Source organism: Chishuiella sp. (assembly GCF_032109125.1).
Classification (GTDB): Bacteria; Bacteroidota; Bacteroidia; order Flavobacteriales; family Weeksellaceae; genus Empedobacter.
Map to the genome: position 1 here is coordinate 57,672 of NZ_DAMCLZ010000006.1, position 57,671 is coordinate 115,342.

The following is a 57,671-nucleotide window of genomic DNA, read 5'->3' on the forward strand; positions in this document are numbered from 1 at the left end:
CCTAAAATAATTTCTTATTTAATTAATCAAAAAGTACCATATGATAGCTTAAAAATAATAAATGGTAAAAATCAATTTTTAAATTTTAAAGGATTTTATGCTATAGAATATAAAAAAGAAAAACAAGATACTGAATATTTAAAACAGAATAATTTACTTTTTGCGGGTAATCAATTTTCTATTATTTCTTTGAATGATGGAAAATTATTAAAAATAGAAGAAAATGGATCTTATTATCATCCAATCAATTTAATAGTTGAAGGTTATTTTAGTTGGGAGAAAATAGCAAATTTACTTCCTGTAAATTATAAGTTAGAATAATACATAAAAAAAGCTCAACAATTCTGTTGAGCTTTTTAAGTATATATTAAGAATTTTTATTCTCCTAAATAAGAAACTGTTTTAGAATCACCATCTACTGTAACTTTAGTTAAATTATATTTAGCTAAGTTTTTCATTGATTTATCCCATTTTTTACCACTCAATCCAGCTTGAGATTTTAATTCATTTAAATCAATATTTTCAGTTGATTTTAAAATGTCTATAATCTTTGTTTCTTCTTCTGTTAATTCATAAGCAGGAGCAGCTTTCTCTGGACGCATTTGAGGGAAGAATAAAACTTCTTGTATAGAAGGATTATTTGTTAAGAACATAATTAATCTGTCCATTCCAATTCCTAAACCTCCAGTTGGTGGCATACCAAATTCTAAAGCACGTAAGAAATCTTCATCAATAAATTCTCCAGCTTCATCATCTCCTTTTGCAGATAATTTTAATTGTTCTTCAAAACGCTCACGTTGATCAATTGGATCATTTAACTCAGAATAAGAATTGGCAATTTCTTTACCACAAACCATTAATTCGAAACGTTCAGTTAAATTAGGATTATCTCTGTGTTGTTTTGTTAATGGAGACATTTCTTTTGGATAATCAGTAATGAATGTTGGTTGAATGTAGTTACCTTCGCATTTTTCCCCAAAAATTTCATCAATTAATTTTCCTTTCCCCATTGTTTCATCAACCTCAATTCCCATTCCTTTAGCAGCTTCAAATAATTCAGCTTCAGATTTACCTTCAATGTCAAATCCTGTAAAGTCAATAATTGCTTGGCGCATTGTAACACGCTTATATGGTGCTTTGAAATCTATTTCGTGTTCACCGAAAGTTGTTTTAGAAGTTCCATTTACAGCAATTGCACAATGTTCCAATAATTGTTCTGTAAAGTCCATCATCCAGTTGTAGTCTTTATAAGCTACATAAATTTCCATTGCTGTAAATTCTGGATTGTGTGTACGATCCATTCCTTCATTACGGAAGTTTTTAGAAAACTCATAAACTCCTTCAAATCCTCCAACGATTAATCTTTTAAGATATAACTCGTTTGCAATACGCATATATAAAGGAATATCTAATGAGTTATGATGTGTAATGAATGGACGAGCAGCTGCACCACCTGGTATAGATTGTAAAACAGGAGTTTCAACTTCCATGTATCCACGGTCGTTAAAGAAATTACGCATTGCAGTAAATAAACGTGTACGTTTTAAGAAAATTTCTTTTACATGTGGATTTACAACCAAATCTACGTAGCGCATGCGGTAGCGTAATTCAGGATCTGTAAATGCATCAAATACATTTCCTTCATCATCCGTTTTTACGATTGGTAAAGGACGTAATGTTTTAGATAACATTTTTAGATTAGTAACATGTACAGAAATTTCTCCAACTTTTGTTTTAAATTGGTAGCCTTCAATTCCTATAAAGTCACCAATATCCATTAATTTTTTGAATATTGTATTGTATTCAATTCCTTCTTCAGTAGAAGAAATATCATCTCTAGAAATGTAAATTTGGATACGACCTTCACTATCTTGTAACTCAGCAAAAGAAGCTTTCCCCATAACACGAACACTCATCAATCGTCCGGCAAGCTTAACAACCTTTCCATCTTCGTACTTATCCTTTATTTCTTTAGAATTAGAAGTTACTACGAATTCTTCGGCAGGGTAAGGCTCAACACCTAGGTCTCTTAATTGTTGTAGTTTTTCTCTACGAATAATTTCTTGTTCAGACAATTGCATTGTGAATATAATTTATATAAAATGATTGCAAAATTATGAAAAATAATCTTGAATAGCTAAGTTTTATGATGAATAATTGATCGTTAGATTTTTATATTAAAAAATTTAATCTACTAATTCAAAACGACGTTCTAGAGTATAATCAGTATCTTGAAATTTAACTTTTTTTGTTTCAATACTATATGATATCCAGCCGTTATCTCTGATTCTAGAGGTTGTTTTTACATAATATTTTATATCATCTTTTAATCTATCTTCAGAAGGTTGCTCTGTACCTAATTTTGTAGCTAAGTCTTTAAGGTATGTGAACCATGAATTTGCTAACCATTCTTTATCAGCTTCTTGTATACTTCCCATAATATAATTTGTATGAGAAGGACTAATTTCATTTAATTTTAATGCTGTTGTAGCAGGGGTAGGAGAACTGCTAAATAAATTATCCATATACGATTGATAAACAAAAGGTTTACCATCTAATGTAAATTTACTTTTTCCAAAAAAATGATGAAATTGACGAATATCTTTATCAAAAAGTTTTATAATATTTTCTTTAGTTGAATATAACTGAACATTCTTTTTGATAAGAGCAATTGTTTCAGGTTTATCCAGATATTTATTTTCTAAATTTTCTGATGATATAGCTAACTCTTTTATTGTTTGATCAATATTTGTATAATCTAAAAATCTTCCATCTTGATCAATTTTAAAAGATATAGAAACATCATTAGCCAAAGAAAAAGGGTTTTTAATAAATGATTTAGAGTCTGATTTCACATCTCTATAAATCCATTTTATTATTGTTTCATTTTGGTAAATATTTTCTACTTCAACGAATATTGTGTAAGTATATTTTTCTTCATTACTTACAGTATCTCCTTCTATTTTAGTTTCTTTAGCTGATATATTGTATTTCTTTTTATCATTTACGTTCCAGTATACTTTAGGAAATACAATACTATCTTTATTTTTGTTTACAAAAATAGAATCATTGATTTTTGTCTCACTTATACTATCAATAATAGGCGTTTGAGCATATAATTTAATTGAAAAAAAAACAAAAATTAGGTAATATGTAAATTTAAATTTCATCTATTATAAGTATCAAATTAAGTCAAAAATAAAGTAAATTATACCAAATGTAGTCCTAATTTAAAGAAAAAGATAGATTTTAATCATTTAATAATTCTATTGTTAATTGATTTACTGTTTTTTTAGATCCTATATTAAGGCTAAATAAATAATTAGATTTTAATAAAATTGAATTAAAATCATAAGTATTTTCATATTTTACCTTTAGTTCAATAGTTTCAGAGTATTTTTTAATTTCACTCTTAACCTGATCTTGAGAAAGGTTCAGTTTAGCATCATGTAACATATAGTAAGCCATTTCTTCCCATAGTTTTTCAAAATCTTCTTTACTTAAATTTTGATCAGAAATAACAGTATATGTTTCATTATTTGTATCAATATCCTTTAAATAAGTGTTTGTTGTAGAAGATATAGGGAAACCAAAAATATTATCTTGCACAGATTTTCCTTCATAGTTTTCTCCTAATCTAAAATATTGACCATTAAAGAAGTTAAAAACTTGAATTTCTTGTTCGAAAATATAAGGAACATATGTTTTTGATTGTACCATTTCCTCTATATGTTTTATATTAGCTTTATAATCCTCAGATTTTTTTTTCTGCTTAGCTAATTTATCTGTAATTTTTAATAACTGACTTTCTACATCAGAAGTGTTTAATAATTCTAAAAATTCTCCAGAAGGATTGGTCGTAAATAAATATTTTATACCTTCAGAATTATTGATAAAATCACGGTAAAATTCATCAGGATCATTTGAAATATTTTTACCATTAATAAATTCAAATTTATTCGCAAAATTATTTTTATCAATTAACTGAATTGATTTATAAGAGTTATTGACTACTTTATTTACTGTGTCATTTACTGATATAGAAAAATTTTGATCCGTAAAAGAGTAGTTATATATTTTATCTAATTTTAGATTAGGTTTTACCTGTACAGATTTTTCTTCAAAATTCACTTGTGCAAATGTAGAAGAAGAATATAATAGTAGTAGGGCAAATAGGTTTATTTTCATTTTTTCTAAATCTATTACAAATATAGAATGATTATTCAATATTTGAATTATTTATTGTACGAATCATTGTGTCTATTGGTTTTGTTTCAGAAATTTCTTTTTCCATTAAACTTCCACCAATTTCTTTTAATTTTTTAACCTGAGGTATAAAGCGGTTTTCAAGAGATCCAATCGCTTTATTGTAACTTTGTGTTGCTTGATTAAGATTATGACCTACAGATGAAAAATGTTGAATTAAAACATTTACTCGGTTATATAATTCTATTCCTGCATCTCTCATTTGGTAAATATTTTCAGCAACATTCAATTGTTGCCAACTAAAAGCAATTGTTCTTAGCATCGTAATTAAAGTTGTTGGAGTAGCAATAATTATTCTATTATTTAAAGCATCTTCAATCAAAGTTCTATCAAGCTCTAAAGCTGCTCCAAATGAACTTTCAATTTGTAGATACATTACAACATAGTCTGGTGCATCCTTGTATTGATTCCAATATGCTTTAGAACTTAAATTTTTTAAGTGCTCTCTTACTGCTTTTGCATGCATTTTTAAATGATGTTTTCTAATATCTTCATCTTCGGTTTCAAAGGCAAGCATATATTGGTTTAATGGAACTTTGGAATCAACAATTACCTTTCTATTTCCAGGAAGATTTACAATTAAGTCCGGACGAAGTAAACCATTATCTGACTGTACAGAACTTTGTTCTTCAAAATCACAAAAAGATGACATTCCAGAAAATTCTACAACTCTTCGTAAACCAATCTCTCCATATTTACCTCTTGTATGAGAGGTTTTTAGAGCAGAAACTAAAGTGTTCGTTTCTTTTTGTAATTTTTCTGTTGTTCCTTTCATAGCATCTAAAAAAACTTTAATTTCTGAGTATGCACCTTCTCTTATTTTCTCTATTTCAGATATTTTTCCATCAAATTTATTTAAACTTTCATTCAAAGGTTTTATTAGAGAATCGATCGCTTGTTGGCGTTTATCTAAATCATTTTTAGAATCAGAAAAATGTTTGTCTAATGTCGTTTTTGCTAAATCGAGAAATTGTTCATTATTACTTTTTAAAACTTGGGCTGATAATGCTTCGAATTGTTCTTTCAATCTTTCATTAGTTTCAAGCATAAATGATTTTTGCTCATCCATTGCTTTTATTGTTTCTTGATGACGAACACTTAATTCAGTATTTTTTTCACGTTCTTTTTGCCATTGGTCAAGATTGAAATTGGCATCATCTTTCACTTCCAAATATTCATTTTTTAGTATATCGTACTGTTTTTGTAATTCTTGATATTTTATTTCATTACTAATAATCGTTGAATTAGCTTTTGATTTTGAATACAAAAAACTAATTATTGCTCCGATAATAAAAAACAATACGGCTGTAAGAATAATTGAAATACTCATGATTAAATAATTTTAAAACAAAGAAATGATTTTTTACGACAATAGATGTCGTTTGTTAGTTTTATTTAAAAAAATATAGGAATATTATTTGTTATTTTTTTGGCCTTCCCTTTCAGGTCGTGCTTTTTGTTGCAATCTTTAGCTTCGTTTGTTACTTTGCAAAAGGATTTCCACTTCAATCACTAATGCTAAAAATATAAATAAAAGATAAAATGCGATAAAGATTGGAAGCGATGTCCTTTTTTAGAGCAATTTAGCGATAAAAAAAGATAAAGTAGAAAGCCTGTAATCGCCAAAATTAAGTTATAAAAAAAGTGGAGCTTTTATAATTTACTCCACTTTAAGTTATTATTTTTAAATTGATTTTTCTGAATTTTCTTTACTTGAATTTTCTGTGGTTTCAAAAAGTAAATTTTTTATCATCCCAGAACTTTTAGTTAAAAATGGTAAAACTTTACTTTCTTGTTTTACGTTTCTAAAACCTATTTCTAAAATTGGATCGATATAATACAATATACTAGAGCATATAAGTGTGTATAATATAAATCCCATAATAGCACCACCAACTCTATTTAAAAATCCTAATCCAATAGCACTTATGAATTTTTGAGTAAGATTTGAAACAAATTTTATTGTAAAAAAAGCAATAGTAAAAGTTAATAATAATGCAATTATAGAGGTTAAACTCGTGCTAACTAAATTATTTTTTTCTATAAATTCTTCAACAATAGAATAAAACTTGAAACTGATCCAAATTGCTATAAAAAATCCAACTAAGCCAATAATTTGAGATATAAAACCTTTAAAAAATCCATTAATAACACCAAAAGCTAATGCAATTAAAATAATAACATCTAGCTGATTAAATTCTGTCATTAAGCTTTTTGTAATAAATTTTTCTCAGTTATTTTTTTCAGTGTTCCAATTAGAATATCGATTTCCTCTTTTGTAGTTTCATGAGAAAAAGAAACACGTAATGGAGTTATTCGTTCAATTTCTTCGGAACTGCATATAGTAGAGATAACTCCAGATGTTTTTGCAGCTCCTGAACTACAGGCACTTCCTTGAGAAACAGCAATTCCAGCTAATTCTAATTCAAAACCAATCAGTGCGTCATGAAATGGTAAACGAATGCTTAGTAAAGCGTATAAACTTTTGTCTAAATCACCAGATAAACCATTGAATCCTACACCAGGAATAGCTTCTTGTAATTGATTTATTGTATATTGTTTAATTTGTTTGATGTGTTGTATATGTTGGTCTAATTCATCAATAGCTAAATCAAATGCTTTAGATAATCCAACAATTCCATAAACATTTTCAGTTCCAGAGCGCATACCTCTTTCTTGTCCTCCTCCAGAAATTAAGGGTTTTATGTGAGAAGATTTTTTAGCATAAAGAAATCCAGCACCTTTAGGACCATGTATTTTATGAGCAGAACATGAAGCGAAATCCATTCCTAAGTCTTGAAAATCTAAATCATAATGCCCTACTGTTTGTACAGTATCTGTATGAAAAAGAGTATTATTTTCTTGACATAATTTAGAAATACGTTTTACATCAGTAATATTTCCTATTTCATTATTTGCATGCATTAATGAAACTAAGGTTTTTTGAGAATGATCTTTCAATAATTCTTCAAGTTGATTGTAATCAATTTCACCATTTTCAAAAATGTTTAATCGAATAACTTCAACTTTTCCACGACTTTCAACATCTTTTATAGCTTCATAAACACATTTATGTTCTAAATTACTCGTGATTATACGACTTACATCTAAATCATTTACACAAGATCGAATAATTGTATTGTTTGATTCTGTACCACACGACGTAAAGTAAATTTCTGCAGGGGAAACGTTTAATCTTTGAGATATATTCTTCCTCGCTAGCTCGATAAGTGCCTTAGCTTCACGTCCAAATACATGTGTAGATGAAGGATTTCCAAAAACATTTTTCATTACGTTTGCCATTTCGTCAACTACTTCAGGACGAATTGCAGTTGTTGCTGCGTTATCTAAATATACTCTTTGCATAACCGATTTTTTTTCTATTTTTTTCTTTTTAAGAAGAGTTTTGTCGAACAAATTTAAAAAAATTAATGCACACAAGCGAAAATAATTTCAAAAAGTTTACAAACCCTATAGTTTAAGTAGAGTTGTTTTTTTTGTTTATTTTTTTTCAGATAAAAGATTAATTTGATCTCTAAGTTCAGCAGCTTTAATAAAGTCTAGGTTTTTAGCTGCTTTTTCCATTTCCTTTTGAAGTTTATCAATTAATTTTTCTTTATCAGCTGTGGAATAATTTTCATTAATTTCTGCAGCTTGTTGTATTATATGTTTTTGTTCGTAAGGATTTTCTTCAAAATCAGCAGCAGCTAAACTTAGTTTTGTTATTTTTTTGTTTAATGCTTGAGGAGTTTTATTATTATCCTTATTATATTTCATTTGAATTTCTCTACGACGATTTGTTTCATCTATAGTAAGTTGCATACTATCTGTGATTTTATCAGCATACATAATTGCTAAGCCATTAATATTTCTAGCAGCACGACCAACAGTTTGTGTTAACGATCTATGACTTCTTAAAAAACCTTCTTTGTCAGCGTCAAGAATAGCAACTAAAGAAACTTCAGGTAAATCTAAACCTTCTCTCAGTAAATTGACACCAACTAAAACATCAAACAACCCTGTACGTAAATCAGCCATAATCTGAACTCGTTCTAATGTGTCAACATCAGAATGAATATAACGACAACGTACACCATATTTAGTAAGATATTTAGTTAATTCTTCTGCCATTCTTTTAGTCAAAGTTGTAACCAGAACTCTTTCATCTAATTCTACTCTTTTATTGATTTCCTCCATTAAATCATCAACTTGATTTTGTGTTGGACGAATTTCTATAATAGGATCTAATAATCCAGTAGGACGAATGACTTGTTCTACAACAATACCTTCAGATTTCTCTAATTCATAATTTGCAGGAGTAGCAGAAACGTAAATAACTTGATTTTGTAGAGCTTCAAATTCTTCAAATTTTAATGGACGATTGTCCATTGCAGCAGGAAGTCTAAATCCATATTCAACTAAATTTTCTTTTCGAGATCTATCACCACCGTACATCGCATGAACCTGAGAAACTGTAACGTGAGATTCATCAATTACCATTAAGTAATCTTCTGGGAAATAATCTAATAAACAGAATGGCCTTGTACCAGGTTCTCTTCCATCTAAATATCTTGAATAATTTTCAATTCCAGAACAATATCCTAATTCTTTAATCATTTCCAAATCAAATTCAGTACGTTCTTGTAATCGCTTTGCTTCAAGATGTTTTCCTATTTCTTTGTAATATTCAACTTGTTTACCTAAATCTAATTGAATATTTTCTATTGCTCCATTCAATGTATCTTTAGATGTCACAAAAAGATTAGCAGGATAAATATTTATTTTATCAAGTTTAGATGTAGTTTTTCCTGTTTCAACATTAAAAACAGATATTTCTTCTATTTCATCTCCAAAAAAATTAACACGTATTCCATCATCAGCATAAGCAGGGAATATATCTAGTGTATCTCCTTTTATTCTGAAATTTCCACGTTGAAAAAGACCTTCTGTTCTTGAATAAAGTGCTTGTACTAATTTTTGTAAAAATGCAGTTCTAGAAATGATTTGACCGATTTCTATTTGGATTACATTTTTATGAAATTCGTTTGGATTCCCAATACCATATAAACAAGATACAGATGCAACAACCAAAATATCTCTTCGTCCTGAAAGGAGAGAAGAAGTTGTACTTAATCTTAGTTTTTCAATTTCTTCATTGATAGATAAGTCTTTCTCTATATATGTACCAGATGATGGAATATAAGCCTCTGGTTGATAATAATCATAGTATGAAACAAAATATTCTACAGCATTGTTAGGGAAAAATTCTTTAAATTCCATAAATAATTGGGCTGCTAATGTTTTGTTATGCGCTAATACAAGAGTAGGTCTTTGAACTTCATTTATAACATTTGCTATTGTAAAAGTTTTACCAGATCCTGTAACACCTAATAAAGTTTGATATTGATCATTTTGTAAAATGCCATTAGATAACTCTTGAATAGCTTTTGGTTGATCACCCGTTGGTTGAAATTCTGAATTTAATTGAAACTGCATCTTACAAATTTAATAAAAAATCATTGTAATTTAGCAGTGAAGTATTTGTGAAATGTAGAAGTAGTATTAAAATATAAAAAGGCGACTTTAAGTCACCTTTTCATCAAAACCACAAAAAAATGAGAAAACTGTTTACTGAGTAAACAAACTTCCTTCCATTATTACAAGCTATCGCTCGCTATAACCACTACAAATATATGTCGGTTTTTAATGATAATTATTTAAAATCTGATACTTTGTTTAATTGGTGTTTATAGGAGTTTCTTATAATTACTCTTTTTTCTTTTATTTTAGTGGGTTTAATGAAGAAAAATAAATAATAGTGTTTTTTTTACACTACTTATTTTTAGCTTTTTCCCAAAGCGTATTAAGTTCAGAAATTGTTAAATTGTTTATGTTTTGATTATTTTGTTGCACAATTAATTCTAATTCTTTAAATCTATTGATAAATTTTTTATTAGAACGTTCTAAAGCATCTTCCGAATTAATTCCAAGAAATCGACCATAATTGATTAAAGAAAATAAAATATCACCAAATTCCATTTCTCTGTCAATTGGATTTTCTTCATTTTTAAATTCTTCAATTTCTTCTTGTATTTTATCAAAAACTTGCTCTTTGTTTTCAAATTCAAAACCAACTCCTTTGACTTTTTCTTGAATTCTATATGCTTTTACCATAGCAGGTAGGGAAGAAGGAACTCCGGAAAGAACAGAAGAGTTTCCTTCTTTTAATTTTATTTGTTCCCAGTTTTTTATAACTTCTTCTTCTGTATTTGCTTTTGTGCTAGAATAAATGTGAGGATGTCTTCTTATCAATTTATCACATATACTATTAAGTACATCTGTAATATCAAATTGATTTTTTTCTGATGCTATTTTAGAATAAAAAACTAGGTGAAGAAAAACATCACCTAGTTCTTTTTTTATTTCATCTGAATCTTTTTCGATAATAGCATCCGATAGTTCGTAAATCTCTTCTATAGATAGTGTTCGTAACGATTCCATAGTTTGCTTACGATCCCAAGGACATTTCTCACGTAACTCATCCATTATATTTAGCAATTTTTCAAAAGCTTGTAATTGATTTTTACGTGTGCTCATCTTTTAATTATTCAGCGTCTTTATCTTTTTTAGTTGTTTTTTTTGGAGCAGCTTTTTTCTTTGGTTTTTCCTCAGTACTGTTTTCTTCTTTTGCAACTTTTTTAGCAGGAGCCTTTTTCTTTGGTTTTTCTTCTACTTTTAATTCTTCTGTTTCTATAGCTTCTTCAGCTTCTTCAGCTTGTTGAGCAGCTAGAGCAGCTTCTACAGCAGCTAAATCAATGTTTAATAATCCATTTTTGTGTAAAATATTATACCATTGGAATAATTTTTTTAAATCAGAATCATAAACTCTAGAATCGTCATATTCAGGTAATACTTCTTCCATGTATTTACGTAGTTCTGTACCTGAAGATTTATGATCTACAGTTTCTCCACCATTTTCTTTTTTGTAAATTCTGAAGAATACTTCTGCTAAAGGAAATTCTTGTGAAACACCATAAATAGCAACGTTTTCTAATAAACTAACATTGTAATTAGAAGCGATAGAGATTTTTTTTCCTTTTTCTAAATCTTCAACAACAAAACCATTTCTTGTTTGAGAAATTAAACGGTATAATCCTGGTTTTCCTGAAATTGCGATAACTCTTGATAAATCCATATTTTATTATGTTTTAAGGGGCTATGAAGGGAATTTCATTTTGTAACTCGTGTTTACTTTCCCTTTTGTTATGTTTTTTAATTTATTACTTATTAATTTCTTTTTGAAATTAGAAATATAATCAATAAAAAGAATTCCTTCTAAATGATCATATTCATGTTGAATGACTCTGGCGCGAATATCCGAAAAAGTTTCCGTATGTTTTTCCCAATTTTCATCAAAATATTCTAAAGTTATAGATTCTGGACGAATAACATCTTCATGAATATGAGGAATACTAAGGCATCCTTCTCCAAAAGCCCATTCATCTCCTTCCGAAGTACTAATTTTTTTAGGGTTTATAAAAATACGTTTGAAATTTTTTAATTCATCTTTTACGTCTTCATAATCCTCGTCTTCTTCAAATGGAGAGCAATCTACAACAAATAAACGAATGTCTTTTCCAATTTGAGGTGCGGCAATACCTACACCATTAGAATCGTACATAGTATCAAACATATTGTCTATTAGTTCTTGTAAATTTTTATAATCCTTATCTATATTTTGAGATTTTTTTCTCAAAACAGGATCTCCATAAGCTACAACAGGTAGTACCATTTTTTGGTTTTTTTATTATTTTAAGCGCAAAGATACAATTTGTTAAAGTTTATGTGACAAAAAAGATTGTAAAATTATTACAGCACTTACTTTATCTACTATTCCTTTTTCTTGACGCTTTTTCTTTTTCATTCCTCCTTCAAACATAGCTCTTGAAGCCATTTTAGATGTAAACATTTCATTTTCTCTATGAACTTTTATAGTAGGAAATTCCTTTGAGAATTTTTCGATAAAAGGTAGAATTTGGTTTTCAATGTCATTTAATTCTCCTGAAAATCTAATTGATAGACCAATAACAATATCTGAAACGTTTTCTTGAGCAATGTATTGTTTTAGAAAATCTAATAATTTAGATGTTTCAATTGTATCAAGAGGAGAAGCTATAATTTGTAGTTCATCTGTAACTGCAATTCCTGTTCTTTTTCCTCCATAATCTAACGATAATATTCTTGCCATTTTGCAAATTTATAAAAACGGTCTAATAGATAATCATAAAATGTATTTTTTTGAAAAAAATGATTCATTAAAATATATAATATTAATTTATCTTTGCTTTTAATAAAATAATGATGGAGAAATTAAAAAATATAATAGAAAAAGCTTGGGACAATAGAGAATTGTTACAAGAAGAAGAAACACAATCGTCAATTAGAGAGGTTATTGAGTTGATTGATAATGGAGAATTACGTTGTGCAGAACCAACCGAAAACGGATGGCAAGTTAATGAATGGGTAAAAAAAGCAGTAGTAATGTATTTCCCTATTCAGAAGATGGAGACTTTAGAAGTTGGGATTTTTGAATACCATGATAAAATGGAATTGAAAAGAAATTATGCTGAGAAAGGTATTCGTGTTGTTCCTAATGCAGTCGCTCGCTATGGAGCCTATATTTCTTCTGGTGTGATTTTAATGCCTTCTTATGTTAATATAGGAGCTTATGTTGATGAAGGAACTATGGTTGATACATGGGCAACAGTTGGTTCTTGTGCTCAAATAGGTAAGAATGTTCATTTATCTGGAGGTGTTGGTATTGGAGGTGTTTTAGAGCCTTTACAAGCTGCGCCAGTTATTATAGAAGATAATGCTTTTATTGGTTCTCGTTGTATCGTTGTTGAAGGGGTTAGAGTAGGTAAAGAGGCTGTTTTAGGTGCTAATGTTGTATTAACAGGATCAACTAAAATTATTGATGTTACGGGTAATGAACCTGTAGAAATAAAAGGATATGTTCCAGATCGTTCTGTCGTAATACCGGGATCATATACAAAGAAATTTGCTGCAGGAGAATTTCAAGTTCCTTGTGCTTTAATTATCGGAAAAAGAAAAGAAAGTACAGATAAAAAAACTTCATTAAATGATGCTTTACGTGATCATAACGTAGCGGTATAAGTAATGATGTAAATAAATAAAAAAATCCTATTAAATATTTGATAGGATTTTTTTTGTTTTATAATAACAACAATATTTAGTAGTTTTGCTTTTATAACTTTATGATTTATGAAAATTTTGATTATTCAACACAAGATGATAGGAGATGTATTGCTAACTTCTTTGCTGTGTGAAAATATCAAAAAAAAGTACCCTAATGCTACTGTAGATTATCTTATAAATAATAATACATTACCTGTTCTGGAAAACAATCCTTATATAGATAATAAAATTGTTTTTAATGAATCTAAAAATAATAATCTTTTTAATCTTATTAAATTTTCAAAACAAATTAATAAAAATGATTATGATGTTGTTATAGATGCTTATTCAAAACTTCAAAGCTGGGTTGATGTTTTTATTAATAATGCTCCTAAAAAAATTTCTTATAAAAAAATAGGTAGAACATTTTTATATACTGATAATGTAATTAAACATAAAGATTCATTTACTCACCTTGGATTAGCTATTGAACATAGATTAGCATTGTTGTCTCCTTTAGGAATAAAAAAACCTATTGAGACACATCCTAAATTATATTTAACAAGCGAGGAAATACAATATGCAAAAAAAATATTTATAGAACATGGAGTAGATGAATCTAGAAAAACTGTTATGATTAGTTTATTAGGTTCTGATTCTACTAAAACTTATCCGTTAGATAAAATGGCTCAACTAGTGGATTACATAGGTAATAACCATAATGTTAATATATTGTTTAATTATTTTCCTAAACAATTAAATGAAGCTAAAATTGTTTATGAACAATTGTCGGAAAAGACAAAATCAAAAATTTATTTTGATTTGTTAGCGAAAGATTTGAGAACTTTTATTGCAATTGTTAATGAGTGTGATATTATTGTAGGTAATGATGGAGGAGCTATTAACATGGCAAAAGCTGTAGGTAAAAAATCATTTATTATTTTTTCTCCTTGGATAAATAAAAATGTTTGGGCAACCTTTGAAGATAATGTTAATCATGTAAGTGTACATTTAAATGATTATTTTCCAGAAAAATTTGATTATTTAACAAATAATAAGATAAAGAAAAGGGTGAATGAATTTTATTCTTACTTTGATTTTGAGTTGTTTAAAAAGTCATTAAGTGAGTTTTTAGATAAACATATAAAATCTTGATTATAAAAAAATAACTATTATAACTAACCAACAATTATAGAATATGTCTATAAAAATCTCTGCACTGCTAATTACTTATAATGAAGAAGACAATATTTTACGTTTTCTTGATGAAGCTTCATATGCAGAAGAAATAATTATTGTAGATTCTTTTAGTACCGATAAAACAGAAGAATTGGCTATAAAAAATCCAAAAGTACATTTTGTAAAAAGGAAATTTGATAATTTTACTGCGCAACGTAATTTTGCTCTTTCTCTTGCTAAAAATGATTGGGTTACTTTTTTTGATGCTGACGAAGAATTGTCTGAGGATTTGATTAAAGAAATTGTTTCAACTGTAAATTCTAAAAATGTAAAAGCTGCTTATTACGTTTGTCATGATTTTTATTTCAATGAAAAAAAAATAAAATATTCAGGGCAACAAAATGTAAAAGCTGTACGTGTTTTCAAAAAATCTAAATGTAAGTATGTAGATAATTTAAAAGTACATGAATTGTTAATTTGCGATTCTGAGATAGGAAAAATTAAGCATAAAATAAAGCATCATACATTTGTTGATGAAAATTTTTATCTAGAAAAATTAAATGTCTATTCAAAATTAAGAGCTCAAGAACTTCGTATAAAGAATTTAAAACCTACATTTTATCATTATAAAATAAAGCCTTTATATAGATTTTTTAATTATTATATATTAAGACTTGGTTTTTTAGATGGAATACAAGGGTATAAAATATCAAAATTACATGCTATTTCTATTGCAAATAGATATAAATTTCTGGATGAAATATATAAAGAAGAACAAAAATTATTTTAAAATAAAAAAGCAATCATTAATATAATTGATTGCTTTTTTATTTTAAAATAATTTACCAAAATTAATTTTAAAAATAAATTTTAAAAACGATTCATTTCCTTTAATATCTATTCTATTTATTTCAAATGGATTTTCAAAAGGAAACTTATTTATTCTGTTTCCAATTCTTAATCCATAAATCATTTTATTGTTTTTTAAAGTTTTGAAAAATAATTGCTTTTCAGGATTTTTTTTTGGAAAATTACCATAAGGATAAGCTAGTGATTGATGTAATTTAATATTATTCTCTTTTTTATATTTTTCAGATAAATAAAAGTCATTTGCAATTTCTTCTTTAGTTAAAATACTGTATTTTCTATGATAAAATGAATGGTAAGCAAGCTCAAATTCATTATTTATACTTTTTAAATCTTCTGTAGACATTATAGCTTCGTTACTGTTATTCCATTCATCATATTTTCCTACATAAGCAAATGGAATAAAAAATGTTGCTTTTAAATTATATTTTTTTAATAATGGAATAGCAAACTCTAATTGATTTTTGGTGACATCATCAAAAGTTATTATAATATTTTTGCCAGTAAGAATACTTTTATGATCTAATTCGCTTAAAAAATGAGTTTTATAGTTCTTTTTTACTAAGTACTTAAATTGTTTTTCAAGTAAATTCTTGTGAACTGTTAATTTATCTCTTTTACTAATATCTGTTGTTATATTATGATACATTAATATAGGTAATTTGCTCATTTTTTATTGTTATATAAACAAAATTAAATTATTAAATAATATACTAATGTAAAATAAGCGAATAAAATTAATTTGTAATTCATAAATTTGAATTTTAAAATAATAAGAAAAGTAATGAAAGCATATGTTTTTCCTGGGCAAGGAGCTCAATTTACAGGGATGGGTAGAGACTTGTATGAAAATTCTGCTATAGCAAAAGAATTATTTGACAAAGCAAATGATATTTTAGGTTTTGATATTAAAACAATTATGTTTGAAGGTTCTGCCGAGGATTTAAAACAGACAAAAGTAACACAGCCAGCAGTTTTTTTACATTCTGTTATTTTAGCTAAATCTTTACCTAATTTTAAACCAGAAATGGTTGCAGGGCATTCTTTGGGTGAAATTTCTGCTTTAGTAGCTAATGAAACTTTGGATTTTGAATCAGGATTGAAGTTAGTATATAAAAGAGCTTTAGCTATGCAATCAGCTTGTGAAGCTAACCCATCTACAATGGCAGCAATTTTAGGTTTAGATGATGATATCGTAGAAAAAACATGTCAAGAAATTGAAGGTGTTGTTGTAGCTGCAAATTACAATTGTCCAGGACAATTAGTTATTTCTGGAGAAATAGAAGCTGTAAATTTAGCATGTGAAAAATTAAAAGAATTAGGTGCAAAACGTGCATTAGTATTACCAGTTGGTGGAGCTTTTCACTCTCCATTAATGAAGCCTGCTGAAGAAGAATTAGCAAAAGCTATTGAAGAAACTACTTTTAACTCTCCAATTTGTCCAGTTTATCAAAATGTAACAACAGTTGCTGTTACTGATCCTACTGAAATTAAAAAGAATTTAATAATGCAATTAACAGCTCCTGTAAAGTGGACTCAATCTGTACAAAATATGATTGCAGATGGAGCTACAGAATTTATTGAAGTTGGTCCTGGTAAAACTTTACAAGGATTAATTAAAAAGATTAATAAAGAAGCTGAGGTGTCTTCAGCAGCAATATAATAATGAAAAAGTTCCGTTCTAATGGAAAATTATTCCTTATAGGGGAATATATTGTAATGGATGGAGCAAAAGCATTTGCGTTGCCCACTAAATTTGGGCAATGTCTTTTTGTTGAGCAAAATCCTATTGAAAATAATAAATTAAAATGGGTTGCTAAAAAATATGATGATTCATTATGGTTTGAAGCTAACTTTGAATTAAATTCTTTAAAAATTATTGATTCTTCAAATTATAAACTTGCTAAATCTTTGCAAAATATTTTAATTCAAGCTAAAATTTTAAATTCAGATTTTTTTCAATCAAATATTAGTTATTCTTGTTCAACAAAATTAGATTATCCTCAAGAATGGGGATTGGGTAGTAGTTCAACATTGATTGATTTGATTAGTCAATTTGTAAATATTAACCCATTTAATTTAAATAAACTTACATTTAATACAAGTGGTTATGATATTGCTTGTGCTAGTAATTCTCAACCTATAATATTTACAAATAGTCCTTTAAATATCGAGAAGATAAATATTAATTGGAATTTTATTGATGATTTATTTTTTGTTTATTTGAATCAAAAGCAAGATACACAGGCAGTTGTTGGGGATCATTATAAAAATAAAGCAAAAGATTTTAAAATGATTAGTTATTTGTCTGATTTAGTCGAAGAAATAATTACTGTTGATAATTTACCTAGCTTCGAGTTGATTATGGATGAATATCAACAAATTTTATCTAAATTTATGAAACAACCTAAAGTAAAAGATCTATATTTTTCCGATTATAAAGGTTGTGTAAAAAGCTTAGGAGCTTGGGGAGGGGATTTTGTTTTAGTTACAAAAAGAGAAGGTTTTGAGGAGTATTTTAGAAATAAAGGATATGATATTATTATTCCATTTAAAGAGATGATTTTATAATAAAAAGGATTGTGGTTGACCACAATCCTTTTTTATTATTTAGCTTTTCTACATAAGACTTTGAATGGAATCGAAAAAGCATTATTGTATTTAGATTTCAATTTTCTTATGTCAGATGCTGCGGAATTTTTAGAAGTATAATCACCCACAAGTACTCTATAGTCAGGTGTAAAATAAGTTACTTGAGCAGATAACTCAGGATGAATAGAATTAAATTCTTCTTTTACTTTATTGGCTTCATTTCTATTTTTAGAATAATAGATCTGAATTTTGTAGCCGTTTATTTGTGCATTGCCATAACATGGATCATTTGCTCTACCTGTATTTCTTTTCTCTGTAATTGATTTTGTAGGTGTGTTATACGTGCAGGTTGAATCTTCTCTAGTTTTTAATACATTGTAAATACTAGAATCAATTTCCATGTTTAATGTTCCATTATTAATAATTTTTACAGTGTCTATTTTTTCTTGAGCAAAAATTGATATTGAAAACAAGGTAAAAAATATTATGATATAACTTTTCATAGATAAATTAATTTTTACAAATATACTTCTAACAATTAAGTAAATTAAAAATATATTGTTGATTATTTATTTTAATGGTTATTTTTTTTAGAAGTAAAACATAAAATCAAATTAAACAATAAGTTAATTTCTATTATATTTTTTTTTTAACGATCAAAACAGGTATTTTTTTATACTAGTGACGTCTTGTTTTTTAACGTTTAATTTAGAAACATTTTAAATTAACTAGAATGACAAAGTTCAGTAGGTAATATTTATGATTTTATTAAGTATTGACCCTATTTTTGCTTTTAGTTAAGTGTTCAAATAAAAACTAATTAAAAGAAACAACGAACTGAGATTATTTTAAGTAAATGAAGGCAAGATTTCTAAAAAGAATACGTTTATGGAGCTGCGCGATAATACTATCGACGTTCTCCCTAGCAAATGCCCAAGATGCAGGAAAAGGTTACGAATTATTCGAAGCCAACTGTACTGCATGTCACCAGATTGATGGTAAATTAATTGGGCCGGAATTACGTAATGTTGAGAAACGCGTACAAGAAGAAGCTGGACTTGGAAAAGAGTGGTTACACGCTTGGATTAAGGACAACAAAGCTTTGCGTGAATCAGGAGATGCGTATGCAAACAAAATTTATGCTGATTACAATAACACTGAAATGTTAGCTTTCCCTAACTTATCAGAAGGTGATATTGATAATATTTTAGCATATACAGCTGATCCTGATGCAGGAGTTAAGGCTTTTGAAGAAGCTAAAGCTGCGAAAAAGAAAGAAGCCGCTGCGAAAAAAGCTGCTGAGGCTGCACAAGGAGGTGGAGCTAATTCAGGAGTAATTGCAGTAGGTTTTGTTGTTTTAGCGGTATTATTATTGTGGATCTTGGTTCGCGTTAATGCATTAGTTAAAGCGACAGCTACAGAGGAATTAAATGCAGAAACTGAAAGAGTAGCTTTTTCTTTTGCTGAATTCTTTCAGAAATACCAAAAAGTTGGTGGTGTGTTAATCGCAGTATTAGCATTCTTTGCATTGTACAACGTGTATTGGGGATTAATGGGAATTGGTGTTGATAAAGGTTACGAGCCAGAACAACCAATTTATTTCTCTCACAAAGTTCACGCAGGTGTACAAGGTATCGACTGTCAGTACTGTCACAGTTCTGCTAAATACGGTAAAGTGTCTGGAATTCCTTCACCAAACGTATGTATGAACTGTCACAAAACAATCAAAGAATACAAAGGAGATTACTTCGAAGAAGAATTAATCACTTCTGGTAAATTCGCTGATGAGGAGGCGGTTAAGAACTTCTATACAGGAGAAATCCAAAAAATGTATAAAGCGATTGGATGGAATCCAGAAACGAACAAATACGATGGTCCACAAAAACCAATCGAATGGGTACGTATCCACAATATGCCAGATTTCGTATTCTTTAGCCACGCGCAACACGTTGTAGCAGGAGAGAAAGCGATTAAGAAAGCAATTAAAGATGGAACTATTCCAAATGCTAAAGAATTGAACATTGGATCAGGAGACCAAGTTTGTTTCGCATGTCACGGACGTGTTGATGAAATGAACGAAGTAAAAATGGCGAATGATTTCACAATGGGATGGTGTATCGAGTGTCACAGAACTACTGAGGTAGATATGGACAACGAGTATAACAAAGAATATTACGCAGAACTACACGAAAAACTGAAAAAACAGTACGGTGACGCAACTAAGATTACAGTTGATGCTATCGGAGGTTTAGAGTGTGGTAAATGTCATTATTAATATAAAAAAGAGAGGAGTATAAATGGCTTCGAAGAAAAATTACTGGAAAAGTTTTGAGGAGTTAACTGACAATACATTAAATGAAAAGTTAACTACCAACGAATTTGCAGAAGAAATTCCTGTAGATAATTTCTTAGGGAATGATAACGCCATGGAGAATAGTCAAACTTCACGACGTGACTTTTTGAAGATTTTAGGGTTCAGTACAGCCGCTGTTACATTAGCAGCCTGTGAAGCTCCAATCGTAAAATCTGTTCCTTATGTAGTTAAACCAGATAACATTATGCCTGGTGTACCTACTTATTATGCATCTACTGTTTTTGATGGTTACGATTACGCTAATGTTTTAGTAAGAACAAGAGAGGGTCGTCCTATTAGAATTGATGCAAATAAAGGAGCTAAATATTTTGGATCTACAAATGCTAGAGTTCAAGCATCTGTATTATCTTTATATGATTCAGATAAAATAAAGACACCATTAAGTAATGGTGGTGATAATTTTAAAGCAACTTCTTGGAAAGAAATAGATGCACGTGTTTCTAAAGCATTAACATCTGTAGGAAGTAAAAAAGTAGTTATTTTAACTCCTTCTTTACCTTCTCCTACAACTAAAAAGTTGATTGCTGATTTTGCAGCAAAATATCCTACAACTCAACATGTAGTATATGATGCAGTATCATCTTCTAATGCTTTAGATGCAGCTCAAGAAGTTTATGGAAAAAGAGAGTTACCTTTCTATGACCTTAAAAATTCTGAATTAGTTGTTTCTTTTAATGCAGATTTCTTAGGAGATTTTAACGGAGGTGGAATGGAAGGTGATTACGGAGTTGTTCGTAAACCAGGTCCAAACATGTTACGTCATATCCAAGTTGAATCTGTTTTATCTTTAACTGGTGCAAATGCTGATACTCGTTTTCCTTTAAAACCAACTGATACTGAAAAAGTATTAGCTGAAGTTTATAGTGGATTAACAGGAGGTTCGGTTTCTTCAAAAGAAGCTAAATCTATTGTTGCAGAATTAAAAGTTAAAGGTTCTAAAGCTGTAGTTATGGCTGATGGTTCAAAAGAAGCTATCGCAATTTCTTATGCAATTAACCAAATTTTAGGTTCTGCTGCAATTACAGGAAAAGCTGTATTACTTAAAGAATCAAATGATACTACATTCAAACAATTTGTTACTGAAGCAAAAGCTGGACAAGTTGGTGTATTATTAAACTTCCAAACAAATCCAATTTATAATGCTAAAAACTCAAAAGAGATTGAAGCTGCATTTAAAAATATTGGATTAAAAGTTGGTTTAGTAGAAAAATTAGATGAAACTGCTTCTGTAATGGATGTTATTGCTCCTGTTACTCATGCATTAGAATCTTGGAATGATTTCAACCCATTAACTGGTGTTTACTCATTACAACAACCAACTATTCCTCGCATTTTTGATTCTCGTCAATTTCAAGATTCATTAATAGCTTGGTTAACTGGTCAAACTAAAGTTGTTGAGGTAGAAGATCCAAATGATCCAATTATGGTTATGGCTACGTCTGCTACAAGACAAAAAGTTTCTCCATTTTATCTTTATGTTAAGCAAAACTGGGAAGCAACTGTTTTACCTAAATTAGGTGTAGATTTTAACAAAGCATTATATAATGGTTATAATGAATCTTCAGAAAATAGTTCTTTCACTGCTAATACTGGAGTTGTTTCTACTGCTGTATCAAAATTAGCTTCTGCTAAAGCTACAGAATGGGAAATTCAATTCTATTCTAAATCTGGTTTAGGAGATGGTACACAAGCTAATAACCCTTGGTTACAAGAGTTACCAGATCCAATTTCTAGAAACTCATGGGATAACTATTTAACGGTTAATCCTAATGATGCTGAGAAATTAGGTATCCAAATCCAAGATAACTACAATGTACACAATGGAAGAATGCAATTTGATGGTGAGTTTGTAAACTTAACTGTTAATGGTGTTGCATTGGAAAATGTTCCTGTATTTATTCAACCAGGTCAAGCTATTGGTACTGTAGGTTTAGCATTTGGTTATGGTCGTACAAAAGCTGGTAAAGTTGCTAATAATGTAGGTGTTAATGCATTTACTTTATATGATGGTAATGTTGGTGCTTCTAATGTTAAGATTGAAAAATCTTCTCGTACAGATAAGCACGAATTTGCAAATATGCAACAACAACCTACTTTGATGGGACGTTATGAAATTGCTAGAGAAGTTTCATTAGGTGATTTTATTAATAAAGATAAAGAACAATGGAATCCAGGATCTAATTTACCTACTTGGAGAGGAGATTCTCCTTCTGATGAAGTAGATTTATGGGCCAGTTTTGATCGTACAACAGGTCCTCATTTCAATTTAACAATTGATATGAACTCTTGTACTGGTTGTGGAGCTTGTGTTATTGCTTGTCAAGCAGAAAATAATACACCTACAGTAGGTAAAGAGCAAATGCGTATGTCTAGAGATATGTATTGGTTAAGAATTGACCGTTACTACTCTGATGTAACTTATGCTGATCCTGAAGGAAAATTAACACAAGAAGTAGCTATAGAATCTGACCCAGATAATGAGCCACAACAATATAAACGTTTAATTAAGCCTCAAGCAGAAAATCCAGATGTGATTTTCCAACCAATGATGTGTCAACACTGTAACCACGCTCCTTGTGAGACTGTGTGTCCAGTAGGTGCAACATCTCATGGTCGTCAAGGTCAAAACATGATGGCTTATAACCGTTGTGTTGGTACTCGTTATTGTGCAAATAACTGTCCTTACAAAGTACGTCGTTTCAACTGGTTTAACTGGGCGAATAATGACAAATATGACTTCCACATGAACAATGATTTAGGTCGTATGGTACTTAACCCAGACGTTGTTGTACGTACACGAGGAGTAATTGAGAAATGTTCATTCTGTATCCAACAAACTCAAGCTGCAATCTTAAAAGCTAAGAAAGAGAATAGAGTAGTTAAAGACGAAGAGTTTATGGCTGCTGCTGCTTGTGCTGCTGCTTGTGGAACAGGTGCGATGAAATTTGGTGATATCAATGATGATAAATCTGAAGTAAGAGCAGCTTCAAAAGATAAACGTTCTTATGTTTTATTAGAAGAAATTGGTACAAAACCAAACGTTATCTATCAAGTAAAAGTTAGAAACAGAAAAGAACAAGCTTAATTAAATTAGTAAAGAATTAATAAGGTAAACAAATATGTCACATTACGAATCACAGGTAAGAGAACCCCTTATTTTAGGACATAAAACCTACCACGATATCACAGTAGACATTGCTCGTCCAATTGAGACGCCAGCAAGTAAATTGTGGTGGACATGTTTCAGTATAGCAATGGTTGCATTCATCTTTGGTGTTGGAGCAATTGCTTATACAGTAGGAACTGGTATTGGTGTATGGGGATTGAATAGAACGATTAACTGGGGATGGGATATCACCAACTTCGTATGGTGGGTAGGTATCGGTCACGCTGGTACGTTAATCTCAGCCGTTTTATTATTATTCCGTCAAAAATGGAGAATGTCGGTTAACCGTTCTGCGGAAGCCATGACGATCTTCGCCGTTGTACAGGCAGCGTTATTCCCTGTAATTCACATGGGTCGTCCATGGTTAATGTACTGGGTATTCCCAATTCCTAACCAATTTGGATCTTTATGGCCTAACTTTAACTCACCATTATTATGGGACGTATTCGCGATTTCTACGTATTTCTCTGTATCAACAGTTTTCTGGTTGATGGGATTAATTCCTGACTTCGCTATGGTACGTGACCGTGCAACAAAACCATTCGCTAAGAAAATCTACGGAATCTTATCATTCGGATGGGGTGGTGGAGCAAAACACTGGCAACGTTTCGAAGAGTTATCTTTGGTATTAGCTGGTTTATGTACACCATTAGTATTCTCGGTACACACGATTGTATCTTTTGACTTCGCAACGTCGGTAATCAAAGGATGGCACTCAACAGTATATCCTCCATATTTCGTTGCCGGAGCTATTTTCTCTGGTTTCGCGATGGTACAAACATTATTAAGTGTAATGCGTAAAGTTTTACACTACGAAGATTATATCACACGTAAACACATCGAGTACATGAATATTGTAATCGTTGTAACAGGTGGTATGGTTGCAGTAGCATACTTAACAGAGTTATGGATCGCTTGGTATTCAGGATCTCGTTACGAAGACTTTACATACTTTTCTCCAGGAGCAGCAACAGGACCTTATTGGTGGGCATTCTGGGCGTTAATTATCTGTAACGTTTTAGTACCAGGATTATTATGGATTCGTCCAATCAGAAGAAACTTCTTCTGGACATTCGTTATCTCTATTGTAGTTAACATCGGTATGTGGTTCGAGCGTTTTGATATTATCGTTATCAACTTATCTCGTGACTATTTACCATCGAGCTGGACAATGTTTATGCCTTCATGGGTAGACGTAGGTATCTTCTTAGGTACTATGGGATTCTTTTCTGTGTTATACTTATTGTACGCACGTACATTCCCAGTTATTTCACAATCTGAATTAAAAACTATTTTGAAATCATCAGGCGAAAGCTATAAAAAACATCATACTGAAGATGAGCATCACGAACACTAAAATCGTTTATGGTCTTTACGGAGACGATGATGATTTATTAAAAGCAGTAAAATCTATTCGTAAACAAGGTATTACAATAGATGAAGTATATACACCTTTCCCTGTACACGGTTTAGATAAAGCTTTAGGTCTTAGAAAAACACGTATTTCTGATCTAGCATTTTTCTACGGTGCATTTGGTACAACTTTAGCATCTTTAATGACATGGTTTATTATGAATCATGACTGGGCTCAAGATATCGGAGGTAAACCTTCTTTCTCTTGGGGACAAAATATGCCAGCTTTCGTTCCTATTATGTTCGAGTTGACAGTATTTTGTGCTGCTCACTTTATGTCATTAACATACTTAGTGCGTAATAAAATGTATCCTGGTGCAAAAGCAAAAAATCCTGATCCTCGTACAACAGATGATAAATTCTTAATTGAAATTAGAACATCTGATGTTGAAAAAATCAAAAATGTTTTTGTAGAAACTGGTGCTGAAGAAGTTACTGTAAAAGGTGATTTAATAGAATCTAATGTTAACAATTTAGTACAAGAAGCATAATGAAAAAAATAGCACTACTTATAGGACTAGGAAGTATTATTATAACTTCTTGTTCTGATAAAAAACGTAAGCCAAGTATAGTATATATGCCAGATATGTACTATGCTACAGCATATGATCCTTACCAAAAAGCAACTTTTGGTTATCCTCATGACGAGGAAAACTCGGAAGTTCCTGTATTTAGTAAAAATCATAATATGTCTGCTTTAGAATCTGTAGAAGGTGCAGTATCAAGAACAGATGGTGACATCTTACCTTGGCCTTTTAAAAATAATAATGCAGGTTATGCTGAAGCTAAAAAAGTAACTTCTGCTCCTTTAAATGCAGCTAATAAAGCTACAGATTTAGAAAGAGGGAAATTATTATTTCACCAAAACTGTGCAGTTTGTCATGGTGATGCTGGTGATGGACAAGGTTCTATTGTAAAATCAAAAGCTTTCTCTGGAGTTCCTAACTATAGTGAAAGAGATTTAACAGTTGGTTCTGTTTATCATGTAATTATGTACGGTAAAAATGCGATGGGTTCTTATGCCTCTCAAATGACACCTGCAGACCGTTGGAGAGTTGCTGAGTATGTAATGAGTTTAAAAGGTGGGGATTCTAAAGAGGCTGCTCCTGCAGCATCAGCTGAACCTGCTAAAGAAGCAAGTGAAGAAGCAACTAAATAAATTATAAAATAAGTTAATTATTATGCAATATACATTTTCCCCAAAATTAAGAACTGCATCTTTTGTCATGATTGTGATAGGAGTTGTACTTTATGGGATAGGATTTTTCTTACATCAACAAGATGTTGCTAATTCAACTGAATATATCAACGGTTTAATTGAAGCTCACCCAACTCAATTTTTCGGTGATTATATTACAGATTCTTATGCATCTTTAAATACAAATCACGAAGAGCATATGCATCACTTAGAAAACTTATTGAAAAACAGACCTTGGGCTGCTTTTTATGTACCAGCATATTTATCGTTTGGTATTGCAGCATCTGCATTGTTTTTCTTATGTATTCAATTTGTAGCTAATGCTGGTTGGTCTATGGTTGTTTCACGTGTTATGGAAGGTATTGCTACTTTCTTACCTGTAGGAGCTGTTCTTGTAGGTATCGTAGCTTTAGGTTCTACATTTCACTTGAATCATTTATACCACTGGATGGATGCTGACTTAATTGATCCTAATAGCCCAAAATATGATATATTTATGGCTAATAAAGCTCAATTATGGTTAAATGTTCCATTCTGGACTATCCGTATAATCATTTATTTAGTAGTATTATCATTAATGGTATTTGTTATCAAAAATGCTACTCGTAAATTAGATGAAGCTCACGGTGATTTAAAAGTATATTCTCAATTATATACTAAATCGGTAATCTACTTAGTAATTTTTGCAATTTGTTCTGCAGCTTTTGCTTGGGATTTTATCATGTCTTTAGATCCACACTGGTTCTCTTCATTATTTATGTGGTATGGAATGGTTTCATATTTAGTTTCAGCTGTTTCTATTATGGCAATCATTTCTATTTACTTAAAAAGAAAAGGATCTTTACCATTATTCAATGATAACCACTTACATGATTTAACAAAATTCATGTTCGGTTTCTCATTATTATGGTCATACTTATGGTTCTGTCAATTCATGTTACAATGGTACGCTAACATACCAGAAGAAGTTCAATACTTCCAACAACGTATGGCTCAATATCCATTATATTTCTGGATGTTGATTATCAACTTAGTTGCTCCATTCTTGATTTTAATTTCATCAAGCATGAAACGTCGTTACCAAATCGTTTTTGTAATGGGGTTTGTAATCGTAGCAGGTCACTACTGGGATTTCTACAACCAAATCATGCCAGCAGCTGTTGGTCCATTCCATAACTTTGGATTCATGGAGATTGGTTCATTAGTAGGTATTGCAGGTTTATTTACATTCGTTGTAATGAATGCATTATCTAAATTGAACTTAGAAGCTAAAGGTCACCCTTACTTCCACGAATCAAAAATTTATGAATACCCTTTCTAGTCAATACAATTAGAAAGTTTTTATAAAACATCAAAAAGCTCGATACATTTTTGTATCGAGCTTTTTATTTATCTTTAAATCAGTATTTTGGATATATAATAATATTGCATTTTATTATTATGCGAGTAGTTATTTCAAAGTATCTAGTAAAAACAACTTTACAAGATTGTTTTTACTAGTTAATCAATTCCGTTTATTGATTCTTTTTTTGGATTATACTCAAAGTATTATAGATTATTCTAATGAAATATAGCAAAATACTATAATTTATTCACCTTGTTTTATATCATTACAAGAGGATATTTAGTATGAAATATGATATTCTTTAATTTAGTTGATAGAAATAATAAAAAAAAACTTCACAGAATAATTAATTCTGTGAAGTTTTTAATGTTAATATATTGAAGTTATTTAAACTATTTTTTTAGAATATATTTCATGAATTATTTACCTTTTATTTGCAATAGTGATTGAAGCGGTATCCTTTCTTGATTGGTCATTGAGCGAAGTCGAAATGAATGACTAATCTAAAAAGATATAGCGAAAAGCACGGTGCGAAGCAATTGCCAAAAAAATAGAACAAAATTTTAAACAGCTTTATTATACATTAATGATAATGTATTATTCCGCTAATAATTTTTTAATATCTTCTTTTAAATATTCAATTTCAGGATGATATTTTCCAGATAAAGAAGGAGTTTTTCCGTTTGGATCTTTATAATTTAAGCCAGAATAAAATAAAATTGGTACACCAGCTTCATTGTATCTACTTCTTATATTTCCTTGCTTATCAACTAACGCAAGTTTTCCACTATGATTTAATCCCTCTACAGTAGTTTCGTCTTTCCCAACATAAATATTAAACTGATCTGCTAAATTTTGAATAGTTTCTCTGTCTGAAGTAAGATAATGCCAATTAACGCTTTTTACACCTATTCTTTTTGCATAATCTAATAACCTTTCTGGAGTATCTCTTTTGGGATCAATAGTTACAGATATAAAACCAAGATTAGGATTATTAATTTCATCTTCTACATTTCTCAAATTATTACTCATAATTGGACATATTGTTGGACAGCTTGTAAAGAAAAACTCAACAACATAAACTTTTCCCAGCATATCTCTGTTCGTAATTGTTTGATTATTTTGATCTGTCATCGAAAATTCAGGAACTTTCATAACAGTGTATAGTTTGTCCTTAGGCTTATTTTTCAACCAAAACACACTACCAATAACACCTAAAATAATTATTACAATAGTTACTAATTGCTTATTCATGTATATGTTTTTCTGGATCTTTCAAAAATTCTTCTTTGCACATTGTAGAGCAGAAACCATAAACTTTTCCTTTGTAAGTCGCTGTATCTCCTAGATGTTCTTTTGTGTTCATTCCACAAATAGGATCTACATCATTTACAACTGCAATATCTAATTTAGTCGCAGCTTTCATTTCTTCATGAGAAATATGCTTTACCTCAAAATCATTATTTTGAGTATTTTCTTTTTTCTTATCACAAGAAACAATTGTTAATCCTATAGAAAGGATTAAACAAGTATATTTTATTGAATTCATTTTTATTGTATTAAATTATAGTAATTATTTACTTTAAAATTTTTAGCTAAGAAAAATTTTAAACCTAAATAAAAGTACAAATTGGAGGATGAAAAACTTTTGTTATTAGTCCATTAGAAACAATAACTTTATAATATTCAAATTTAATTGATTCAGAATATTTTAGAATATAATTTAATAATAGTTTGTCATTGTTGATTATAAGTGCTTCATAAATCTTAATAAAGTTTTTTTCATATTTATCATTTAATGAATTTGATTTTTCTTTATTAGACTCTTTTTTTATATAACAAAATCCATTACAAAGTAATTCAGGTTTCTCTCTATTTTCACATAAATCACTTATAATTCTATCATAGTTAATTGTATAAGCTATAATAGGTAACAATGGTCTAAAAGTAATTGTTAATATAAGTGTTATGAAAAATATAACTTTCATCTGTAGATGATTTGATGGTAAAATTAAACAATCTTTACGATATAATAACTTAAAAGAAAAATGATATTTTTTCATCTAGTTTATGAATCAATAGTCTTTAATTTTTTTTATCTTCAAGAATAATTTACAAAGGATAACATTTAAGATGAAAAAGCAAAATATATCAGAATTTTCTACGACAGAAGAACTTCATAATTTTCTTTTAGAAAATCAAGATAATAATATTTTTTACAAAAATGTTTTAGAAAAATTTGAATACGAAACAGAATTATTAAAATTACAATCTCAATTAGTTAATCTCCAAAATTGGATATCTACTCAAGGTAAAAAGGTTGCAGTTATTTTTGAAGGAAGAGATGCTTCTGGAAAAGGAGGTACAATTCGTCGTTTCCGACAACATCTTAATCCCAGAACAATGCGTGTTGTTGCTTTAAATAAACCTACAGATGTAGAAATCAATCAATGGTATTTCAATCGCTATATAAAAGAATTACCAAATGCTGGTGAAATAGTATTTTTTGATAGAAGTTGGTATAACAGAGCTGTTGTAGAACCTGTAATGGGATTTTGTACAGACCAGCAATATGAACAATTTATGGTACAAGTTGCCGAATTTGAACATATGTTATATGAATCAGGAACTTATATTATAAAATTATGGTTTTCTGTTTCAAAAGAAGAACAACAAAGAAGGTTTGAATCCAGATTAAATAATCCTTTAAAAAAATGGAAATATAGTCCTGTTGATGCAAAAGGTCAAGAATTATGGGATGAATTTTCTTATTATATTAATCAAATGTTTACTCGTACTCACAACTCTTTTTCTCCTTGGATTGTTGTAAATGCAAATAATAAAAATTCAGCTCGATTAGAATCAATACGCTATTTACTATCTTTATTTAATTATGATGGTAAAATGGATTCTGATATAGATTTAATGGTTGATCCAAATATAATTCAACGTTATTATCGAATGGTAAAAGAAATAAATTATTAAAATTATTTGAAATGGAATTAAAGAAAAAAGACATAAAATTGCTTGAGACAAAAAAAGGTCTTATAAGTCTTTTGCAATCAGATAATGGACAATTGAATTTCGTAAAAGCTTTACGTACCATGAAATATGAAAAACGTATAGAGCAATTACAAGAAGAATTAATAAAATTACAAGCTTGGATTTCTACAAATAAAAAGAAAGTAGTTATTGTTTTTGAAGGTAGAGATGCTGCAGGAAAAGGAGGAGCTATTCGTAGAATAGTAGAACATCTAAATCCACGTGAATATAGGATTGTAGCTTTACCTAAGCCTAATGAAGCTGAGGATGGACAATGGTATTTTCAGCGTTATGTTCGTAAATTACCACAAGAAGGAGAAATAGTATTTTTTGATAGAAGTTGGTACAATAGAGCAGTTGTAGAACCAGTGAATGGGTTTTGTACTGAAGAACAATACGAACTTTTTATGAGTGAAGTAAATGATATAGAACGAATGTGGATAAATTCTGGAATCTATTTAATAAAGATTTATTTTTCTATCACAAAAGAACAACAAGCAAAACGTTTTAATGACATTATAAATTCACCTATCAAAAAATGGAAATATAGTTCAGTTGATAAAAAAGCACAAGAATTATTTGATGTGTATTCAGAATATAAAAATGTGATGTTCGAGCGAACAAATACAGAACTTGCTCCATGGAAAGTAATTGATGCAAATAAAAAATATAAGGCAAGAGTCGAATCTATAGAACATATTCTGAATATGATTCCTTATGAAGATAAAAACTTAAGATTATTAAAACCTAAAAATTTTGAAGAAGATAACTAACCTAAAAATAATGAAATGGCAGAAGTTAATTTAAATGATTTAGAGAAAATAAATAATAAAAAAGAAATTATAGATTTTCTTGTAGAGCATAATGTTATAAAAGAAGATAAGTTTAAAGAAAAATTAGCTTATGAAAGAGAATTAAAAGACTTACAAAAAGACTTACTTGAATTACAATTGCAAGTAATAAAAAATAATAAGCGTGTTTTAATTATTTTCGAAGGAAGAGATGCTGCTGGTAAAGGAGGAACAATATCTAGGGTTACGGAATATCTCAATCCTAAGAAATATAGAGTAGAAGCATTACCAAAACCAACAGAAAAGGAGCAAGGACAGTGGTATTTTCAACGTTATTTTGAGAAATTACCTAATGCCGGAGAAATAGTATTTTTTGATAGAAGTTGGTACAATAGAGCAGTTGTAGAACCAGTTTTTAATTTTTGTACTAAAGATCAATATGATAAATTTTTAAAACAAGTTGTAGAAGTAGAACAACTTTTACAAGATGATGGAATTATTTTAATTAAAATTTTTCTTACAATTACTAAAGAAGAGCAAGCAAAACGTTTACAAAAACGTAAAGATAATGAATTGAAACAATGGAAGCTTGGAGCATTAGATGAAAAAGCACAAGAGCTATGGGATGATTATTCTGCTTATATTGAGACAATGTTTCAAAAAACTGGATCAGAACATTCTCCTTGGATAGAAATTGAAACGGATAGTAAAAAAGATGCTCGCTTAATTGCTTTAAAAGCTATTTGCGCAGAATTATCAAATATTAATTTTTCAGATAATATTTTATCAATTCATTCATAAAAAAAGTTTTAAAGATTTGTAAACTAAATATTTTTGATTAATTTTGCACCCACATTGTTCAACCTCTGACGATAGACGTGTAAGTTGCTCAATTACAAATAAATTGAAATTATTAAAAATGGAAAATTTAGTAAAATACGTACAAGAAAAATACGTAGCTAAAAAAGAATTCCCAGCTTTTTCTGCTGGTGATACTATTACAGTTTACCAAGAAATTACAGAGGGTGGAAAAACTCGTGTTCAGTTCTTTAAAGGTGTTGTTATCCAAAGAAGAGGACAAGGAACTACAGAAACTTTCACTATCCGTAAAATGTCTGGAGATGTTGGAGTAGAGCGTATCTTCCCAGTAAACATGCCAGCATTACAAAAAATTGAAGTGAACAAGAAAGGTAAAGTTCGTAGAGCTCGTATCTTCTACTTCAGAGCATTACGTGGTAAAAAAGCTCGTATTAAAGACGCTGCTTACTAAAAAATACTTTTTAGAAGAAATAAAAAATCCGGTCGAATTATTCGATCGGATTTTTTTTATGATTAAATTTTTATAAAATTAAGGAGTTGATATGGAAGCTTGTTGAATTTTTCCATTAAAATATTTCCATCCATTTAAACCAAATTCTACTAAGTATTCAGCCATTTCACATGGTTGTGTAGGTGCTATATAACCAGGAAATGCCTCTTCTAACATTTCTGTTTGTACCGCTCCTAAAGCAACTGCATTTATTCTTGGACCATTATCTTTTAATTCTTCTGCTAATAATTCAGTTAAATTAACTGTTGCTGATTTAGAAGAAGAATAAACAGATAATCCAGGGAATTTTACTGATCCTTGTACTGCTCCCATTGTAGATATATTTACGACATGAGATGAAGTTTTAAATTTTGGTAATAAAAGTTGGATTAATCGATATGGTGCCATAAAATTAATTCTCCATGATGAAATTAAATCTTCTTCAGTAATTTTTTCAAATGGTTTATTAATACATAATCCAGCATTATTATATAAAATATCAATTGTTTCCCAATCTTTTATTTCTTCTAGTATATTATTAATTTGATTATAATCGGTTAAATCTAATCCTAAAAACTGATGGTTATTTTCTTTAGAAAACTTATTTAATTTTTTCAGTTTTTCTGTATTTCTAGAAATAGTTAATACACGATTTCCTAATTCTAAATGTTGTTTTGCTAATTCGTATCCTATCCCTCTACTAGCTCCTGTTATGATTATATTTTTCATACTGTTGTTGTATAAATGTTATAATTTCTTGAATGTTAACAAAAATTTTCTCCCCAAAGATGATATTATTTTCTGTGATTTCAATAGTTATTTTAGAATTATTTTTAATAATAAAACCATTTCTTACAAAACCATTTTTAACCCAATAAGCTAATTCTGAATTGCCTTTTACATTGATAGATAATGTGTTATTTGTAGAAGTACTGTAACGATTTTCATCAGAATTGAACATTAAATTTTGATCAGATAATTTTGGGATAATTTGCTTTTCATAGGCAATTTGTTCTGGAATATCCTCGAAAAGTAATCCATTTTCTATCCACCAAATTTTATCTGTATAGTTTAAAGCCAAATCAGCTTCATGAGAAATCATTAAAAAAGATTGACTTGTTTTTGATTTTAACTCATGTAAAAGATTAAAAATTTTGTATTGATTGGCAATATCAAGATTAGAAGTTGGCTCATCTAAAATAATTAATTTGGTATTTTGGGCTAATGCTCTTGCAATCATCACAAGTTGTAATTGTCCTTCACTAATTTCTGTAGCATAATTATTTTTTAGATGTTGGATACCAACTAAATTAAGAATATGAATAATAAAATCTTCTTTTTCCTTTTTATTAAATTCAGTTTGTTGTCCAATCAAACCTATTTCAATTAACTCGCTTACTTTTATTTTAGGAACATTATTTAATCGAGGTAAAACGATAGCAATATTTTGAGCAATTTCTTTTTTTGATAATTTTTTTAATGATTGTTGATGAAGAAAAATATCACCTTCTAATTCATTTTGATAACCAAGTATCGTATTGATTAATGTTGATTTACCAGCTCCATTTTTACCAAGAATTGCAATAAATTCATTTTCAGAAATACAAGTATTAATGTTAGAGATTATTCTTTTATTTCCATAACCAACAGTTATATTTTTTAGTTGTAAAATAGTATTTTTCATCGTATTTCATTTTTATTATTCAGTAAAATACTAATTACGATAGGAGCTCCAAATAATGCAGTTATAATATTAATTGGTAAAACACCAAAAGGAAAAATTTCTGTAAGTATAGAAAATAAAAGCATACAACATATACCGGAAATAAAAATCCATCCATATAATTTTTTCATATTTCCAGTTTTTAATAACGAACGACAAATATGAGGAATGATTAATCCTATAAAACTAATTGGCCCTGTAAATGCAGTTGCAGCCGATGTTAGTAAAGCTGTTGCGAATAGAATTAATAGACGCAGTTGTTTTGTATTGATTCCTAATGATAAGGCATATTTTTCACCTAATAGTAGTGCGGTAATTCCTTTTAATGTATAAAGAGAAAGTATAATTCCAACAAGAACAATACCAGCAAAAATGATGATTTGAGTCCAAGATAAACCACTAAGAGAGCCATATCCCCAAACCAAATAAGATTTTATTCTATCTGATGGAGCAAAATATTGCATAATTCCAATTATAGCACCAGCAATTCCACTAATCATAAAACCTATTATAATTAAAGATGAAGAAGAGTTTATTTTTATAGATAGTGTAATTACAAGAAATAATGCAGTTATAGAACCTAAAAATGAAGCAATAATTATTAACCAAGGATTGTTTAAATATTCATTAAGACCAATTGTAGATAATAAGAAGATTACTATAGCAACTCCTAAACTTGACATAGCACTTATTCCAAGAACAGAAGGTTCAGCCAAAGGATTTTTAAATAATTCTTGCATTAAAAAACCTGAAATAGGTAAAGATATCCCTACTAAAACAGTTGTTATTGATTTTGGAAGACGGAAGTTGAGAATTAGATTAGTTGTTACTTCATCAGATTTTCCTGAAAATACATCATAAATTTCTTGAAATGAAATAGAGACTTTTCCTATACTAAGACTTAGTATAAAAAGTATAAAAGCTATAATAATTAATGTATTAAAAAGAAATTTATATCTCATTGTAACAAAGATAAATTAAATTATTTATTTATTTTTGTTGTATATAACCAATTTATTATGAAAAAAATTTTACTATTTACTTTTATAGCAGGAACATTATTTAGTTGTTCTAATGATGACAACAGTGGAGAAACAAACAATACTACTGAAATTGAAAATTCTATTTTACCAGTAAAAACTATTTATACAACACCTAAAGGAGATTATAGTTCTATTTTAACAATTTCGTATGATGGAAATAAAATAAATGAAATTAATATTACTTATTCTGGTATAGAAAATTATTCAGAGAAATCTATTTATCAATATACAGGAGATTTAATTACTAAAATTACTAATTATGATAAAGATGGAGATGAAAGTATGGTAAGAGAATATACTTATCTAAATGGAAAAGTATCAACATTAGTGACAACAGAGTGGGGAGATAAAAAACTTATAGCAACATCTAAATTTGAATGGATTGATGATAATCATTTAAAAGAAACAACTACTAATGATTATGATAATTCCATATATATTGATGAGTATTTTTACGAAAATGGTAATTTAGTTAAAACTATTTATAATAATAGTAATGAAATTATTATGACTTATGATGATAAGGAAAATCCATTCAAAAATGTTACAGGTTTACAACTAGTATCTTTTGATGACCTTGAAGTTTTTTCTAAAAATAATCCTATAAAGAAAGAAAGTAAATATAGTTCTAAATCATCAGATATTACTTTATATACTTATGAATATAAAGACAATAATTACCCTTCTAAAGTAACAGAAGTTTATACTTCAGCTAGTGGTAATAATAATGAAAAAGAAACAACAGAATATTTTTACAATAAATAAAAATATTTTATATAATTGTAGTAAAACCTAAGCATTTATTGTTTAGGTTTTTTTTATAATTTTTTACTAATATGTTTTAGTTCAATAGAGAATTATTTTTTTATAAATTTGATAAGAATTAATTAAGTGATAAAATTTTAAATGATAAATAGATATAAAATAATTTCCATGATAAAAAAGCATTACTCTACATTAATAATTGCAACATTAGCTATTGTTTTACTTTTTGTACCACAAGCCAAAGCTTATGTTCAACAGGGATTAATGAAAGTAGGATTATTTCAGCCAAAAATAGAAAAAGTAGAAGAGATTAATTCAGATCCAGTAAAACCTAGTACAAATTATAAATTTGAAATGATTGATGCTAAAGGTAAAATTACAAAACTAGAAGATCTAAAAGGTAAAGTAGTTTTTATTAATTTTTGGGCAACTTGGTGTGGACCATGTATAGCTGAAATGCCAACAATTCAAAAATTATATGATAAAGTAAAAGATGATAAAGATGTTGTTTTGTTAACTGTAGAAGTTGAAAATAAAAAAGAAAATGCAGTAAGCTTTATGAAAAAAAGAAATCTTAATCTTCCTCTAGTATTTCCTAATTCAGCAATTCCTCAAGAATTTTTAGATAGATCTATTCCAACAACTGTAATTTTAGATAAGCAAGGAAATATTGCACATACAACAGTTGGTATGGCAGATTATTCTGGTCAAGAAGTTATAGATTTTTTTAATGAATTAAAAAAAATGAATTAATATTTTTCTTTTTAATGAATCGTATTATTCTTTTATTCAGATAATTAATTTTAATAATGAATTTGCAATAGTGATTGAAACGGCATCCTTTTATAAACAATTCTTCTTTAAAGAAAATAAATTTTATTGTTTATAAAAGATATAGTGAGAAAGCACGATACGAAGCAATTGCCCCAAAAAACAATTTTAAAAAGTTTAAATAACGACAATAAAATAAAAAGCCGTTCTGAATATTTTCAGAACGGCTTTTAGTATTATATATATTTTAATTTTAGTCCATGTAAGCTTCAATAGGAGCACAAGTACAAATTAAATTTCTATCTCCATAAGCATCATCAATACGAGAAACAGAAGCAAAAAACTTACGTTCACGTACCCATTCTAATGGGAATGCTGCTTTAGAACGAGTGTAAGGATATTCCCATTCATCGGCAGTTAATAAATGTTGAGGATGAGGAGCATTGTGTAGAACATTATTATCTACAGGATAATCTCCATTTGCAACTTCATCTATTTCTTGGCGAATAGAAATTAAAGCATCACAAAAACGATCAAGTTCTGCTTTATTTTCAGATTCTGTTGGTTCAACCATTAAAGTTCCAGCAACAGGAAAAGAAACAGTAGGAGCATGGAAACCATAATCGATTAAACGTTTTGCTATATCTGTAACTTCAATTCCAGCTTTTTTAAATGGGCGACAATCTAAAATAAATTCGTGTGCTACAACATTGTTTGCATTTGTATATAAAATGTCATAGTGTTTCTCTAAACGAGCTTTCATATAGTTTGCATTTAATATAGCACCTTGTGTAGCTTTTAATAAACCTTCTGCACCTAACATTAAAATGTAAGAGTAAGAAATTGGTAAAATAAATGCAGAACCGTAAGGAGCAGCTGCGAATGTATTTTTAGCTTCTTTACCACCTGTTTCAACTAAAGGAGATGATCCTAAGAATGGAGCTAAGTGGGATTTAACACAGATTGGTCCAACACCAGGTCCACCACCACCGTGAGGGATAGCAAATGTTTTATGTAAGTTTAAGTGACAAACATCGGCACCAATATTTCCTGGAGAAGTTAATCCAACTTGTGCATTCATGTTTGCACCGTCCATATAAACTTGTCCTCCATATTCGTGAATCATAGTTGTAACTTCTTCAATATTACTGTCAAATGCACCGTAAGTAGATGGATAAGTAATCATTAAAGCAGCTAAATTATCTTTATGTTTTTCACATTTTTCTTTTAAATCAACTAAATCAGTTTCACCAGATTCTAAGTTTTTTACAACGACAACTTGCATTCCTGCCATAGCAGCAGAAGCAGGATTTGTTCCGTGAGCTGATTGTGGAATTAAAACAACATTACGATGATTTTCTCCTTTTGATTGGAAATAAGAACGAATCACCATTAACCCTGCATATTCTCCTTGAGCACCAGAGTTTGGTTGTAAAGATGTTGCATCAAATCCTGTGATTACAGCTAAGTAATCTTCTAAGTTTTTGATTAATGTTTGGTATCCTCCAACTTGTTCTTTTGGAGTAAATGGGTGAACATTACCCATTCTTTCCCATGACATATGTAAAAGTTCTGTAGCAGCATTCAATTTCATTGTACAAGAACCTAATGCAATCATTGATTGATTTAAAGCTAAATCTTTACGTTCTAAACGTTTGATGTAGCGCATTAATTCTGTTTCTGTGTGGAATGAATTGAAGTTTTCATGCGTTAAGAAATCGGAAGTTCTAATTAAATTTTCAGGTAAATATGTATCTTCTACTTCAAATTCAAAACCTTCTTCAGTATTTTTAATTGTAGCAAAAACACTTAATATTTCGAAAATATCTTCTTCAGAAGTCATTTCATCAACTGTAATAGAAATTTTTCCAGCTTCGAAACCATTTACGTTAATTTCTTCTTCAGCAAATATTTTTACAATTTCGTCTGAATTTTCAACTTCGATTTGTACTGTATCAAAGAAAGAAGTATTAATCGTTTTAAATCCTAAATGTTGTACACCAGCTTGTAAAATACCAGCTTTAGTATGAATTTGATTTGCTATATATTGTAAACCATCTTTACCATGATATACAGCATAAAAAGAAGCCATTACAGCTAATAATACTTGTGCAGTACAAATATTAGAAGTTGCTTTTTCGCGTTTTATATGTTGTTCACGTGTTTGTAAAGCCATACGCAAAGCACGGTTTCCTAAACGATCTTGAGAAACACCAATGATTCGTCCTGGAATAGAACGTTTATAATCTTCTGTACAAGATAAAAATGCAGCATGTGGTCCACCATATCCCATAGGTACACCAAAACGTTGAGAAGTACCAATAACAATATCAGCTCCCCATTCTCCTGGAGGTGTTAATAATGTTAGTGCTAATAAATCTGTTGCAACAGCAACTTTGATTCCTAAAGCATTAACTTTTTCTATGAAAGAACTGTAATTATTAATTTGTCCTCCTTTTCCTATATATTGTACAATAGCACCAAAGAACTCTTCTGTCAATTCTGTTGTTTCAAAATCTCCAATGACTAATTCAATTCCTAATCCTTCTGCCTTTGTTTGTAAAACTGCAATGGATTGAGGGAATAAATTATCAGCAACAAAAAATTTAATTATATTATTTTTCTTTTGTTCTCTTGTACGAGATTCTAATAACATATGCATTGCTTCACCACAAGCAGTACCTTCATCTAATAAAGAAGCGTTTGCAATAGGTAAACCAGTTAAATCAGAAATAACAGTTTGAAAATTTAATAAAGCTTCTAAACGTCCTTGTGCAATTTCTGCTTGATATGGAGTATACGCAGTATACCAACCAGCATTTTCTAAAACATTACGTTGTATTGGTGCAGGTAAAATAGTTCCGTAATACCCATAACCAATGTAATTTTTAATTTTTTTATTAAGAGAAGCTAATTCAGCTAAATGATTTGTAGCTTCAAATTCAGATAAAGCTTCTGGTAAATCTAAATTATCTTTCAGTCTAATATTTTGTGGAAGAGTAGCATCGATCAAAGCTTCAATAGAATCTTTACCTATTACAGAAAGCATTTCTTTAGCTTGTTCAGAGTTATTTCCAATATGTCTTAAGGAAAAATCGTTTGTGTTCATTGTGTTTGCGATATGTTTTATTTTCGCGTAAAAATACTGAAAATTCTCATAAAATAAAACATTCATCAATCATATAAAATAATAAAAAAATATGAAATAAAGTATTATTTTTTTTGAATAAAATGGTAATATTGACAAGCCAATTTAAATAGATATTACTATCTTTATTTTGTATTTTGGTAAAATACATAATGCAATCAGATATATTTTTTATGGAGTTAAATAATAATCAAGATACTAAAAAAGAAAAAAAATTTCCTTTTCTAAAGAAATTGGAAATAATGATAGAAGAAGCAAAATTGGAAGATGCGAAGAAGTCTAAAATGAAGAGAGTTCATAAAAGAGGTAGTTCGCAGATTGCAAAAAAAATGGGAGAAGAAGCTGTAGAAATGGTCATTGCATCTGAACAAGATAATGATGAAAATTTCTTAGAGGAATCTGCTGATGTATTTTTTTATTACCTTATGGCTTTACATGATCGAGGTTATGAGTTGAAGGATGTTTTAGAAATACTAAAAAAAAGACATAAATAGAATAAAAAATGACTTTATAAGGCTAAATTCTTTAATTATTCTAAGAATTTAGCTTTTAGTTCTTTCGTAGGTAACCAACATCTTTCTTGTTTACCGAAAAATTTATAGCGGTTTTTTGCAATAATGTTATAAAAAAAATCACGAATGAATTTTGGAATAATAATAAAATAGTTTAACCAAGAAATATTTTTATCTAAGTGTTTTGCAATTTTTAGTGCTGCAGAAGATTTAGTATAGTATTTACCATTTTCAATATAAATTATTGAATCAAAATCATTTTGATCTAATTTATTTTCTTTTAAAAAATTCTGACCAAAATTAGATTGTAATGAAGCAAATTTAAAATGATTATGTTCATCATGCTCTATAACAAACTGAACAGATTTATTACATAAATTGCAAACTCCATCAAATAAAATAATTTTCTCTTTCATTAAATAAATGTACATTAAAAATAGTTAAACTATGATGAATAGTTATAAATTAGCTAAAATTAATCGATAAAAATGTTTAGTGAATATTTTTTTAGAAAGGTAGATAATTCGCCTCTTGTTATATTTCGTATAATTTTCGGATTATTAATTGTTGCAGAATGTTGGGGCGCTATTTTTACAGGTTGGGTACAAACTAATTTTGTAGAACCCCATTTGTCATTTTCATTTATAGGATTCGAATGGACTACTATTTTTTTAGGTCATAATATGATATATCTCTATGTTTTAATGGGGATTTTAGGTTGGTTTATTGCATTTGGCTTTTTATATAGATTTTCTACAATATTTTTTGCTATTTTTTGGTCACTAACATATTTCATGCAGAAAACAAGTTATAATAATCATTATTATTTGTTTATGCTAATTTCTTGGATGATGACAATAATACCAGCTCATCAATTTTTTTCTATTGATTGTATAATTTTTCCAAAAATAAAACGATTAACATGTCGTAATTGGGTTCCAACAATTTTTATTATTCAATTATTAATTGTTTATACGTTTGCTGCAATTGTAAAAATTTATCCAGATTGGTTTAACGGTATTTTTTTACAAATGAAATTTTCTCAATATGGACATCTATTTGCTACCAAATATAATCTTGCTGGTTTAGGAAAAGTCATTAGTAGTATAGAATTTGCTCAAGTTTTTGCTATTCTTGGATTCTTATTTGATTTGTTAATTATTCCTGCAATGCTACTTAAAAAGACAAGAGCTACAGCTTTTAAATGTGCAATATTCTTTCATATCTTTAATTCAATAACTTTTGGAATAGGTATTTTTCCATTTTTTGCTCTAGCAATGATGATTTTTTTCTATGATCCAGTTAAAATTCAAGAAATTGTTTTTCCTAAAAAATCTTTTATGATGGATCGTTCTAGTGAAGATAATTTGTTAACTACAAACAGAGTAATGTTTTCGTATTTAATATGTTTGTATGTTTTATGGCAAGTTTATTTACCAGTACGTCATTATTTTATTCCAGGAAATGTTTTTTGGACAGAAGAAGGACATCGCCTTTCTTGGCGTATGATGTTACGGAATAAATCAGGAGAAGTTACTGTGTATCTTTCAAAACCTGACCCAAAACATAAAGGTAAATTTTTAAAAAGAGAAAAAGTCATACTTGATGACTATCTAACTTATAAACAAATATCAAAAATGTCTTTTAGTCCAGATATGATGTGGCAGTTTGCACGATTTGTTAAGTTAGATTATGAAAAAAAAGGGATTCAAAATGTAAAAGTTTTTGTTGATGCTAAAGTATCTGTAAACGGAAGTCCTTATTATCAGTTTACAAATCCTAATTATAATTTAGCCTACACAACTTGGAGTTATTTTGGGCATCAAGATTGGATACAACCACAACCAAAAGAATTATACTTATCTTATTTTGAATAAATTTTGTAACTTTATAAATATCAAATAAATCTAAATTATGAGAAATATTTTTTTAACAATAGCATTTACATCAGTATTGTTTTCTTGTGGAAACAAAACAGAACAAATAGGTGTTAATGCTTATAAAGGGATTGATAAGCAAGAAAAAGAACAAAAAGATTTAGATAGTATAGGAAAAGAAGCAAGACAAACATTTGATGATTTCAAATTAGCTTTGTCTATGAAAGATACAACAACTACTAATTTTATTGTAAAAGAAATGTATAATATTCCTAATTCTACTCAAAAAGAACATGTTTGGATTAGAGATGTTTATACAGATCAAGATGATCAACTTAAAGGAGTGGTTGATAATGCTCCCCAATACACAAAAGATGTAAAATTAAATGATACAGTAATTATTAAACCTGAAGAAATATCTGATTGGATGTATTATAAAGGAGATAAAATGATAGGAGGTTATAGTATCAAGTATATGAGAAGTAAACTTACCGATGAAGAACGTAAGAAGTTTGATGAACAATACAAAGTAAAATTTGATTAAATAACAAAAAACGGCTAATTAAATTAGCCGTTTTTTTCTTTCTATTTATTCATTAAATCTTCAATTTCTTCTGCTTCAATAGGAATATTACGCATCAAATTAAATGGATTTCCTTCTTTTTGTATTACATAATTATCTTCTAATCGTATACCAAAACCTTCTTTCGGAAGATAGAATCCTGGTTCTATAGTAAATACCATGTTAGCTGTAAAATCATCTGTTAAAATTCCATAATCATGTGTATCTAATCCCATGTGATGAGATGTTCCATGCATCATATATTTTTTATATGCAGGCCAAGATGGATCTTCGTTTTGCACATCGGCTTTATCTAATAAACCTAAGCCTAATAATTCAGAGGTATAAACTTTTCCCATTTCTTCGTGGAATTTATACCAATTATTACCAGCTATTAATCTGTCTTCAGCTTCTTTTTTACAACGTAAAATAGAATCATAAACTTCACGTTGACGTTTTGTAAATTTTCCATTTACAGGAATTGTACGAGACATGTCAGAAGAATAGTTTGCGTATTCTGCAGCAACATCAAATAAGATTAAATCACCATCTTTACATTGTTGATTATTTTGTATATAATGTAGAACATTAGCATTATTACCAGCAGCTATAATAGGAGTGTAGGCAAAACCTTTTGAACGATTGCGTAAAAATTCATGTACAAATTCAGCTTCTATTTCAAATTCCCAAACATCAGGTTTTACAAAGTTTAATATTCTTCTAAATCCTTTTTCTGTAATATCACAAGCGTGCTGAATTAAATCTATTTCTTCTTGTTCTTTTATAGAACGTAAACGTTGCAAAATAGGGTTAGAACGTAAATAAGTATGTCCTGGATAATCTTTTTGTAATTGTTTTGTAAAACGATCTTCTCTTGTTTCTAGCTGAGGTGCTTCAGAAACACGGTAATGTTCGTTTTTATTTATATACACGTTTTCTGCTTCTACCATTAATTTTCTTAAAATAGCTGGTAAATCTTGTAACCAAAAAACTGTTTTTATTCCAGATACATCAGTTGCCTGTTTTTTAGAAAGTTTCTCTCCTTCCCAAATAGCAATATGTTCATTTGTTTCTCTTACAAATAAAATTTCTCTGTATTTAGCATCATATGCATCAGGGAAAATTAGTAAAACAGATTCTTCTTGATCTACTCCAGATAAATAGAAAATATCACGATGCTGTGCAAAAGGTAAGGTAGAATCAGATGAAATAGGATAAATATCATTTGAATTAAATATAGCTAAAGATTTAGGCTTTAATTCTTTTGAGAATTTAGCTCTATTCTTGATAAATAATTCGTTTGATATAGGACTGTATTTTGTAGTCATAATTATTGTTTAATGTATGACCAAATTTAAGAAGATGTTTTTATATAAAAAAGGAAAACCCTCGCAAGACGCGAGGGTTTTAACCTTAACCAACCTAAACCTATGAAAAAGCCATTAGCCTTTTATGTGATACAAATGTAAGATAGATTTTATAAATAACAAATGTTTTGAAACTTTTTTTTAAAAAACCTATCATAAAAATTTTAACATTTAAATTAATTGATTAAAAATCAATATTTAAGAAGTCTAAAATAAAATGAAATAAAATCATTTGTATTATTAAAATTATTCTTGGTATATTTGCACCTCGAATTTTAGTATTAATAATAACTTATTAAAGTAGTTAAAAATGACACATTACGAAACTGTTTTCATTTTGACTCCCGTTCTATCTGATTCTCAGGTAGAGGAAGCAGTTAATAAATTCAATGATTTTGTTACTGCTAACGGAGGAGAAATCGTTGCAAAAGAGAACTGGGGCTTAAAAAAATTAGCTTACCAAATCCAAAACAAAAGAAATGGATTCTACCATTTAGTAGAATTCAAAACTGAGAATGCTGAATTAGTATCTCAATTAGAAGTAGCTTACAAACGTGATGAGCGCGTTATTCGTTTCTTAACTGTGAAATTAGACAAACACGGAATCGAATGGGCAGAAAAACGTAGAACAAAATTAAAGTCTAACTCTAACAAATAATCAAGCTATGGCAATTGACGATTTAGCAAAAAAAGCAGCTGGAGGTAGCGAATCAGAAATCCGTTATTTATCTCCTTTAGATATCGAAACACAATCAAACTCAAAATATTGTCGTTTCAAAAAATTTGGAATCAAATACGTTGACTATAAAGACGCTGATTTCTTAATTCAATTCGTGAATGAGCAAGGTAAAATTTTACCTCGTCGTTACACAGGAACATCTTTAAAATACCAAAGAAAAGTTTCTAAAGCGATCAAAAGAGCTCGTCACTTAGCATTAATGCCATTTATTGGTGATCAATTAAAATAATAACCTAAATATTAAAATATCATGAACGTAATTTTAAGACAAGATGTAGAAGGTTTAGGTTTTGAATTTGAAGTTGTTTCAGTAAAACCTGGATACGCACGTAACTTCTTAATCCCTCGTGGATTAGTGTCAGTTGCAACACCAAATAATGTAAAAGCTTTAAACGAAGTTTTAGAAACTCGTAAAGCTGAAGAAGCTTCATTAATCGCTTCTGCAAAAGAAAAATCAGCTAAATTAGACGGTTTAGTTGTTAAAATTGAAGCTAAAGTTGGTTCTGGAGACAAATTATTTGGATCTGTTAACAATGCTGATTTAGCTGAAGCTTTAGTTAAAGCTGGAGTAGAAATCGAAAAGAAAAATATCAAAATTCCTGGTAACACGATCAAGCGTTTAGGAAAATACGAAGCAAAAGTTCGTTTCCACAGAGAAGTTGAGGTAGATTACTCTTTCGAAATCGTTCCAGATGCTGCATCTATAAAAGCTGCTGAAGAAGCTGCTAAGACAAGAGCAGAATTAGCTAAATTAGATGCTGAAAAAGCGTCTAGAGCTAACACAGAAGAAGGTTCTTTCTTTAACTTCGATAACCCTATTTACGCTAACGATAAAAAAGCGAAAAAAGAGGAAGAAACAACTGAAGAAGTTGTTGCTGAAGAAGCTCCAAAAACTGAAGAATAATCAATTATTCGATATAAATAAAAACCTCGCAATTTTGCGAGGTTTTTTTATGCTTATATTTTTTATTTTTTGGAACAAAGCGCAACATTAATGTTGCTTTCCTTACGAGTTGTTATTCCAAAGTATCTAGCAAAAACAACTTTTCAAGGTTGTTTTCACTAGCTAATCAGTTTTGTGAAAAATATTATTTTTTCGGAATCCAACAAACTTTTATTATAACTTATTATGTTATTCTGAGCCTGTCAAAGAATCAATAAGTTCTTCAGTGTTTAAGTTTTTATGTGTTTAAGGTCAGCGTAAAACTTAGAACTCAGAACTCAAAACTCACTACTTATAACTTACGAGATGTCATTCTAAGCTTGTCAAAGAATCAATAAGTTTTTCAGTGTTTACGTTATTATGTTCTTAAGTTATAACTTAAAAAGTATCATGTAAAACTTATAACTCATTACTTGTAACTCACAAAATGTCATTCTGAGATTGTCGAAGAATCAATAAGTTCTTCAATTTAACTTATCACTTAAAACTCAAAACTCATTACTTATAATTCACCAACTGTCATTCTGAATCTATCGAAGAATAATAGAACGTTTCGACAGGCTCAACGTGACATTTTAAAACAGATAAAATTGTCATTTCGAGTGAAATTCGATTAGAATTTTGTATCGAGAAATAGATAATTTACTACAATTTTCTGTCTAAGATTTCGATACAATTTTTCTATATTCTATTTCGAAAAATCACTCAATCTGACAGAGAAATAACTAAAAACCTCATTCTAGTATCTAAAATCCAAAAATGTTGTGATTACCTTTCAAAATAAGGGTTGTTACAACGGTAAAGGCACTCGAAAAGATGTTTTGGCAGTTGTGATTACCTTTCAAAATAAGGGTTGTTACAACATATAAAATATGGCTATAGCACCAGTTTGTGTTGTGATTACCTTTCAAAATAAGGGCTGTTACAACTTCTTATGTTGTTGTTTCTCGTTTCGTAGAGTTGTGATTACCTTTCAAAATAAGGGTTGTTACAACTTCATTAAAATAAGTACTACTAAGTATATAGTTGTGATTACCTTTCAAAATAAGGGCTGTTACAACCTCCACGAACTAGAAAACCTTTATTATTGTGTTGTGATTACCTTTCAAAATAAGGGTTGTTACAACATACGGAAATTCAAGACAATACGGAAATTCGTTGTGATTACCTTTCAAAATAAGGGCTGTTACAACAAAATTATCAGAAGACTTCATAAGAGAATTGTTGTGATTACCTTTCAAAATAAGGGTTGTTACAACCTCAAAGTTGCAAAGCCTTATATAATGAGAAGTGTAAACGATTTTTGGTTAAAAAAATCGACAAATATTGTTCTAAAATCTTCCTTTTATAACGTTTTTTTCTATCCTATTTCTTTCTCCAATTTATTTTTTACTAGCAAAAAGTAGTCCAAAATTACTATAATTATTTTAAAGATTGATTAAAATATTTTTGTTCCATTTCTGTCTTTTTATTCCCTTTTCCTCTAGGATATAAATTACTATGTAAAATATTTAAAAAAATTGAACATACGTCTTTAATGTTTTGGTTTAAATCTTCGAATGATTTTGCTTTAAGTGGTTTTATTTCATTAGTAATGAATTTGGCTTCAATATTTTTTATAAAAATATCATAATTGATTTTTGGAATATCAAAATGAGCTACATTATTACGAGTATCATTCTCATTATATTCATTTTCAAAAGTATTATTGTTATCTAAATGTATATCATAAACATTAACATAATCTTTTCCATAAGGTATTTTGGTATCAATTTTAATAATAAAATATTTTTCTAATGCCATAAATACTTTAGATACTTTAACAGAAGATGATATAATTAAATTATTAATAGCATTTAAACTTTCAAATGATAATTCTTTTTTTTCTAATAAATTTTCTCTAATTTTCTTATTATCGCTTTCCTCTTTTTCATATTCTAGTTCTGGAAACAATAACTTAGTTGAAGTGTATATTTTTGTTAAAAATGTATCTTTACTATTAGAAATTAATTTAAATAATACAGCTAAATTTTCAATTTTACTAAAGGGAACAACTAAGTTATATAAATGTTTGTTATTTGCATCCTTTATATCAAACTCAATTGTACTTGTTAGAATTTTTGTCACATTTTCTTTTGCTTTATTTATAATTGTTTTGTCTAGTTTTAGATATTGCATTGCAATTTCGTAAAGCAAAGCATCTTCTAATTTTGTTGTCCTAAGTTCGTTAAATAATTTTCCATTTTCTTTATATTCATCTTTAGGTAATATTTCTTTGTAATAAAAAGAATTAATCAAAAATGGAATATTTTCTGAAGCACTGTATTTTATCAATTCATTTTCGATTGTTATTTTCTTTTTCTGTTTCAGATAATTTATAAAATGCGAAATATTGATGTATATTATATCCTTAGCTAATAGCTTTTCGTAATCTCCTTTTCTTTCTTTTTTCTTGTAACGTCCATTTATCCAAAGCCCAAAATTTTCTTTTGTTTTATTGTACATTTCATTTAAAGAATCGCTGGAAAAAAACAAGGTTTTAAAATCTTCATCATCAAAAAATCTTTTTTCAGTAAAAAGCTGTTCTAAATATTTTTTGTATTCTGTTACCTCATCAAAAGCAAATATCCATCTACAAAAATCATTAAATTCTTCTTTTGTTATATTAAATCTTTTGTGATGTCCATTTTCTTCAACTTGTTTATCGTATATTTTTCTAAAATACATTAGATTCCAAGCTTTATGTAAAAATCGTAATTTGAATTGTTTTCCCTTATTTTTTTTCTGAAATTCATCTTCTAAACCAAGTTCTTTTGATTTTTTAAAAAGATTATCATATCTATTTTCTTGTTTTTTTGTCTCTACTAAAATTTCTAGAAAAGGATTGTATTGTTCTGTATTATTACGAATAGGTTCTTGGTATTTTGCTAATAATCTTTTCGGAAATAATTTACGATGTTCCGTTGTAATAATATCATCTGCAAGACTATTTTTTAGTTGATTGAATTCGGGTATTAAATTAGATAAGAAATAATTAGATAATAATATATTCCCTCTATTATCTATTTTTTTATCATTTCCATATAAAGCATCTTCTAGTAAATAGATGAACAATTTACGTTGGATAGAAAATAGTTTCCATTCTTTGTTTGTTAGTTGTATTTTTATTTGGATTGAATTGTTTTGGATGGCAAAAGGAAAATCCCAATCTGGATATTTTTTCAAATGTTCCTTATAAGTTACATAATCTACAACCTTACCTTGATGATATTTTATTTTATCATATTCTTTTTTTGTTTTTTCTTTTTTTGCTTTAGCTAAATAATCTATTTGTTCATCTGTTGTGTAAAATTGATATAATTTGAATTTTGCATTTTTTCCAAAATAATTATTTTCAGCTAAAAAGCGTAAAGCAATTTCCATAAATCTATCTTGATTTCTTCCATAAGACATCAATAATTTATTTTCTTTAATACGTTTTTTTAGTTTTTCTAAAATACTATTTTCTTTTTCACTTAATTCTTCTATTTCTTCCTCTATTTTTTCCTCTTCGAAACTGTTTGTATTCTTTTTATTTTTTAGCTGATCTAATCTAAAATTAGCATCTTTTAATTCAGGAGATAAATAATATTCTTGATGTAATTTTACTTCTAATTCTTTAGATATTTTATATTCATCAAGGTCAAAAAGATGTTTTTTCTTTTTAAAAAGGTTTGTAATAACATATTTCAGAAAATAATTATGTTCTTCTTTTCCTTTAAATGTAGGAAAAGAACGAAAAATTTCGGTTTCAATAACATATTTTTCAAGTGAATTTGTCATTGTTGTAAATTGCCTTTCGGGTTCTATATTCTTATTCCAAGCTGTTGGATATTTATTAAGATACTGTATAATATCACGAAAATTAATTAAGTTTTTTTCTTCATTATTAATATCTTGACTTGTTAGTTTTTTAGAAAAGAATGTGAAAATATCCCTTTTATGATGAAATTCATCATCATTACGTTTAAAACCTCTAATTTTAGAAATAAGTTGATTGGCTTCATTTTTATACAAAAAGAGAGAAAGAATAAATAAATGAGCAATATTAGAAAGATACTTTCCTTTTTTTATTGTAAAAATAGGATGATTTTCAATTAGATTATATTCAAAATCTTCATCAACTGTAATAAAGAGTAATTCATCGATTACCTCTTTTAAGTTAAGTTTTGAAAATTTATCTCTTACATTCTTCTGCATTTCTCCATTAGGGAAAAACTTATTAATGATACTTTTTACTATTTCTTTATGAGAATTTTCATTTTCGTTAAATTTTTCAAAAGATAAATTATTTTCTTTTATGTAATTGGATATAATAGAAAACTGAAATGCATCTTTAATGAAAGGAATTATTTTATCAGATTTTTCAATATTTTCTTCTGAAAGTTTATCAAATGTATGAACGTAATGGCTATTACAATCTCTTATTCTTTTAATAAGTTCATATAATTCTGTTTCGAATGTAAAGAAATCTTTTTGTAATGTGATATATTTAGTTGGTTGGAATTTTTTTAAATTTTCATTTAATTTCGATTCAAAGATAGATTTATCGATGTTTTTAAATGTATGCCCAATACAAAAATGATAAATACGTTCTGTTTTGGAATGTTCATTTTTTAATATTAAATCAAAATTTCTTTTTGCTTTTTCAGCAATAGGACCAATATTTCCTTTATTATTAAAGATAGTTCTAAATTGTTTCTCACTTTCCATTTTTCTAGTAATCTATGTTGTGTTGTAAAATTGTTAAGATACATTAAAAATGTTTATCTATAAGTTGAAAAATATAAAGTGATTTGCTAATCTTTATCATAAAAAAAATGACTTAGTGAAACTAAGCCATTTTCATTATTTTATTAAAACTATTTATTAATGATATATTTTAAGATCTTTATCATTAGCATAATAGATATTGTCATTAATGTCATCTATATCATAAATTGGTTTATTAGAAGCTAAATCTATTTTTGAAACTTCAACACCATCTTTTTTTCTTACTTTTATAAGCTCAGGACCATTTGTACCACGATTTAAAATAAAAGCATAATTATTATTTTGCTTCAAACCATTGAAACGATTTTTTACTAAACTCATTACATTTTTATCGATGGCACTAGAAAAATCATCATAAGCATCAGCTTGATTGTTTAGTTTTCTACTAGTTTTGTCTGAAACAAGATTAGATCTTTGTTCGTTTCCTTTTTCATCTGCATACACAAATTGAGCATTTGCAACGCCTTTATTTAATTCTCGTTTAGTTCCGAAATAACCTTGACCTATTATTCCTCCTGTTTTTAATAAACGTCTTGCAGCTTCACCAGGTTCTTTATACGATTTTTGATAGATTGTATTTCCTTCGTTATCTATTCCAATAACATCATTTTGACCAACAATACAAATTCCCCAATCAAAAGATTCTAAACTTTGTATAGTTTTATCATTTTCTACATCAATTTTACCTTTTGGTTTAGGACTATCTTCATTTGTTGCATTAAAAGTATAAATACGTTTATTATTATAAACGATAAATTTATCATCTTTAGCATCAAAAACTAAAGGACGTTTTTTATCAAATTCAATATTCTTTTTCCAGATTTTTTTTCCAGAAGAATAATCGACCATATTTCCAAAAGTATCAGTTAAATAAAAAACACGGTTATTATTTACAGCACCTAAATAATATACTTGATCATCAGATTTATCTGCAATCTCCACAAATTTTTTCCATTTGTTTTGACCATTATTATCTATTAAATTCATTTCATTGTCTGCGATGTATAGATAATCATTATCTACAGAAATTACTTGCTTAATGTCTTTTCCTTTAGCATCTTTTTTCCAAACTTTGTTTCCAGAAGCATAATCATAAAAATTGAATCCAGATTGATGAGCTATCAAAATTTTATCACCATTGTCTTCTAAGTAAGAAATGTATTTTGTAGTAATATCATCTTTCCATATTTTATCTCCAGTTGAAGCATCTAAAATATTTAATTTTTGTTTTGACGATAAAATATTACCACCATTTAAAATTGTAATTATACGATCACCATTTCCACTAACGTAAAAATTATTAATAGGGTAGTTTGTTTTCCACTTAATAGTTCCATTTGATGCATCTAACGCAAAAAGTAAGTTTTTTATACCAGCATAAATAGTTCCATTACTTGTAATGATTTTGTTTTTACCAATAGCTGTGTCATTTTTTACTAAACTTTTTAGAAAATTATTAAATGATTCTTTTAATGTATCTAAATTTCCAACATTGCTAACCCAATTGGTTTTATTTGTTGATAAATTAAAATTAATAAAGTTGATTTCGTCACCTTTTTGCCCAAGTATTAATAATTGATTTTTAGATGGAATAATAGTCGTAGAATAAAGAATATATCCATACTCAGCTGCATTAAAAACAACTTCTCCAGTTGTGTTATTTACTATAACGCTGTTATTGTCGAACTTTATTTGTACATAAGGCGAATCAGCAATAAATTCAATATCGGCATCACTAGAAAAAGCTTTAAGAAAATCATTATTAGAAATAGCATCATAAGCTTTTGCTAAATCATTTAATTTCGTTTGATTATTAACTTTTTTAATATCTAAACTCCAATCAATATTTTTTGTAGTAGGGTTAACGCTAGAAATACCATCTTTTGTTTTTACCAATACATTTCCTGTTAATGGTTCTACTTTTAATTCTTGAATAGGATTATTAAAAGAAATTGTTTCCTGAGCGGATAGAAAATTGCTAGATAAGCTCATAGTAAAGGCTAATCCTAAAGAAAAAATAGATTTTTTCATAATAATTATAGTATAAGTTATTGATTAAGAGTTTAAAATTAACATTTTATTTTATTTTTAAATAATATTGTTAATAAAATTGTAAAGATTAATTTATAGTAGTCAAGTTTTTATTGAAGTAATTACAGAAAAACCAATAATAAGTATAATTATATTGATTGAAAAAAATACCTGAAAATGGCTATAATATATGTTTGTAAACAAATTCAAAAAATGATTAGCTTTGACTATTCGAATAAAATAATAAAACATGGTAAAACATTTATTTATTTTTATTTTTTGTTGTTCATGTTATATACAAGCACAATTTGCTATAGTTAATGACAAAGATGGTTTTGTAAATGTAAGAGAGCAACAGAATACAACTTCTGAAATTTTAACTAAAATGAAAAATGGAAGTGTTGTAGCAATAGATCAAGAACCCAATAAAACAAATTGGATTTTGGTTAATTATGATAAAGAAGCAGAAGGATATATTTTTCATGATCGATTAAAAGATGTAAAGTCTTTTGAGATAGTTCTTCCTAATCAACTTACTATAAATTCTGTCAATTTTGAAACGAAAGAATACAGAATTGAAATAGAAACAGAAGGTTTTAATCAAAAGAAACATACCATCACAAAAGAAGAAGATATAATTTATGCCATTGATGGACTTGAATTCTATGGAACTGATGGAATGGAGCCTTTAAAAGAAATAAAATCTTTTAAAATTTATTACAAAGGAAATTTAGTGGAAATACCAAAAGAGTTTTATAGTAATTTATATAATATAGATATTAAGGATTTTCGATTGACTTATAATTTAAAATTGAATCAGTATTATTTGTTCGGTACTTTTGGTGATGGAGCTGCAACTTTTGATGCGATTTGGGTTTTGGAAAATGGAAAAATTGTTCAACAAATAGCTCAAGTTAATTTTTATGCATAAAATTATATTTTACATTATTATATTTTTATTTAGTGCTTTAGTTAATGCACAAAATATTTCTACTTCAACTTTTGGATCTATAAAAATAAACATGAGTTTTGAAGAAGTTTCGAGGTTAAATCCTAATCAACTTGCTGTCTTGGAAACAACAAATGAAGATATGCCAGTTCGGGATATTACTATAAATGGTATAAAATATCATATTGTTTATTATAAAAATTTGGTGAATAAGAGAACGGAAGTTTATTCAGTGACTTCTACAGCTAGAACATTAAAAACATTATCAGGAATTAAGATTGGAAGTTCTTTAAAGGATTTGTGGAATGTTTATAAAAATTATGATGTTTCTATTCGAAATAGTAGTGATAATGAAAAAGGAACTGAAAATGCAACACGTGTTTTTATTTTGAATGATATAGATAATGGATGTTATTTGGCCTTTTATCTGAGTAATAATCTTGTAACAAGAATAGCATTAGTAAATGAATCGGGTTATTTAAATAATAATATCTATGAAAATTAATCTTTTTTTAGTAGGTTTTGTAGTAAGTACAATTTTTTGTTCTGCACAAATTTCAACTACACGAATGAATGACTTTAAAATAGGTATGTTTCCTTCGGATTTATTTAAGTTAATAGGAAATAAAGCAGCTGCAATAGCTATTGATACAGAATTTTCTATTGTAAATAAAGGAATTGAGTATACATTGTATGTTGGAGATGGGTACTTAAGTGGAGAGAATGGAGGTGCTTATTTAAAATCTATTTCTACAAAAAGTAAAAATATAAAAACACTTTCTGGCTTAGGAATAGGAAGTACTTTGGATGATTTATGGAATGCTTATTCTACAAAATACTATGTTTTCATCAATAAAGAAATCGAAGGAATACGATCTTTCTCTATACAAGATGAACAAAATGGAACGATATTAACTTTTGAGTTGATAAATGGAAGAGTAGATAAAATTGAAATAAATTCTTACAATCCTGAAGAATGTACTTTGTAAGTAGTTATTGTATATGTCTATTAAGAATTTCTCGCTATAGGCATTATTAAAAAAATCAAAATTATAAATAAAATAAAATCATGAAAAAATTATTACTTATTACAGCTTTGTTCATAAGTTTTTTTGGAATAGCACAAGTTTCTACAACTCGTATAAATGATATTAAATTAGGAATGAAATTCTCAGAATTAGAGAAATTAACTGGACAAAAAATTAAATTAAAGTTAAATGAATATGGTTATCCTGCAGATGATTTAACAATTGTTTTTAAAGGGATTACGTATAAAATTTTATTAACAACAAACGGAGAAGAAGGAGTTGCTAATAATTTTTATGTTTATAGAGTAAAATCATCTGATTCTACTTTAAAAACTTTATCTGGTGTAAAAATAGGAAGTAGTTTAGATGAATTAATTTCTAAATATAAAGATTACAATATTTCTATTTTTGATGGTTATGATGAAAAAACGGATAAAAGAACAAAAGCATTGCGTTATTTTAATGTAGAAGATTTTGATGCTGGAAGTATTTTACAATTTAATATTGTTAATGGGAAAGTTATTTCTTTTGAAGTAACGTATAATGAAGGTTGTTAAGATTAATTATTACATAAAAACAAATTGGCACTATTTAAATAGTGCCAATTTGTTTTTATGTAATATAGAATTTAAAATTATTTTTTAGTAATTTTTCTTGTTAAGATAGTCCCATCTTTTAGTTCTATAGCAAGAATAAAAATCTTGTTAGAGTAATTTTTTAAATCTATAGTTTTTGTTACATATTGTTTTAAAAGTTGACCGTTAATAGTGTATAAATTAACTTTTTTGAAATTTTGAGCAACAATGTTTATTTTATTTGTTTTAGAGTCATAAGAAACTTTTAGATTGTTATTCGAGTTGCTTTTTTCTAACTCTTTCCACGTATTTTCTGCTTTTTCTCCTCCCCAAATGATTGTTGCTAAATAAGGATTATCTATAAACGGATTTCTACTGCCTTGTTTTGCTGCAATAACTTCATTTCTTACTTTTTCAAATTCTGATACTTTATCTTGTGCATTCCATTTAAGGAACATTGTTGGCATTTTATCTTTATTAGTAGTTGCTTTATTGTACGCTACTTTTTGTGGATCAGTTTCTAAACCATAATGTAAATACATATACATTACAATTCTTGCAACATCGCCAGTCCATTCGTCACCAGGATAAAAAGCTCCGTTGTTTAATTTTGCTTTTCCATCTTTATCAATCGCTGATTTTTCTCTGTATGGATTATTATTTCTTGTTGCATTTATTTGTCTGTCGACAGCTCGTAGGTTATGTGCATCAGTTCCTGTTCCTGGATGGCTTGTATCTAATTTAGGAACAGCCAAAGATTTTGGAAAAACATGTTCTCTTTCCCATTTTCCATTTGGGGTTTCATTTTGTTTTCCTTGATTTTTGTTATTAACATCTCTTGTTCGTTGTTCAGAGAATTTTTTAGAACTATCAGAAAATCCATAAATCATCAAAACTTTATTTTTTGATTCAGGGGCTAAATCTGATTTGTTAAGTATATTCCAAACTCCAGGAGTATAGTTAGTAGAATGGTGTGTGGCGTTGATCAAATCATGTAATTCTTCCTTTACTTTACTACCATTTTGTTTAAAGTTAATCCCCTCATAATAATCTGGAATTTGTGAAAATAGTAAAGCAGGAAAGAATATTAATAAAATATTTTTCATCTGCAAGTAATAAATTAAGTGCGCGAAAATAAATATTAAATAAAGAATTAAAAATCTAAATTTTTAAAAATAATTATTCAGATTGTTTTATATACTGCTTTGGAGTAACACCGTATTTCTTTTTAAATGCTGAAATAAAATGAGATGGATTTTCGTAACCTATTTCAAAAGAAATATCTTTTACTTTTTGTTTTTTTTCTTCTAATTTATGTAAAGCATATTCTAGTTTTTTATCTAGTAAATAACCATAAATTGTAGTTCCATAAATTTCTTTAAAACCTTCTTTTAGATGATACTCAGAAATAGAAAATTTTTCGCAAAGCTGTTTGATTGTAGGAGGGTTTTTATAATCAGCAACTAAATAATCTTTTATTTCCTTAATCTGTTTACTTTCTTTTTCATCATTTAGAAAAGGACAATGTTCGTTTTCATTTTCAATTTCAGAAAAATAAAGTGTGAATAATTCATATAACTTTCCTATTAAAAATAGATTTTGAAATTGAGGAGAAAGTTTCATTTGTTCTATTTGATTTAGAACAATTTTTAATGCAGGAAAAATATCACGTTCAATATAAAATTTTTCTTTATTCATACTTGAAATTAAATCATTTTGAATTTCATATTCTGCAAATAATTCATGTAATTTTTGAATCGATAAAACAATGATATAAACTTTACTTTCTGCATTAATATTTAAACTAAGAGGAATGTCTAAAGTTGGATAATAGAATAAAAAACTTTTATTTTCATGTAGATTGATTTTATAAATACCATTATTAAAATTAAATGTCAAAGATCCTTTTGTACAAAAATAGAATTGTATATACCTCTTATCAATACCTTTTAAAATTGATTCTGTAGATTCTGTAAAGTTATCTATTTGAGCTATATAGATGTCGGTAGATAACTTGTGTTCAGTGATTTTACTTTTATGGGTATTTTTTAAATCCATTTCAATTAATGAGGTTTATCATATAAAA

General features: G+C 28.3%; 53 protein-coding genes and 1 pseudogene (1 of these 54 only partly in view). 28 read left to right on the top strand and 26 right to left on the bottom strand.

Features of this window, described 5'->3' with window-relative positions; all coding sequences use genetic code 11:
• Positions 1-321, top strand: the 3' end of a protein-coding gene (locus tag RT575_RS08210; protein ID WP_313580095.1) for a carboxypeptidase-like regulatory domain-containing protein. Its footprint begins 744 nt before the window's first position; the window shows 321 of its 1,065 coding nt (coding positions 745-1,065); its start codon lies beyond the left edge, outside the window; its stop codon occupies positions 319-321.
• Positions 322-377: 56 nt separating this feature from the next.
• Here RT575_RS08210 and lysS read toward each other — a convergent pair whose 3' ends face one another.
• From lysS to ruvX, 11 genes are all read right to left on the bottom strand, one after another.
• The gene (lysS, locus tag RT575_RS08215; protein ID WP_313386539.1) at positions 378-2,081 is read right to left on the bottom strand and encodes a lysine--tRNA ligase; all 1,704 of its coding nucleotides are present in this window, start codon (positions 2,079-2,081) and stop codon (positions 378-380) included.
• Between the two features lie 105 nt (positions 2,082-2,186).
• Positions 2,187-3,170, bottom strand: a complete 984-nt coding sequence (locus RT575_RS08220; RefSeq protein WP_313580096.1) for a hypothetical protein — start codon at positions 3,168-3,170, stop codon at positions 2,187-2,189.
• A 79-nt stretch (positions 3,171-3,249) separates the two neighbouring features.
• Positions 3,250-4,188 carry a hypothetical protein gene (locus RT575_RS08225; RefSeq protein WP_313386537.1) on the bottom strand — a complete coding sequence of 313 codons (939 nt, stop codon included), beginning with the start codon at positions 4,186-4,188 and terminating at the stop codon, positions 3,250-3,252.
• Positions 4,189-4,219: 31 nt separating this feature from the next.
• Complete coding sequence (gene rmuC / locus RT575_RS08230; RefSeq protein ID WP_313580098.1) at positions 4,220-5,596, bottom strand: DNA recombination protein RmuC; 1,377 nt, start codon at positions 5,594-5,596, stop codon at positions 4,220-4,222.
• A 354-nt stretch (positions 5,597-5,950) separates the two neighbouring features.
• Positions 5,951-6,472: a CvpA family protein gene (locus RT575_RS08235; RefSeq protein WP_313580100.1), complete on the bottom strand. Its 522-nt coding sequence runs from the start codon at positions 6,470-6,472 to the stop codon at positions 5,951-5,953.
• The gene (locus RT575_RS08240) at positions 6,472-7,632 is read right to left on the bottom strand and encodes a cysteine desulfurase family protein (RefSeq protein WP_313580102.1); all 1,161 of its coding nucleotides are present in this window, start codon (positions 7,630-7,632) and stop codon (positions 6,472-6,474) included. Before RT575_RS08240 ends, RT575_RS08235 begins: the two co-directional genes overlap by 1 nt.
• Before the next feature lie 135 nt (positions 7,633-7,767).
• The gene (gene uvrB / locus RT575_RS08245; RefSeq protein ID WP_313580103.1) at positions 7,768-9,762 is read right to left on the bottom strand and encodes an excinuclease ABC subunit UvrB; all 1,995 of its coding nucleotides are present in this window, start codon (positions 9,760-9,762) and stop codon (positions 7,768-7,770) included.
• A gap of 336 nt (positions 9,763-10,098) precedes the next feature.
• Positions 10,099-10,863, bottom strand: coding sequence for a nucleoside triphosphate pyrophosphohydrolase (gene mazG, locus RT575_RS08250; RefSeq protein ID WP_313580105.1), 765 nt, complete (start codon positions 10,861-10,863; stop codon positions 10,099-10,101).
• A gap of 7 nt (positions 10,864-10,870) precedes the next feature.
• Positions 10,871-11,461, bottom strand: a complete 591-nt coding sequence (locus tag RT575_RS08255; RefSeq protein WP_313580107.1) for a DUF5606 domain-containing protein — start codon at positions 11,459-11,461, stop codon at positions 10,871-10,873.
• Between the two features lie 21 nt (positions 11,462-11,482).
• Positions 11,483-12,058: a peptide deformylase gene (gene def / locus RT575_RS08260; protein WP_313386530.1), complete on the bottom strand. Its 576-nt coding sequence runs from the start codon at positions 12,056-12,058 to the stop codon at positions 11,483-11,485.
• 42 nt (positions 12,059-12,100) lie between these two features.
• Entirely contained in the window at positions 12,101-12,514 is a 414-nt protein-coding gene (ruvX, locus tag RT575_RS08265; RefSeq protein ID WP_313386529.1) for a Holliday junction resolvase RuvX, read from the bottom strand.
• Positions 12,515-12,627: 113 nt separating this feature from the next.
• On the opposite strand from ruvX, the gene RT575_RS08270 reads away from it, so the two are divergent.
• The 3 genes from RT575_RS08270 to RT575_RS08280 all read left to right on the top strand — a co-directional run bounded on the left by RT575_RS08270 (position 12,628) and on the right by RT575_RS08280 (position 15,433).
• Positions 12,628-13,443: a 2,3,4,5-tetrahydropyridine-2,6-dicarboxylate N-succinyltransferase gene (locus tag RT575_RS08270; protein WP_313580265.1), complete on the top strand. Its 816-nt coding sequence runs from the start codon at positions 12,628-12,630 to the stop codon at positions 13,441-13,443.
• A gap of 108 nt (positions 13,444-13,551) precedes the next feature.
• Complete coding sequence (locus RT575_RS08275; RefSeq protein ID WP_313580109.1) at positions 13,552-14,619, top strand: glycosyltransferase family 9 protein; 1,068 nt, start codon at positions 13,552-13,554, stop codon at positions 14,617-14,619.
• 43 nt (positions 14,620-14,662) lie between these two features.
• Positions 14,663-15,433, top strand: coding sequence for a glycosyltransferase family 2 protein (locus RT575_RS08280; protein WP_313580111.1), 771 nt, complete (start codon positions 14,663-14,665; stop codon positions 15,431-15,433).
• A gap of 42 nt (positions 15,434-15,475) precedes the next feature.
• Here the strand turns inward: RT575_RS08280 and RT575_RS08285 are convergent, their stop codons facing one another.
• Entirely contained in the window at positions 15,476-16,180 is a 705-nt protein-coding gene (locus RT575_RS08285) for a polysaccharide deacetylase family protein (RefSeq protein ID WP_313580112.1), read from the bottom strand.
• Between the two features lie 114 nt (positions 16,181-16,294).
• Here RT575_RS08285 and fabD point away from each other — a divergent pair, with 114 nt between their 5' ends.
• Both fabD and RT575_RS08295 read left to right on the top strand, forming a co-directional pair.
• Positions 16,295-17,173: an ACP S-malonyltransferase gene (gene fabD / locus RT575_RS08290; protein WP_313580114.1), complete on the top strand. Its 879-nt coding sequence runs from the start codon at positions 16,295-16,297 to the stop codon at positions 17,171-17,173.
• Positions 17,174-17,175: 2 nt separating this feature from the next.
• Positions 17,176-18,081 carry a GYDIA family GHMP kinase gene (locus RT575_RS08295; protein ID WP_313386525.1) on the top strand — a complete coding sequence of 302 codons (906 nt, stop codon included), beginning with the start codon at positions 17,176-17,178 and terminating at the stop codon, positions 18,079-18,081.
• 35 nt (positions 18,082-18,116) lie between these two features.
• On the opposite strand, the gene RT575_RS08300 is transcribed toward RT575_RS08295, so the two are convergent.
• Entirely contained in the window at positions 18,117-18,605 is a 489-nt protein-coding gene (locus RT575_RS08300) for an SPOR domain-containing protein (RefSeq protein ID WP_313580116.1), read from the bottom strand.
• Between the two features lie 353 nt (positions 18,606-18,958).
• On the opposite strand from RT575_RS08300, the gene RT575_RS08305 reads away from it, so the two are divergent.
• The 6 genes from RT575_RS08305 to RT575_RS08330 are packed head-to-tail and all read left to right on the top strand — an operon-like array spanning position 18,959 to position 27,574.
• A complete protein-coding gene (locus tag RT575_RS08305; RefSeq protein WP_038336916.1) occupies positions 18,959-20,377 on the top strand; it encodes a c-type cytochrome in 1,419 nt (472 codons plus the stop codon).
• Positions 20,378-20,399: 22 nt separating this feature from the next.
• Positions 20,400-23,561, top strand: coding sequence for a TAT-variant-translocated molybdopterin oxidoreductase (locus RT575_RS08310; RefSeq protein WP_313580118.1), 3,162 nt, complete (start codon positions 20,400-20,402; stop codon positions 23,559-23,561).
• 34 nt (positions 23,562-23,595) lie between these two features.
• Positions 23,596-24,999, top strand: a complete 1,404-nt coding sequence (gene nrfD / locus RT575_RS08315; protein WP_038336919.1) for an NrfD/PsrC family molybdoenzyme membrane anchor subunit — start codon at positions 23,596-23,598, stop codon at positions 24,997-24,999.
• Complete coding sequence (locus RT575_RS08320; RefSeq protein WP_409515952.1) at positions 24,980-25,546, top strand: DUF3341 domain-containing protein; 567 nt, start codon at positions 24,980-24,982, stop codon at positions 25,544-25,546. The genes nrfD and RT575_RS08320 overlap by 20 nt, the downstream gene beginning before the upstream one ends.
• Positions 25,546-26,214, top strand: a complete 669-nt coding sequence (locus RT575_RS08325) for a cytochrome c (RefSeq protein ID WP_313580120.1) — start codon at positions 25,546-25,548, stop codon at positions 26,212-26,214. The genes RT575_RS08320 and RT575_RS08325 overlap by 1 nt, the downstream gene beginning before the upstream one ends.
• 22 nt (positions 26,215-26,236) lie before the next feature.
• A complete protein-coding gene (locus RT575_RS08330) occupies positions 26,237-27,574 on the top strand; it encodes a hypothetical protein (RefSeq protein WP_313386520.1) in 1,338 nt (445 codons plus the stop codon).
• Positions 27,575-28,195: 621 nt separating this feature from the next.
• Here the strand turns inward: RT575_RS08330 and RT575_RS08335 are convergent.
• The 3 genes from RT575_RS08335 to RT575_RS08345 all read right to left on the bottom strand — a co-directional run bounded on the left by RT575_RS08335 (position 28,196) and on the right by RT575_RS08345 (position 29,586).
• A complete protein-coding gene (locus RT575_RS08335) occupies positions 28,196-28,852 on the bottom strand; it encodes an SCO family protein (protein ID WP_313580122.1) in 657 nt (218 codons plus the stop codon).
• A complete protein-coding gene (locus RT575_RS08340; protein ID WP_313386518.1) occupies positions 28,845-29,147 on the bottom strand; it encodes a YHS domain-containing protein in 303 nt (100 codons plus the stop codon). The genes RT575_RS08335 and RT575_RS08340 overlap by 8 nt, the downstream gene beginning before the upstream one ends.
• A gap of 64 nt (positions 29,148-29,211) precedes the next feature.
• The gene (locus RT575_RS08345) at positions 29,212-29,586 is read right to left on the bottom strand and encodes a hypothetical protein (protein ID WP_313580124.1); all 375 of its coding nucleotides are present in this window, start codon (positions 29,584-29,586) and stop codon (positions 29,212-29,214) included.
• 145 nt (positions 29,587-29,731) lie between these two features.
• On the opposite strand from RT575_RS08345, the gene ppk2 (RT575_RS08350) reads away from it, so the two are divergent.
• The 4 genes from ppk2 (RT575_RS08350) (at position 29,732) to rplS (ending at position 32,701) form a co-directional block, all read left to right on the top strand.
• Entirely contained in the window at positions 29,732-30,583 is an 852-nt protein-coding gene (gene ppk2 / locus RT575_RS08350; RefSeq protein WP_313580126.1) for a polyphosphate kinase 2, read from the top strand.
• Positions 30,584-30,594: 11 nt separating this feature from the next.
• Complete coding sequence (gene ppk2 / locus RT575_RS08355; protein ID WP_313386515.1) at positions 30,595-31,413, top strand: polyphosphate kinase 2; 819 nt, start codon at positions 30,595-30,597, stop codon at positions 31,411-31,413.
• A 15-nt stretch (positions 31,414-31,428) separates the two neighbouring features.
• The gene (gene ppk2 / locus RT575_RS08360) at positions 31,429-32,232 is read left to right on the top strand and encodes a polyphosphate kinase 2 (protein ID WP_313580128.1); all 804 of its coding nucleotides are present in this window, start codon (positions 31,429-31,431) and stop codon (positions 32,230-32,232) included.
• 118 nt (positions 32,233-32,350) lie between these two features.
• A complete protein-coding gene (gene rplS / locus RT575_RS08365) occupies positions 32,351-32,701 on the top strand; it encodes a 50S ribosomal protein L19 (RefSeq protein ID WP_313376538.1) in 351 nt (116 codons plus the stop codon).
• Between the two features lie 78 nt (positions 32,702-32,779).
• Here the strand turns inward: rplS and RT575_RS08370 are convergent, their stop codons facing one another.
• From RT575_RS08370 to RT575_RS08380, 3 genes are read right to left on the bottom strand one after another with little or no spacing between them, the layout of a single operon-like run.
• Positions 32,780-33,469: an SDR family oxidoreductase gene (locus RT575_RS08370; RefSeq protein WP_313580130.1), complete on the bottom strand. Its 690-nt coding sequence runs from the start codon at positions 33,467-33,469 to the stop codon at positions 32,780-32,782.
• On the bottom strand, positions 33,441-34,424 hold the full coding sequence (locus RT575_RS08375; RefSeq protein WP_313580132.1) for an ABC transporter ATP-binding protein: 984 nt from the start codon (positions 34,422-34,424) through the stop codon (positions 33,441-33,443). Before RT575_RS08375 ends, RT575_RS08370 begins: the two co-directional genes overlap by 29 nt.
• A complete protein-coding gene (locus RT575_RS08380) occupies positions 34,421-35,425 on the bottom strand; it encodes an iron ABC transporter permease (protein ID WP_313580133.1) in 1,005 nt (334 codons plus the stop codon). Before RT575_RS08380 ends, RT575_RS08375 begins: the two co-directional genes overlap by 4 nt.
• Before the next feature lie 57 nt (positions 35,426-35,482).
• On the opposite strand from RT575_RS08380, the gene RT575_RS08385 reads away from it, so the two are divergent.
• Complete coding sequence (locus tag RT575_RS08385) at positions 35,483-36,271, top strand: hypothetical protein (RefSeq protein ID WP_313580135.1); 789 nt, start codon at positions 35,483-35,485, stop codon at positions 36,269-36,271.
• 168 nt (positions 36,272-36,439) lie between these two features.
• Entirely contained in the window at positions 36,440-37,024 is a 585-nt protein-coding gene (locus RT575_RS08390) for a TlpA disulfide reductase family protein (RefSeq protein WP_313580137.1), read from the top strand.
• Between the two features lie 271 nt (positions 37,025-37,295).
• On the opposite strand, the gene gcvP is transcribed toward RT575_RS08390, so the two are convergent.
• The gene (gcvP, locus tag RT575_RS08395) at positions 37,296-40,151 is read right to left on the bottom strand and encodes an aminomethyl-transferring glycine dehydrogenase (RefSeq protein WP_313386509.1); all 2,856 of its coding nucleotides are present in this window, start codon (positions 40,149-40,151) and stop codon (positions 37,296-37,298) included.
• Positions 40,152-40,342: 191 nt separating this feature from the next.
• Between gcvP and hisE the strand changes: the two genes are divergently transcribed.
• Complete coding sequence (gene hisE, locus RT575_RS08400) at positions 40,343-40,684, top strand: phosphoribosyl-ATP diphosphatase (protein WP_313580139.1); 342 nt, start codon at positions 40,343-40,345, stop codon at positions 40,682-40,684.
• A gap of 35 nt (positions 40,685-40,719) precedes the next feature.
• Here the strand turns inward: hisE and RT575_RS08405 are convergent, their stop codons facing one another.
• Complete coding sequence (locus RT575_RS08405) at positions 40,720-41,118, bottom strand: thiol-disulfide oxidoreductase DCC family protein (protein WP_313386507.1); 399 nt, start codon at positions 41,116-41,118, stop codon at positions 40,720-40,722.
• Positions 41,119-41,190: 72 nt separating this feature from the next.
• Between RT575_RS08405 and RT575_RS08410 the strand changes: the two genes are divergently transcribed.
• A complete protein-coding gene (locus RT575_RS08410) occupies positions 41,191-42,579 on the top strand; it encodes an HTTM domain-containing protein (protein ID WP_313386506.1) in 1,389 nt (462 codons plus the stop codon).
• Between the two features lie 37 nt (positions 42,580-42,616).
• Positions 42,617-43,123 (top strand): DUF2314 domain-containing protein, encoded by a 507-nt coding sequence (locus RT575_RS08415; protein WP_313386505.1) that lies wholly within the window; start codon positions 42,617-42,619, stop codon positions 43,121-43,123.
• 41 nt (positions 43,124-43,164) lie between these two features.
• On the opposite strand, the gene RT575_RS08420 is transcribed toward RT575_RS08415, so the two are convergent.
• A complete protein-coding gene (locus tag RT575_RS08420; protein ID WP_313580142.1) occupies positions 43,165-44,469 on the bottom strand; it encodes a Xaa-Pro aminopeptidase in 1,305 nt (434 codons plus the stop codon).
• 349 nt (positions 44,470-44,818) lie between these two features.
• Between RT575_RS08420 and rpsF the strand changes: the two genes are divergently transcribed.
• The 3 genes and pseudogenes from rpsF to rplI all read left to right on the top strand — a co-directional run.
• A complete protein-coding gene (gene rpsF, locus RT575_RS08425) occupies positions 44,819-45,166 on the top strand; it encodes a 30S ribosomal protein S6 (RefSeq protein ID WP_313377028.1) in 348 nt (115 codons plus the stop codon).
• A 7-nt stretch (positions 45,167-45,173) separates the two neighbouring features.
• On the top strand, positions 45,174-45,476 hold the full coding sequence (gene rpsR / locus RT575_RS08430) for a 30S ribosomal protein S18 (RefSeq protein ID WP_019976570.1): 303 nt from the start codon (positions 45,174-45,176) through the stop codon (positions 45,474-45,476).
• Positions 45,477-45,497: 21 nt separating this feature from the next.
• A pseudogene (gene rplI, locus RT575_RS08435) lies at positions 45,498-45,995 on the top strand (50S ribosomal protein L9); the annotation flags it as partial.
• A 1,617-nt stretch (positions 45,996-47,612) separates the two neighbouring features.
• Here the strand turns inward: rplI and RT575_RS08440 are convergent.
• Together RT575_RS08440 and RT575_RS08445 are read right to left on the bottom strand one after the other, a co-directional pair.
• On the bottom strand, positions 47,613-50,942 hold the full coding sequence (locus tag RT575_RS08440; protein WP_313580144.1) for a hypothetical protein: 3,330 nt from the start codon (positions 50,940-50,942) through the stop codon (positions 47,613-47,615).
• 156 nt (positions 50,943-51,098) lie between these two features.
• Positions 51,099-53,033 carry a PQQ-binding-like beta-propeller repeat protein gene (locus RT575_RS08445; protein WP_313580146.1) on the bottom strand — a complete coding sequence of 645 codons (1,935 nt, stop codon included), beginning with the start codon at positions 53,031-53,033 and terminating at the stop codon, positions 51,099-51,101.
• Between the two features lie 250 nt (positions 53,034-53,283).
• Between RT575_RS08445 and RT575_RS08450 the strand changes: the two genes are divergently transcribed.
• The 4 genes from RT575_RS08450 (at position 53,284) to RT575_RS08465 (ending at position 55,567) form a co-directional block, all read left to right on the top strand.
• The gene (locus tag RT575_RS08450; RefSeq protein WP_313580148.1) at positions 53,284-53,964 is read left to right on the top strand and encodes an SH3 domain-containing protein; all 681 of its coding nucleotides are present in this window, start codon (positions 53,284-53,286) and stop codon (positions 53,962-53,964) included.
• On the top strand, positions 53,957-54,487 hold the full coding sequence (locus tag RT575_RS08455) for a hypothetical protein (RefSeq protein WP_313580150.1): 531 nt from the start codon (positions 53,957-53,959) through the stop codon (positions 54,485-54,487). Before RT575_RS08450 ends, RT575_RS08455 begins: the two co-directional genes overlap by 8 nt.
• Positions 54,477-54,971, top strand: coding sequence for a hypothetical protein (locus RT575_RS08460; protein ID WP_313580152.1), 495 nt, complete (start codon positions 54,477-54,479; stop codon positions 54,969-54,971). Before RT575_RS08455 ends, RT575_RS08460 begins: the two co-directional genes overlap by 11 nt.
• An 80-nt stretch (positions 54,972-55,051) precedes the next feature.
• Positions 55,052-55,567, top strand: a complete 516-nt coding sequence (locus RT575_RS08465) for a hypothetical protein (protein ID WP_313580154.1) — start codon at positions 55,052-55,054, stop codon at positions 55,565-55,567.
• 77 nt (positions 55,568-55,644) lie between these two features.
• On the opposite strand, the gene RT575_RS08470 is transcribed toward RT575_RS08465, so the two are convergent.
• Positions 55,645-56,691, bottom strand: a complete 1,047-nt coding sequence (locus RT575_RS08470; RefSeq protein WP_313580156.1) for an endonuclease I family protein — start codon at positions 56,689-56,691, stop codon at positions 55,645-55,647.
• A 73-nt stretch (positions 56,692-56,764) separates the two neighbouring features.
• The gene (locus RT575_RS08475; RefSeq protein ID WP_313386496.1) at positions 56,765-57,643 is read right to left on the bottom strand and encodes an AraC family transcriptional regulator; all 879 of its coding nucleotides are present in this window, start codon (positions 57,641-57,643) and stop codon (positions 56,765-56,767) included.
• Positions 57,644-57,671 lie beyond the last annotated feature (28 nt).

Bases quoted from the DNA above. Each gene is read 5' to 3' on its own strand.
- ppk2 (WP_313580128.1), top strand. From the start codon at position 31,429: ATGGCAGAAGTTAATTTAAATGATTTAGAGAAAATAAATAATAAAAAA.
- lysS (WP_313386539.1), bottom strand. From the start codon at position 2,081: ATGCAATTGTCTGAACAAGAAATTATTCGTAGAGAAAAACTACAACAA.
- RT575_RS08235 (WP_313580100.1), bottom strand. From the start codon at position 6,472: ATGACAGAATTTAATCAGCTAGATGTTATTATTTTAATTGCATTAGCT.
- RT575_RS08285 (WP_313580112.1), bottom strand. From the start codon at position 16,180: ATGAGCAAATTACCTATATTAATGTATCATAATATAACAACAGATATT.
- RT575_RS08420 (WP_313580142.1), bottom strand. From the start codon at position 44,469: ATGACTACAAAATACAGTCCTATATCAAACGAATTATTTATCAAGAAT.
- RT575_RS08325 (WP_313580120.1), top strand. From the start codon at position 25,546: ATGAAAAAAATAGCACTACTTATAGGACTAGGAAGTATTATTATAACT.
- RT575_RS08240 (WP_313580102.1), bottom strand. From the start codon at position 7,632: ATGCAAAGAGTATATTTAGATAACGCAGCAACAACTGCAATTCGTCCT.
- RT575_RS08460 (WP_313580152.1), top strand. From the start codon at position 54,477: ATGAAAATTAATCTTTTTTTAGTAGGTTTTGTAGTAAGTACAATTTTT.
- RT575_RS08445 (WP_313580146.1), bottom strand. From the start codon at position 53,033: ATGAAAAAATCTATTTTTTCTTTAGGATTAGCCTTTACTATGAGCTTA.
- RT575_RS08335 (WP_313580122.1), bottom strand. From the start codon at position 28,852: ATGAATAAGCAATTAGTAACTATTGTAATAATTATTTTAGGTGTTATT.
- uvrB (WP_313580103.1), bottom strand. From the start codon at position 9,762: ATGCAGTTTCAATTAAATTCAGAATTTCAACCAACGGGTGATCAACCA.
- RT575_RS08475 (WP_313386496.1), bottom strand. From the start codon at position 57,643: ATGGATTTAAAAAATACCCATAAAAGTAAAATCACTGAACACAAGTTA.
- RT575_RS08370 (WP_313580130.1), bottom strand. From the start codon at position 33,469: ATGAAAAATATAATCATAACAGGAGCTAGTAGAGGGATAGGATACGAA.
- RT575_RS08385 (WP_313580135.1), top strand. From the start codon at position 35,483: ATGAAAAAAATTTTACTATTTACTTTTATAGCAGGAACATTATTTAGT.
- ppk2 (WP_313386515.1), top strand. From the start codon at position 30,595: ATGGAATTAAAGAAAAAAGACATAAAATTGCTTGAGACAAAAAAAGGT.
- def (WP_313386530.1), bottom strand. From the start codon at position 12,058: ATGGTACTACCTGTTGTAGCTTATGGAGATCCTGTTTTGAGAAAAAAA.
- RT575_RS08275 (WP_313580109.1), top strand. From the start codon at position 13,552: ATGAAAATTTTGATTATTCAACACAAGATGATAGGAGATGTATTGCTA.
- RT575_RS08415 (WP_313386505.1), top strand. From the start codon at position 42,617: ATGAGAAATATTTTTTTAACAATAGCATTTACATCAGTATTGTTTTCT.
- rpsF (WP_313377028.1), top strand. From the start codon at position 44,819: ATGACACATTACGAAACTGTTTTCATTTTGACTCCCGTTCTATCTGAT.
- ppk2 (WP_313580126.1), top strand. From the start codon at position 29,732: ATGAAAAAGCAAAATATATCAGAATTTTCTACGACAGAAGAACTTCAT.
- RT575_RS08255 (WP_313580107.1), bottom strand. From the start codon at position 11,461: ATGGATTTATCAAGAGTTATCGCAATTTCAGGAAAACCAGGATTATAC.
- RT575_RS08295 (WP_313386525.1), top strand. From the start codon at position 17,176: ATGAAAAAGTTCCGTTCTAATGGAAAATTATTCCTTATAGGGGAATAT.
- nrfD (WP_038336919.1), top strand. From the start codon at position 23,596: ATGTCACATTACGAATCACAGGTAAGAGAACCCCTTATTTTAGGACAT.
- RT575_RS08310 (WP_313580118.1), top strand. From the start codon at position 20,400: ATGGCTTCGAAGAAAAATTACTGGAAAAGTTTTGAGGAGTTAACTGAC.
- RT575_RS08465 (WP_313580154.1), top strand. From the start codon at position 55,052: ATGAAAAAATTATTACTTATTACAGCTTTGTTCATAAGTTTTTTTGGA.
- rplS (WP_313376538.1), top strand. From the start codon at position 32,351: ATGGAAAATTTAGTAAAATACGTACAAGAAAAATACGTAGCTAAAAAA.
- RT575_RS08320 (WP_409515952.1), top strand. From the start codon at position 24,980: ATGAGCATCACGAACACTAAAATCGTTTATGGTCTTTACGGAGACGAT.
- mazG (WP_313580105.1), bottom strand. From the start codon at position 10,863: ATGAGCACACGTAAAAATCAATTACAAGCTTTTGAAAAATTGCTAAAT.
- gcvP (WP_313386509.1), bottom strand. From the start codon at position 40,151: ATGAACACAAACGATTTTTCCTTAAGACATATTGGAAATAACTCTGAA.
- RT575_RS08440 (WP_313580144.1), bottom strand. From the start codon at position 50,942: ATGGAAAGTGAGAAACAATTTAGAACTATCTTTAATAATAAAGGAAAT.
- RT575_RS08330 (WP_313386520.1), top strand. From the start codon at position 26,237: ATGCAATATACATTTTCCCCAAAATTAAGAACTGCATCTTTTGTCATG.
- RT575_RS08300 (WP_313580116.1), bottom strand. From the start codon at position 18,605: ATGAAAAGTTATATCATAATATTTTTTACCTTGTTTTCAATATCAATT.
- RT575_RS08225 (WP_313386537.1), bottom strand. From the start codon at position 4,188: ATGAAAATAAACCTATTTGCCCTACTACTATTATATTCTTCTTCTACA.
- RT575_RS08340 (WP_313386518.1), bottom strand. From the start codon at position 29,147: ATGAATTCAATAAAATATACTTGTTTAATCCTTTCTATAGGATTAACA.
- RT575_RS08345 (WP_313580124.1), bottom strand. From the start codon at position 29,586: ATGAAAGTTATATTTTTCATAACACTTATATTAACAATTACTTTTAGA.
- RT575_RS08220 (WP_313580096.1), bottom strand. From the start codon at position 3,170: ATGAAATTTAAATTTACATATTACCTAATTTTTGTTTTTTTTTCAATT.
- fabD (WP_313580114.1), top strand. From the start codon at position 16,295: ATGAAAGCATATGTTTTTCCTGGGCAAGGAGCTCAATTTACAGGGATG.
- ruvX (WP_313386529.1), bottom strand. From the start codon at position 12,514: ATGGCAAGAATATTATCGTTAGATTATGGAGGAAAAAGAACAGGAATT.
- RT575_RS08405 (WP_313386507.1), bottom strand. From the start codon at position 41,118: ATGAAAGAGAAAATTATTTTATTTGATGGAGTTTGCAATTTATGTAAT.
- RT575_RS08470 (WP_313580156.1), bottom strand. From the start codon at position 56,691: ATGAAAAATATTTTATTAATATTCTTTCCTGCTTTACTATTTTCACAA.
- RT575_RS08270 (WP_313580265.1), top strand. From the start codon at position 12,628: ATGGAGAAATTAAAAAATATAATAGAAAAAGCTTGGGACAATAGAGAA.
- rmuC (WP_313580098.1), bottom strand. From the start codon at position 5,596: ATGAGTATTTCAATTATTCTTACAGCCGTATTGTTTTTTATTATCGGA.
- RT575_RS08410 (WP_313386506.1), top strand. From the start codon at position 41,191: ATGTTTAGTGAATATTTTTTTAGAAAGGTAGATAATTCGCCTCTTGTT.
- RT575_RS08450 (WP_313580148.1), top strand. From the start codon at position 53,284: ATGGTAAAACATTTATTTATTTTTATTTTTTGTTGTTCATGTTATATA.
- RT575_RS08455 (WP_313580150.1), top strand. From the start codon at position 53,957: ATGCATAAAATTATATTTTACATTATTATATTTTTATTTAGTGCTTTA.
- RT575_RS08380 (WP_313580133.1), bottom strand. From the start codon at position 35,425: ATGAGATATAAATTTCTTTTTAATACATTAATTATTATAGCTTTTATA.
- RT575_RS08305 (WP_038336916.1), top strand. From the start codon at position 18,959: ATGAAGGCAAGATTTCTAAAAAGAATACGTTTATGGAGCTGCGCGATA.
- RT575_RS08280 (WP_313580111.1), top strand. From the start codon at position 14,663: ATGTCTATAAAAATCTCTGCACTGCTAATTACTTATAATGAAGAAGAC.
- RT575_RS08390 (WP_313580137.1), top strand. From the start codon at position 36,440: ATGATAAAAAAGCATTACTCTACATTAATAATTGCAACATTAGCTATT.
- rpsR (WP_019976570.1), top strand. From the start codon at position 45,174: ATGGCAATTGACGATTTAGCAAAAAAAGCAGCTGGAGGTAGCGAATCA.
- RT575_RS08375 (WP_313580132.1), bottom strand. From the start codon at position 34,424: ATGAAAAATACTATTTTACAACTAAAAAATATAACTGTTGGTTATGGA.
- hisE (WP_313580139.1), top strand. From the start codon at position 40,343: ATGCAATCAGATATATTTTTTATGGAGTTAAATAATAATCAAGATACT.